Origin of the sequence: Erythrobacter sp. SCSIO 43205 (assembly GCF_019904235.1) — a bacterium.
Taxonomy (GTDB): Bacteria; Pseudomonadota; Alphaproteobacteria; order Sphingomonadales; family Sphingomonadaceae; genus Erythrobacter.
In genome coordinates, this window is record NZ_CP063202.1 from 224,742 (window position 1) to 280,062 (window position 55,321).

At 58.0% G+C, this 55,321-nt stretch carries 61 protein-coding genes, 1 tRNA gene and 1 pseudogene (2 of these 63 only partly in view); 48 read left to right on the plus strand and 15 right to left on the minus strand.

Annotated features, from left to right (window positions below):
* Positions 1 to 1,115 carry the 5' portion of a heparinase II/III family protein gene (locus INR77_RS01120; protein WP_223072131.1) on the minus strand. Its footprint begins 811 nt before the window's first position, so the window shows 1,115 of its 1,926 coding nt (coding positions 1-1,115); its start codon is at positions 1,113 to 1,115; its stop codon lies beyond the left edge, outside the window.
* Positions 1,115 to 1,777, minus strand: a complete 663-nt coding sequence (rpe, locus tag INR77_RS01125) for a ribulose-phosphate 3-epimerase (protein WP_223072132.1) — start codon at positions 1,775 to 1,777, stop codon at positions 1,115 to 1,117. Before rpe ends, INR77_RS01120 begins: the two co-directional genes overlap by 1 nt.
* 286 nt (positions 1,778 to 2,063) lie before the next feature.
* On the opposite strand from rpe, the gene INR77_RS01130 reads away from it, so the two are divergent.
* On the plus strand, positions 2,064 to 2,591 hold the full coding sequence (locus INR77_RS01130) for a DUF2141 domain-containing protein (protein WP_223072133.1): 528 nt from the start codon (positions 2,064 to 2,066) through the stop codon (positions 2,589 to 2,591).
* Between the two features lie 9 nt (positions 2,592 to 2,600).
* Here INR77_RS01130 and INR77_RS01135 read toward each other — a convergent pair whose 3' ends face one another.
* Positions 2,601 to 3,512 (minus strand): hypothetical protein, encoded by a 912-nt coding sequence (locus tag INR77_RS01135; RefSeq protein ID WP_223072134.1) that lies wholly within the window; start codon positions 3,510 to 3,512, stop codon positions 2,601 to 2,603.
* A 22-nt stretch (positions 3,513 to 3,534) separates the two neighbouring features.
* A complete protein-coding gene (locus tag INR77_RS01140; protein WP_223072135.1) occupies positions 3,535 to 4,572 on the minus strand; it encodes a diacylglycerol kinase family protein in 1,038 nt (345 codons plus the stop codon).
* A gap of 259 nt (positions 4,573 to 4,831) precedes the next feature.
* Here INR77_RS01140 and INR77_RS01145 point away from each other — a divergent pair, with 259 nt between their 5' ends.
* From INR77_RS01145 to INR77_RS01215, 15 genes are all read left to right on the plus strand, one after another.
* Complete coding sequence (locus INR77_RS01145; RefSeq protein WP_223072136.1) at positions 4,832 to 5,884, plus strand: LacI family DNA-binding transcriptional regulator; 1,053 nt, start codon at positions 4,832 to 4,834, stop codon at positions 5,882 to 5,884.
* 156 nt (positions 5,885 to 6,040) lie between these two features.
* On the plus strand, positions 6,041 to 7,177 hold the full coding sequence (locus INR77_RS01150; RefSeq protein WP_223072137.1) for a tetratricopeptide repeat protein: 1,137 nt from the start codon (positions 6,041 to 6,043) through the stop codon (positions 7,175 to 7,177).
* A 188-nt stretch (positions 7,178 to 7,365) separates the two neighbouring features.
* On the plus strand, positions 7,366 to 11,781 hold the full coding sequence (locus INR77_RS01155) for a hypothetical protein (RefSeq protein ID WP_223072138.1): 4,416 nt from the start codon (positions 7,366 to 7,368) through the stop codon (positions 11,779 to 11,781).
* Between the two features lie 128 nt (positions 11,782 to 11,909).
* Positions 11,910 to 12,782 carry an SH3 domain-containing protein gene (locus tag INR77_RS01160; RefSeq protein WP_223072139.1) on the plus strand — a complete coding sequence of 291 codons (873 nt, stop codon included), beginning with the start codon at positions 11,910 to 11,912 and terminating at the stop codon, positions 12,780 to 12,782.
* A gap of 212 nt (positions 12,783 to 12,994) precedes the next feature.
* Positions 12,995 to 13,687: a response regulator transcription factor gene (locus tag INR77_RS01165; protein ID WP_223072140.1), complete on the plus strand. Its 693-nt coding sequence runs from the start codon at positions 12,995 to 12,997 to the stop codon at positions 13,685 to 13,687.
* Between the two features lie 2 nt (positions 13,688 to 13,689).
* Entirely contained in the window at positions 13,690 to 15,015 is a 1,326-nt protein-coding gene (locus tag INR77_RS01170; protein WP_255573851.1) for a HAMP domain-containing sensor histidine kinase, read from the plus strand.
* A gap of 77 nt (positions 15,016 to 15,092) precedes the next feature.
* Positions 15,093 to 15,695, plus strand: coding sequence for a hypothetical protein (locus INR77_RS01175; RefSeq protein WP_223072142.1), 603 nt, complete (start codon positions 15,093 to 15,095; stop codon positions 15,693 to 15,695).
* Entirely contained in the window at positions 15,667 to 18,423 is a 2,757-nt protein-coding gene (locus INR77_RS01180) for a CHAT domain-containing tetratricopeptide repeat protein (RefSeq protein WP_223072143.1), read from the plus strand. Before INR77_RS01175 ends, INR77_RS01180 begins: the two co-directional genes overlap by 29 nt.
* Positions 18,424 to 18,516: 93 nt before the next feature.
* Entirely contained in the window at positions 18,517 to 18,918 is a 402-nt protein-coding gene (locus INR77_RS01185; RefSeq protein WP_223072144.1) for a DUF2177 family protein, read from the plus strand.
* A 46-nt stretch (positions 18,919 to 18,964) separates the two neighbouring features.
* Complete coding sequence (locus INR77_RS01190; RefSeq protein WP_223072145.1) at positions 18,965 to 19,642, plus strand: NAD(P)-dependent oxidoreductase; 678 nt, start codon at positions 18,965 to 18,967, stop codon at positions 19,640 to 19,642.
* A 42-nt stretch (positions 19,643 to 19,684) separates the two neighbouring features.
* The gene (locus tag INR77_RS01195) at positions 19,685 to 19,900 is read left to right on the plus strand and encodes a DUF2945 domain-containing protein (protein WP_223072146.1); all 216 of its coding nucleotides are present in this window, start codon (positions 19,685 to 19,687) and stop codon (positions 19,898 to 19,900) included.
* 163 nt (positions 19,901 to 20,063) lie between these two features.
* Positions 20,064 to 20,549, plus strand: coding sequence for a host attachment family protein (locus INR77_RS01200; protein ID WP_223072147.1), 486 nt, complete (start codon positions 20,064 to 20,066; stop codon positions 20,547 to 20,549).
* Between the two features lie 30 nt (positions 20,550 to 20,579).
* A complete protein-coding gene (locus tag INR77_RS01205) occupies positions 20,580 to 21,632 on the plus strand; it encodes a DNA topoisomerase IB (RefSeq protein ID WP_223072148.1) in 1,053 nt (350 codons plus the stop codon).
* A gap of 137 nt (positions 21,633 to 21,769) precedes the next feature.
* Complete coding sequence (locus INR77_RS01210) at positions 21,770 to 22,003, plus strand: hypothetical protein (RefSeq protein WP_223072149.1); 234 nt, start codon at positions 21,770 to 21,772, stop codon at positions 22,001 to 22,003.
* Between the two features lie 199 nt (positions 22,004 to 22,202).
* Positions 22,203 to 22,388 carry a PLDc N-terminal domain-containing protein gene (locus tag INR77_RS01215; RefSeq protein ID WP_223072150.1) on the plus strand — a complete coding sequence of 62 codons (186 nt, stop codon included), beginning with the start codon at positions 22,203 to 22,205 and terminating at the stop codon, positions 22,386 to 22,388.
* A 109-nt stretch (positions 22,389 to 22,497) separates the two neighbouring features.
* Here the strand turns inward: INR77_RS01215 and INR77_RS01220 are convergent, their stop codons facing one another.
* Entirely contained in the window at positions 22,498 to 23,256 is a 759-nt protein-coding gene (locus tag INR77_RS01220) for a sigma-70 family RNA polymerase sigma factor (protein WP_223072151.1), read from the minus strand.
* Between the two features lie 152 nt (positions 23,257 to 23,408).
* Here INR77_RS01220 and INR77_RS01225 point away from each other — a divergent pair, with 152 nt between their 5' ends.
* From INR77_RS01225 to INR77_RS15990, 12 genes and pseudogenes are all read left to right on the plus strand, one after another.
* Positions 23,409 to 24,854: a mechanosensitive ion channel family protein gene (locus INR77_RS01225; protein WP_223072152.1), complete on the plus strand. Its 1,446-nt coding sequence runs from the start codon at positions 23,409 to 23,411 to the stop codon at positions 24,852 to 24,854.
* A gap of 109 nt (positions 24,855 to 24,963) precedes the next feature.
* The gene (locus INR77_RS01230) at positions 24,964 to 25,758 is read left to right on the plus strand and encodes a Crp/Fnr family transcriptional regulator (RefSeq protein WP_255573852.1); all 795 of its coding nucleotides are present in this window, start codon (positions 24,964 to 24,966) and stop codon (positions 25,756 to 25,758) included.
* A 66-nt stretch (positions 25,759 to 25,824) separates the two neighbouring features.
* Positions 25,825 to 26,598: a Crp/Fnr family transcriptional regulator gene (locus INR77_RS01235; RefSeq protein ID WP_223072153.1), complete on the plus strand. Its 774-nt coding sequence runs from the start codon at positions 25,825 to 25,827 to the stop codon at positions 26,596 to 26,598.
* A gap of 221 nt (positions 26,599 to 26,819) precedes the next feature.
* A complete protein-coding gene (locus tag INR77_RS01240; protein WP_223072154.1) occupies positions 26,820 to 27,980 on the plus strand; it encodes a tyrosine-type recombinase/integrase in 1,161 nt (386 codons plus the stop codon).
* Between the two features lie 488 nt (positions 27,981 to 28,468).
* Positions 28,469 to 28,819, plus strand: coding sequence for a hypothetical protein (locus tag INR77_RS01245; protein WP_223072155.1), 351 nt, complete (start codon positions 28,469 to 28,471; stop codon positions 28,817 to 28,819).
* Between the two features lie 36 nt (positions 28,820 to 28,855).
* On the plus strand, positions 28,856 to 29,104 hold the full coding sequence (locus INR77_RS01250) for an AlpA family transcriptional regulator (protein ID WP_255573853.1): 249 nt from the start codon (positions 28,856 to 28,858) through the stop codon (positions 29,102 to 29,104).
* 3 nt (positions 29,105 to 29,107) lie between these two features.
* Positions 29,108 to 29,305 carry a hypothetical protein gene (locus tag INR77_RS01255; RefSeq protein WP_223072156.1) on the plus strand — a complete coding sequence of 66 codons (198 nt, stop codon included), beginning with the start codon at positions 29,108 to 29,110 and terminating at the stop codon, positions 29,303 to 29,305.
* Entirely contained in the window at positions 29,298 to 29,501 is a 204-nt protein-coding gene (locus INR77_RS01260) for a hypothetical protein (protein ID WP_223072157.1), read from the plus strand. Before INR77_RS01255 ends, INR77_RS01260 begins: the two co-directional genes overlap by 8 nt.
* Positions 29,498 to 29,821, plus strand: a complete 324-nt coding sequence (locus INR77_RS01265; protein WP_223072158.1) for a hypothetical protein — start codon at positions 29,498 to 29,500, stop codon at positions 29,819 to 29,821. Before INR77_RS01260 ends, INR77_RS01265 begins: the two co-directional genes overlap by 4 nt.
* Positions 29,822 to 30,147: 326 nt before the next feature.
* Positions 30,148 to 30,615: a hypothetical protein gene (locus INR77_RS01270; RefSeq protein ID WP_223072159.1), complete on the plus strand. Its 468-nt coding sequence runs from the start codon at positions 30,148 to 30,150 to the stop codon at positions 30,613 to 30,615.
* A gap of 90 nt (positions 30,616 to 30,705) precedes the next feature.
* Positions 30,706 to 31,383, plus strand: a complete 678-nt coding sequence (locus tag INR77_RS01275; RefSeq protein ID WP_223072160.1) for a hypothetical protein — start codon at positions 30,706 to 30,708, stop codon at positions 31,381 to 31,383.
* Positions 31,328 to 31,492: pseudogene (locus INR77_RS15990) on the plus strand (hypothetical protein); the annotation flags it as partial. The gene INR77_RS01275 and the pseudogene INR77_RS15990, both read left to right, overlap by 56 nt.
* 53 nt (positions 31,493 to 31,545) lie before the next feature.
* Here the strand turns inward: INR77_RS15990 and INR77_RS15995 are convergent.
* Positions 31,546 to 31,887, minus strand: a complete 342-nt coding sequence (locus tag INR77_RS15995; protein ID WP_223072161.1) for a membrane lipoprotein lipid attachment site-containing protein — start codon at positions 31,885 to 31,887, stop codon at positions 31,546 to 31,548.
* Between the two features lie 190 nt (positions 31,888 to 32,077).
* Positions 32,078 to 32,154 (minus strand) — tRNA-Arg (locus tag INR77_RS01285).
* Between the two features lie 194 nt (positions 32,155 to 32,348).
* On the opposite strand from INR77_RS01285, the gene INR77_RS01290 reads away from it, so the two are divergent.
* The 14 genes from INR77_RS01290 (at position 32,349) to INR77_RS01355 (ending at position 45,022) form a co-directional block, all read left to right on the plus strand.
* Positions 32,349 to 32,732, plus strand: a complete 384-nt coding sequence (locus tag INR77_RS01290; RefSeq protein ID WP_223072162.1) for a hypothetical protein — start codon at positions 32,349 to 32,351, stop codon at positions 32,730 to 32,732.
* Positions 32,733 to 32,796: 64 nt separating this feature from the next.
* Positions 32,797 to 33,339, plus strand: a complete 543-nt coding sequence (locus INR77_RS01295; protein WP_255573854.1) for an MmcB family DNA repair protein — start codon at positions 32,797 to 32,799, stop codon at positions 33,337 to 33,339.
* Positions 33,340 to 33,396: 57 nt separating this feature from the next.
* Positions 33,397 to 34,179, plus strand: coding sequence for a sterol desaturase family protein (locus INR77_RS01300; protein ID WP_223072163.1), 783 nt, complete (start codon positions 33,397 to 33,399; stop codon positions 34,177 to 34,179).
* A complete protein-coding gene (locus INR77_RS01305; RefSeq protein ID WP_223072164.1) occupies positions 34,176 to 34,613 on the plus strand; it encodes a DUF2141 domain-containing protein in 438 nt (145 codons plus the stop codon). Before INR77_RS01300 ends, INR77_RS01305 begins: the two co-directional genes overlap by 4 nt.
* Positions 34,614 to 34,749: 136 nt before the next feature.
* Positions 34,750 to 36,546 carry a hypothetical protein gene (locus INR77_RS01310; RefSeq protein WP_223072165.1) on the plus strand — a complete coding sequence of 599 codons (1,797 nt, stop codon included), beginning with the start codon at positions 34,750 to 34,752 and terminating at the stop codon, positions 36,544 to 36,546.
* A gap of 116 nt (positions 36,547 to 36,662) precedes the next feature.
* Positions 36,663 to 37,571: an alpha/beta hydrolase gene (locus INR77_RS01315; RefSeq protein WP_223072166.1), complete on the plus strand. Its 909-nt coding sequence runs from the start codon at positions 36,663 to 36,665 to the stop codon at positions 37,569 to 37,571.
* Between the two features lie 46 nt (positions 37,572 to 37,617).
* Positions 37,618 to 38,985 carry a M48 family metalloprotease gene (locus tag INR77_RS01320; RefSeq protein WP_223072167.1) on the plus strand — a complete coding sequence of 456 codons (1,368 nt, stop codon included), beginning with the start codon at positions 37,618 to 37,620 and terminating at the stop codon, positions 38,983 to 38,985.
* 12 nt (positions 38,986 to 38,997) lie between these two features.
* On the plus strand, positions 38,998 to 39,732 hold the full coding sequence (locus INR77_RS01325) for a DsbA family protein (protein ID WP_223072168.1): 735 nt from the start codon (positions 38,998 to 39,000) through the stop codon (positions 39,730 to 39,732).
* Positions 39,732 to 40,736 (plus strand): hypothetical protein, encoded by a 1,005-nt coding sequence (locus tag INR77_RS01330; RefSeq protein WP_255573856.1) that lies wholly within the window; start codon positions 39,732 to 39,734, stop codon positions 40,734 to 40,736. Before INR77_RS01325 ends, INR77_RS01330 begins: the two co-directional genes overlap by 1 nt.
* Positions 40,737 to 40,856: 120 nt before the next feature.
* The gene (locus INR77_RS01335) at positions 40,857 to 42,080 is read left to right on the plus strand and encodes a sensor histidine kinase (RefSeq protein WP_223072169.1); all 1,224 of its coding nucleotides are present in this window, start codon (positions 40,857 to 40,859) and stop codon (positions 42,078 to 42,080) included.
* 1 nt (position 42,081) lies between these two features.
* Positions 42,082 to 42,882: a LytTR family DNA-binding domain-containing protein gene (locus INR77_RS01340; RefSeq protein ID WP_223072170.1), complete on the plus strand. Its 801-nt coding sequence runs from the start codon at positions 42,082 to 42,084 to the stop codon at positions 42,880 to 42,882.
* Between the two features lie 130 nt (positions 42,883 to 43,012).
* Complete coding sequence (gene nadC / locus INR77_RS01345; RefSeq protein WP_223072171.1) at positions 43,013 to 43,879, plus strand: carboxylating nicotinate-nucleotide diphosphorylase; 867 nt, start codon at positions 43,013 to 43,015, stop codon at positions 43,877 to 43,879.
* On the plus strand, positions 43,876 to 44,325 hold the full coding sequence (locus INR77_RS01350; RefSeq protein WP_223072172.1) for a hypothetical protein: 450 nt from the start codon (positions 43,876 to 43,878) through the stop codon (positions 44,323 to 44,325). The genes nadC and INR77_RS01350 overlap by 4 nt, the downstream gene beginning before the upstream one ends.
* Complete coding sequence (locus INR77_RS01355; protein WP_255573857.1) at positions 44,306 to 45,022, plus strand: ribonuclease T; 717 nt, start codon at positions 44,306 to 44,308, stop codon at positions 45,020 to 45,022. The genes INR77_RS01350 and INR77_RS01355 overlap by 20 nt, the downstream gene beginning before the upstream one ends.
* A 51-nt stretch (positions 45,023 to 45,073) precedes the next feature.
* Here INR77_RS01355 and INR77_RS01360 read toward each other — a convergent pair whose 3' ends face one another.
* Positions 45,074 to 45,529, minus strand: coding sequence for a nucleoside deaminase (locus INR77_RS01360; RefSeq protein ID WP_223072173.1), 456 nt, complete (start codon positions 45,527 to 45,529; stop codon positions 45,074 to 45,076).
* Between the two features lie 151 nt (positions 45,530 to 45,680).
* Here INR77_RS01360 and rpmB point away from each other — a divergent pair, with 151 nt between their 5' ends.
* Positions 45,681 to 45,968, plus strand: a complete 288-nt coding sequence (gene rpmB, locus INR77_RS01365; protein ID WP_223072174.1) for a 50S ribosomal protein L28 — start codon at positions 45,681 to 45,683, stop codon at positions 45,966 to 45,968.
* 96 nt (positions 45,969 to 46,064) lie between these two features.
* Here rpmB and INR77_RS01370 read toward each other — a convergent pair whose 3' ends face one another.
* From INR77_RS01370 to xseA, 4 genes are read right to left on the minus strand one after another with little or no spacing between them, the layout of a single operon-like run.
* Positions 46,065 to 47,045, minus strand: coding sequence for an esterase-like activity of phytase family protein (locus tag INR77_RS01370; protein WP_223072175.1), 981 nt, complete (start codon positions 47,043 to 47,045; stop codon positions 46,065 to 46,067).
* 1 nt (position 47,046) lies between these two features.
* Positions 47,047 to 47,976, minus strand: coding sequence for a M23 family metallopeptidase (locus tag INR77_RS01375; protein WP_223072176.1), 930 nt, complete (start codon positions 47,974 to 47,976; stop codon positions 47,047 to 47,049).
* A 12-nt stretch (positions 47,977 to 47,988) separates the two neighbouring features.
* Positions 47,989 to 48,192, minus strand: a complete 204-nt coding sequence (locus tag INR77_RS01380; protein ID WP_223072177.1) for a DUF2093 domain-containing protein — start codon at positions 48,190 to 48,192, stop codon at positions 47,989 to 47,991.
* A 24-nt stretch (positions 48,193 to 48,216) separates the two neighbouring features.
* The gene (gene xseA / locus INR77_RS01385; RefSeq protein ID WP_223072178.1) at positions 48,217 to 49,689 is read right to left on the minus strand and encodes an exodeoxyribonuclease VII large subunit; all 1,473 of its coding nucleotides are present in this window, start codon (positions 49,687 to 49,689) and stop codon (positions 48,217 to 48,219) included.
* On the opposite strand from xseA, the gene purD reads away from it, so the two are divergent.
* Positions 49,688 to 50,959 (plus strand): phosphoribosylamine--glycine ligase, encoded by a 1,272-nt coding sequence (purD, locus tag INR77_RS01390; protein ID WP_223072179.1) that lies wholly within the window; start codon positions 49,688 to 49,690, stop codon positions 50,957 to 50,959. The two genes, xseA and purD, sit on opposite strands and share 2 nt — an antisense overlap.
* Before the next feature lie 55 nt (positions 50,960 to 51,014).
* Complete coding sequence (locus tag INR77_RS01395) at positions 51,015 to 51,368, plus strand: hypothetical protein (protein ID WP_223072180.1); 354 nt, start codon at positions 51,015 to 51,017, stop codon at positions 51,366 to 51,368.
* Positions 51,369 to 51,590: 222 nt separating this feature from the next.
* Here INR77_RS01395 and INR77_RS01400 read toward each other — a convergent pair whose 3' ends face one another.
* A complete protein-coding gene (locus INR77_RS01400; protein WP_223072181.1) occupies positions 51,591 to 52,604 on the minus strand; it encodes an adenosine kinase in 1,014 nt (337 codons plus the stop codon).
* 154 nt (positions 52,605 to 52,758) lie between these two features.
* Here INR77_RS01400 and INR77_RS01405 point away from each other — a divergent pair, with 154 nt between their 5' ends.
* The 3 genes from INR77_RS01405 to INR77_RS01415 all read left to right on the plus strand — a co-directional run bounded on the left by INR77_RS01405 (position 52,759) and on the right by INR77_RS01415 (position 54,875).
* Positions 52,759 to 53,445, plus strand: coding sequence for an EI24 domain-containing protein (locus INR77_RS01405; RefSeq protein WP_223072182.1), 687 nt, complete (start codon positions 52,759 to 52,761; stop codon positions 53,443 to 53,445).
* A gap of 12 nt (positions 53,446 to 53,457) precedes the next feature.
* Entirely contained in the window at positions 53,458 to 53,859 is a 402-nt protein-coding gene (locus INR77_RS01410; protein WP_223072183.1) for a hypothetical protein, read from the plus strand.
* A 71-nt stretch (positions 53,860 to 53,930) separates the two neighbouring features.
* Complete coding sequence (locus tag INR77_RS01415) at positions 53,931 to 54,875, plus strand: hypothetical protein (protein WP_223072184.1); 945 nt, start codon at positions 53,931 to 53,933, stop codon at positions 54,873 to 54,875.
* 36 nt (positions 54,876 to 54,911) lie between these two features.
* Here the strand turns inward: INR77_RS01415 and INR77_RS01420 are convergent, their stop codons facing one another.
* Positions 54,912 to 55,274, minus strand: a complete 363-nt coding sequence (locus tag INR77_RS01420) for an iron-sulfur cluster assembly accessory protein (protein ID WP_223072185.1) — start codon at positions 55,272 to 55,274, stop codon at positions 54,912 to 54,914.
* Positions 55,274 to 55,321, minus strand: partial view of an SUF system Fe-S cluster assembly protein gene (locus INR77_RS01425; protein WP_223072186.1) — the 3' end only. It continues 423 nt past the right edge of the window; 48 of the gene's 471 nt are visible here — the last part of the coding sequence; its start codon lies off the right edge, out of view — the gene reads right to left on this strand; its stop codon occupies positions 55,274 to 55,276. The genes INR77_RS01420 and INR77_RS01425 overlap by 1 nt, the downstream gene beginning before the upstream one ends.

Genomic DNA, 55,321 nt, shown 5'->3' on the forward strand with positions numbered 1-55,321 from the left:
CGCACGCCGCTTGCCACGATCAACGCCGAGACTTGATCGGCACAAATCGCGCCATGCCCCTGCCAATTGCCAAGCGCCCCGTCGCCGTGGCGCAGCGCCAAGAGCGGTGGCACCAGAAGCTCGCGCATCACCAGCAAAGCTTCGGGCGCGTCGCGGTTCACCGCCTCATAGCAAGAGACAAGATCGGTCAGCGCCCGGATCGCGTCCATTTGTGCCTGCGGACAGCGGCCCAGATTACCGCCGTCTTCAGCGACAAAATCGCCCAGCGCCTTGATCAGGCCTGCCTCGCCGTAAAGCCTGCGCGGGCGACCTTCAGGAAAAAGCAGCCCTGCTGCTGTCACAGCTGCCCATCCAGCCACCTGCCCAAGACCAGCGCCTGAACGCAGCGCCTTTCGATCAAGCCAATGCGCTGTATCCTCCATCGCATCGAGCATTCGCGATTTGAGATCACCTGACAGGAGCAAGGGCGCATGGACAAGCCACGAAAGCAGCCTGAGGCCCGTATTCTCAAGATCCCACGCAGCACAATTGGCCGAAGGGCGCGTGCGCCCCTGATGCGCGTCCAGCCAGGCCGTCGCGATGCGCTCTGCAACGCCCGTACATTCAGCGCGCGGCGCACAGGCCGAAAGATCACTGAGCCACGAGAAGGAGTGGATAGAGCGCTCTAATCCAGGAGCAAGGCGCGTACCCGGAGCAAGATCCAATGTGCCGATCGGCTGCTTGACGCCGTGCACCTGAAAGTACCCTGCCCGCAGCGCCATGCCAGAGGCGCGGTTGCCGGTAATGGGCGTGATAACCGTCGCCAAAAGCCTCTTGGCAGGGCTCTTGCGGAAAGGCGCGGTCAGTGCGTGCCCCGGCACACCCATGCGATAGGCCAAGCGGATAAGCGCTTCGCCCGGCCGCGCGCGCGGCGCGATGACATCGCTCAGCGCAAGAGCGCGCGAATTGTCGATGGGTTCGGCGGGAAAAGGCGGCGGTGCATCCTCGCTCGCTTGACGAAGCGGCTCTTCACCCGGCCCAAGGCCAAGAGCGCCCTGATCTTCACTAGAGCGGCCCTCAGCGTCCTCAACGTGAGCCAGATCCTCCGGCTTGTCCGCGCTGAAAAGCGATTCCATCACCCACCCCCCTTAAGCGCTTTGATATTTGCCGCATATTGCTCTGGCCCGCCTTTGAAGGTGGCAGAGCCCGCGACCAGCACGTCGGCACCCGACTCGACGCACAATTTGGCGGTGTCCGCGTTCACACCGCCATCAACTTCCAAATGAATATCACGCCCGGTTTTGTCGATCATGGCGCGAATGCGTCGGACTTTCTCAAGCTGCGAATGAATGAAACTCTGCCCGCCAAAGCCGGGGTTCACACTCATCACAAGCACAAGGTCGACAAGGTCCATGAGATTGTCGAGCGCTTCGACCGGGGTTCCCGGATTGAGCACAACGCCCGGCTTTTTGCCCAGCGAACGGATCGCTTGCAGCGTGCGGTGCACATGGGGTCCGGCTTCGGGGTGCACGGTGATAATATCCGCCCCCGCCTCGGCAAACGCCTCAAGGTAAGGGTCAACCGGCGCAATCATCAGATGCACATCGAACGTCTTGTCCGAATGTGGACGCAGCGCCTTCACCACGTCAGGGCCGATAGTGATATTGGGCACATAATGGCCGTCCATCACGTCGATGTGAATCCAATCCGCGCCAGCTTCATCCACGCGCCGAACCTCTTCGCCAAGATTGGCAAAATCGGCTGAAAGGATACTGGGTGAAATTAAAGGTGCTGGCATGATCACGCTTTCACAGCGGCAGGGCGTGGGTCAAAAGGTTAACCCTCGCCTTACTCTGCTCGCGAATCGGGGAGCAAGGCGGAGCGCAAGGTTTTTCCCCGCTCTTTTGTACTGCGGAATTGTGAGCGCTATTCCCAGCTTAACCCAAGGCAACACGCTCAATTCAGGCACAATTCAGCCCGCCATGTGCATAGAAGTGTCATAGATTTGCGCAAATGTCGGCGGTACACATTCCAAACGACCTGCACCAACACCGCAGCGCGCGCTCAATAAAGGGTTTGATTTGATGGCGAAATTGAAAACGATTGCCGCCCTTGGCGGGGCTGCGATGCTGGCCTCAATGGCTGTTTCAGGGGCAAGCGCCCCCGCTCTTGCTCAGGCGAGCAGCGCGAGTGATTACCGCAATCCGGTGCCCAATGTGATGCGCAATTGTGCGCCGGGTAATGGGCCAGCTGTGCGGGTCACGATCAATGGTATCAAGGAATCAAGCGGCACTATCCGCGCACAGGTCTACAACGGCACTAAGGCTGATTGGCTGGTTTCCGGCAAATGGCTGAACCGCGTTGAGCTTCCGGCTCGCCGGGGTCGCATGACGGTGTGCCTGCCTGTTCCCAAAAGCGGCAATTACGCGGTCGCCGTGCGCCATGATGTCAACAATAACGACAAAACCGACCTTCGCACCGATGGCGGCGCGATGTCGAACAACCCCTCGATCAATATCTTCAACCTTGGCAAACCGGGCATCGACAAGACCCGCTTCACCGTGGGTGACGGGGTGAAATCCATCTCTATTACAATGAAGTATATGACCTGATCGCTCTCGCTAGCCTTTATGCGTTCGTCGGTGCTTGCGCAGTTGCCAGAGCACCGATGGCGCAGCAAGAAGCGGGTGTTTTTCGCGAAACGGGGTTACCTCAACCGACATTCCGGTGTGCCGCTCCACTTTCCACGCGGCATAGCGTGCCGCCCCTTCAAAGGTCGTGCTCGCTTTAATGAGCCGCGTGAAATTCAGCGGCTTGCCAAGCTTTGCGCGTCGTTTCCACCACTTGAGGATATGGGAGCGCTCCCTTTGGGTAAGAGCGGGCGTGATGCGGCCGTTTGTAACCGTGTGAGCGATCCCGGCGGCGGTTAAAGCCAAAGGCAGAAGGCCATCGAAATGCTCGGCATTAACGCTCAGAATGTCATTTTCGCGGCCTGCTTTTTCAACCCGGAACTCTGCCTTATAGGTCGCGCGAAATAGCGCGCGCCAGTATTCTTCGGCTGTGCCTGATGGTGGGCCAAGCGCCACCGTAAGCCGCGCGGCGGTCTGAGCAGCACAAGCAATTGCCTCAATCACTTGCCCGCGCGCGGTATCATCGGCGGCCCATATAAGCGCGCTTGGCTGAACAAAGCGCGCCCATATGGTCGTATCAAGCAATTCACCCGACGCTGCCTTGGCGAAAGTCGACAGCGCCATGGTCGCGATTTTTGCGCGCAGAGGCGTGCCATCAGCAGCCTCGCGCTCCTGATAGCTGACACGCGGCCAGATGCGCTCGCGCTGCTCACCGGGCAGAAGGATATAGAAATCGAGCACCCCTTCGAGCGAGCCTGTACGAAGGTTGGAGCCGTAAAAGAGCACCGCTTTGGCCCCAGCATCATCAGCCAGGCTTCGCGCAAATTCCGCCACCGCCGGGTCAATCGCTGCGTTAGCGCGCGCTTCGATCCGCTGGTGCAGGGTGGGTGTTTGGCTCGCCATAATGGGCTTTGTCCTCGACGCCTCAAGGCGCGACAAATTCAAGCTCTGGTCCTTGCGCGATCAGATAATCGCCGGGCGGGAACGCCTCGCCATCAACGATAAAGCTGTCTTCGATGCGCAAGGTAAACTGGCTCGTGCTGACCTGATGGAAGCCTTTGTCGCGAATATTCTCAGGCGCTTTGCCGCGAAGCATCTGAAGCACGATCCCTGCTGATTTGCGTGAAATCTGATCGGTCACCGCAAGTTTGAGCCCGTCGCGCACCTTGCCAAAGGGGGTGACGCCGCCGGGCAATTGTTCAAGCGTTGAGGCAAGCACGATCTGGCGCCATTCAGGATCGCCTATCCCTGAATGTTCGAGCGCTGCGTCCTCACGTCCAAGCCCGATCCGCATCTTTGAGCCCTTGCGCCACGGGTTTTCGCGTGTTGCAAAAAGCCACTGGCACACCCCCAACACACTTGCCACGACCACCGCCATTGAATTGAACGCGCCCAATTTATGCGCGCTTTGCCCCGCCGAAGTCGCCGTGGTGAAGGCGCCCGCGCCCAGAATAAAGCCCAGCAGACGGCTCTTTTGCGTTTTGCCAAGCGGCGTTACTTCCAATGGGCGGCGGCGCACACGGGTGCCAGCGTCAAACGCATCAATCGCCTCTTGCAATGTCCAGCCGGTCGGTACGCCCAGATCAAAGGTGAGTGCATTGGTTTTGCCCTTAGGCAGAACAGCAACCGCTGGCCAGTTCTCGCCAAAAATCGCGGCCCCGCTGGTGAGCACATCGCGCACCGTCCCATCGCCGCCATTGATCACCAGAAGGTCAATCCCTCGCCGCGCAAAATCAGCCAGAGCTTCAGGCAGTTGCTCGCGGTCGCCCGGCTTTGCAAAGTGCACTTGGGGTGATTGATCGCAGTCAAAATCCACGCCCTTATTGCCATGGCTGCGCGGGTTATAGATCACACCAACACGCGGCGCTTCTCCGCGCGCACGGATGCGCGGCGCACCAGCGGCGCTAGGCGCTGGCGTTGCATCGAGCGGCAGCTCGGCAAATTGATGAATAGGCGGGACCATACGCTCGCATATAGGCTGCTTGCTCTGATAAAGCCACTGCTGACGCGTGCCCGTGGGTGAAACGCAAGGTCTGATCCCGCTTGGACATAGCGGTCAAAGCCGCTCCACGCCCTTGCACAATCATTGACCCCATCCCCCGGTGCCTCCCTTAGGGGGCACCCGAATTGGTTTTCGTCTCCATCCTGCTGTATTTTCGCAAGTGTGAGCGCTCACTGTGCGAGTCGCTTACCGCAGGAGCCAAGGCGAACAGGAGGCCTTTATGGCCAGCCAGAGTGTGACTATCGAAGATGTGGCGAAGGCCGCCCATGTCTCACGCCAGACCGTCTCGCGGGTGATCAATCACGCCACGAATGTAAGCGAGAGCGCGCGCGAAAAGGTCGAAAAGGCGATCGAGGAATTGGGCTATGTCCCCAATCTTGCCGCAAGGCGCATGGGAGGCTCGCGCTCTTACGTGTTGATGGCCTTGATTGAGCGGGGTGCTGCCCACCACCTGCCACTGGGCGAAATGCTGATGGCTGGCCTCGATGAGTGTTCAGCCAACGGTTATCATATCATGTTTGAACAAATCGCCGCGCCCAGCGCCGCGCTGCAATTCAGCGAAGCGGAAGCTGAGATGGGCCGCGTGCTTATGCCGATTATCGGCGCGGTGCAGCCCGATGGGGTTGTTATCCTACCTCCGCTTGATCACTGCGCACCGCTGCTCAGCGCTCTTAAAAAGCGCGGTGTTGCAAGCGCTTGCCTTGCCAATCGGCAGGAGTTCGGGCGCACGGTGCCCGGCCTTGACGAAGGGGCTTTCGCGCAAACCGCCGCTGACAGGCTCGTCGCGCTGGGTCATCGCCAGATCGGGTTTGTGCCGGGCGCGGGCGACCGCCAGCGTTCGCAAAGGCGCATCGAGGGCTATCGCCGCAGGCTTGCCGAAGCGGGCAGCCGCGCACAGCGTCATTTCGTTGCCGAGCCGGTGAGCGATGCGGCCAGCGCGAGAGCTTTGGCGCGCGAGTGGCTAACCCCCACCATCCGCCCCACCGCGATCATCACCGAAACCGCAGAGGCAGCGCTTGCCTTTGCGCAGGTCGCGCGCACCATGAAGCTTTCTGTTCCGCATGATTTGTCTATCCTCTCGCTTGAGGAGACACCCTCGCTCGCTGACGCAACGCCGGGAATTTCCGCGCTGCATTTGCCTTATGGGACGATGTTCGGACGCGCTTGCGAAAAGCTTATCAAGAAAGAGCAGAGCGAAGGGGAGGAGAACCTGCAGCAAGCCTGCGTCTTTGTCGAACGCGCCAGCACTGGCAAGGCTCCGCGCGTCGTCTGAAGCAGCGCAGCGCGCGCTCTTGAACGCTTTCTAACAGACATTGTCACCTGCGTAACGATGCTTGTCAGCGGACGAGCGCCGCGCACTGCTCCATTGCATCATCTGTGAGCCCCCATGCGGGGCAAGTTCAAGGTGACAATGGGGGCAGTCTTCAACATGACCAGATTTTTCCACGCAGCGCGCCAAATGGCTCTCGCGGGTGCGGCATCGCTAGCGGTATGCGCGCCTGCGGTGGCGCAAGCGCAGACAACGCCAGAGGCCGGTGCTGACGCAAATTTCGAAGCGCTCGAAGCGCAGGCGAGTGAGAGGGCCGGTGATCCCGCCTTCGACTATCAGCTTGGCATTGCTGCGATTGATGCAGGGCGCTTTGGCGATGCCATCATCGCGCTTCAACGCGTGATCGCGGTTCAACCCGACAATGCAGCGGCCCGGGCAGAATTGGCCCGCGCCTATGCGCTTGCTGGCGATATCGACACCGCGCGCGAACAGTTTGCGACCGTGGTGGATGACCCCACTCTGCCCGATCCCGTGCGCCAACGCTTCACCGGCTTTGTGCGCCAGTTCGACAAGCAGATCGCAGGCGGCGGCTCGGATGTAAGCGGCTTTTTCGATGCGCGGGTGGGCTATGATGACAATATCAACACCGCCACCGCGCAGGACACCATCGTCATCCCGCTTTTCAGCTTTCTTGGCGCTGGCCAATTGGGTGCCGCAGCACAAGCGCAAAGCGATGAGTATTACGAGCTTACTGGCGGCGTCTCCGGAGTCACCGCGATCGGACGCCAAGACCGCCTATTTGCATCCGCACTCGGCAGCTGGCGCGACAATTTCAGCTCTAGTGCATTTGATCAGGCCGCCGTTACCGCGACCGCTGGTTATGCCCACACCTTTGGCAATCGCGACGTGATCTCCCTTTCAGGGCAGGCGCAGCGGTTCTGGCTTGATGACAATGGCTTCCGCTCGTCTGTGGGTGCGATTGCGCAATACACAAAACCGCTCTCAAATGGCCGCGCGCTGAGCGTTTCGGCGCAGTGGAACCGGCTCAACTTCGATGGCGATCCCTTGCGCGATGCAGACCGTTTTGCAGCAGGCGTCGGCTTTGTCGGAGCAAATTTTGCCGCCAATATCTCCGGGGGCAAGGAAGAAACCCGCAGACAAGCGGGGCGATGCGCAAAGCTTTGGCTTTGTCGGCCAATGTCGGCGCAGAAGTGCCCGTTGCCAAACGCATCGCATTGGTCGGAGGCGCGGCGTTTGATCTTCGTCGCCATGACACAAGCGACCCACTCTTCCTGACGAAGCGCGAGGATGAACGCCTCGATGTTCGTGGCGGAGTGAAAGTCGCCGTGCTCGACAATCTCTTCCTCCAGCCCAGCGCCACTTACACGCGCAATTGGAGCAACATCCCCCTTTTCGACTTTGAGCGTTGGACCGTTTCGGTCGGCGCGCGTCTCGAATTTTGATTTTTCCTTGGAGGCAATGACATGACCGCCATTTCAACAACTTCGAAAGCCACCTCGCGCGTCCTTCTTATCAGTGCATCCGCGCTTGCGCTTAGCGTTCCGGCAAGCGCCAATGATGTCCTTTTCAGCACGTCAGCAATGCAGGTCCAGGCCGGACAGCGAACCACGCAAACCGCTGGCCTGACGCAGATCAAGCTGAAGTCCGGTGCGACCGTTTCGATCACTCAAGGGACGCAATATACACTCAATGAAGACGGCTCGATTGACCTTCACAAAGGTTCGATCACCGTTGCTGGCGGAGCGCGGTCCTCGGCAGAGGTCCGTTTGCCCGGTGGTACTATGGCCAAGCTTTATGGCGGTAATGCCTCAGCAAGCTTTTCGGTTGCAGAGGACGGCAGCGCTTCTGGCCATACGCTGACAGGCACCGTTCGTGTGCGCCCGGAAAATGGGCGCTCCAAGACCTATAGATCGGGCGATATGTGGGGCGCGAAGGTAGGCGACGCGCCAAAACGCACCATTGCCAACGCTCCCCAAAGACAGCCCGGCGCGACAAAAGAGCCGGTTGAAGTCGCCACCATCAGCGGCGATGCAGGGCCAGTGAACGCGGCTCTCAACGGTATCCCGGTGACGCTGGGCGACGGGCTTGCAGGGGTGGGCGCGTCAAGCGACATTGTTGCAGCAGGCCGCCGCGTTGAACTTGCCATCGAAAACCCGACGATCGAACGCTTCCCAAGCGGCGATTTCGCAACGCTTATTGCAGCAGCCGCGCAGCTCGAAGACGTTTATGGCGGCACGCCGTTTGAGGCGGCGCAAGCCGACATAATCCGCAGCTATCTCGGGTTTCTGGCAAGCGGCGCGTCTGGCGCTGATTTCCTCACCGCCTATAGCGCATTTGCGCTCCAATATCTTGAGCTGATCCGCGCAGGCGGCGTGCCAAGCGGTTTTGCAAGCGGCACTGCCAATGCAGCCGACATCGACGCTTATCTCGCCTTTCTCCAACGCAATGGCGCGCTCGCCGGTCTGGCGGCGCAGGATCAGGCGCTTGTCGATGCCTATTTGCGCTTCCTTTCAAGCGGGCAGGACCGCGATGGTTTCGCATCTTCGCTGGCAGAGCTGACGCAAAACTATCTGGATTTCCTGCGCGCTGGCGGAGTGCCGACCGAATTTACCGGCGCAAGCCAGGAGGCGCTTGCCGATGCGATTGCCTTCCTTCAACAAAGCGGGCTGCTCGCCTCATTGAGCGCAAGCGATCAGGCATTCATCAGCGCCTTTATCGCCAATGGCGGCGCTGACTTCGCGGCCGTTTTCCAGCAGGCCTTGTCTGAATATTTTGCCTTTATTGCGAGCGGCCAATTGCCAAGCGATTTTAGTGCGCTCGATGAAACGACGCTGCGCGCTTATCTTGAGACGCTCAGCAATACAGGGCTGCTCGACCGCCTGCCGGCCGAACAAGCTCAGTTTTTCGCCGATTACCTCGCCTTCTTGCGCGATGGCGGTAGTGTTGATGGCTTTGCCGGGCTTCCGGTTTATCTCGACTATGTCGATGCTCTGAACGCCTATTTCGCCTTCTTGGAAGCGGGCGGATTGCCCAGTGAATACACCGAGCTCGATCAGGCCACCATCCAAGCCTATCTCGCCGCGCTTACAGCGGCGCAAGGGGGACTTGCAGGATTTGGCGATCTCAACGATTTCTTTGTCGAGTATTTCAACTTCCTGCTTGCCGGGAACGATCCTGATCTTTTCGACGGCCTGCCCGGTGCAGGCGGGAGTACAGGTGGCGGAAATACGGGGGGCGGAAACGGCGGTGGTAATCCGGGTGGAGGCAATAATCCTACGCTGGTTTACACTGGCGGGTTTACCCCACAAGGCACCGGGATCATTGGTGCAGGTTCATGGGCCGATGACGGCAGAGATCCGATTGACGACGCTTATGTCAGAGACATTCGCCTTCTGGGGCCGGGGGTCAACGATGCCATACTCGATGAAAATGGCGGGCTGGAGCAATATGTCTTTGCGCGGCAGAATTTCGTTTATGCCGACCGCGGAACGGCGCAAACGGTCGAGATCAGCGGTAATGAAGACCTTCTGATCGGCCGCTGGACCAATGGCACCTATCAACGCTCAAACGGCAGGGGCGAGCTTTTCGGCTATGATCTGACCGCCAATCAGGGCTTCCATTACCTTTTGGCCAATGGATTTACCGGCCCTGCCGATTATCCCACCGGGCGGGTCGAATATGAATTGCTGGCTGCGACCTCTCCGACCTTGATTGACGGATCGCAAGCACCCGGCACCTTTGCAGCCGATGCTGCAATCATTTTCGGCACGAGCCCCGCGTTCGCAATCGAGGGCTCAATCGGATTTGCCGACTTCACCTATAATTTTGCAACCGATGGCGGAGTTGAGGGAGAGGGCCAAGCGATTTTCCTGCCCAGCGAAGGCAGCGGAAATCTAGGCTATTTCAACGTCGCAGCACCCGGATCACGCGGCGCAGGTTTTGATGGACAGATCGTATTTCAGGTTCAGATCCCCGATGCACAAGCCTCGCAATTTGGCACGCAATACACCGCGAGCGATTTCAACCTAAGCAACTCTGCTGATGCGGTGGCAATCGTCGGTGCAGCAATCTTCGGCGCGGTTGATGGCGATGGTGGAAACGCTGGCGGCAACGACACCGTGCTCAGCGATCAGGCCGTCACTTTCATCTCGCTGGAAAACGGTCGCGAGATTTATGATCGGCGCTTTACCGACGTCACTTATGACGAAGGCACTGGCGCACCCATTGGCCTGTTCGTCGCAGAAGCTTTGAGCCCTCAACTCGGCGATGCTGAGCTTGTGGACACCGGAAGCACGCCAGACGGCAATCTTGCCTGGGGCCGTTGGCGCAATGGGACAATCGGGGGCCAGATCAATGGCGAAGCCAACATCACGCTTGGCAGTCAAGGCCTGCATATTTTCTCGGGCACCAATCCTGATACTTTACCCACATCAGGGCTGATCGAATATGAATTGATAGGCTCCACCACGCCCACATTGACCAATGGCGCAACAGGCACGCTGGATGCGGCACGAGCGGTCGTGGCTTACGGAACCGAGGCTAAACTTGGCCTTGATTTCACCGTCAGCGCCGATGGTTCGAGCTATAATGTGACAACGCCCGGCGGGCTTGATGCTACGGCTCAAAACGGTCTTTCAGTGAGCGCCAACAACATCTTTGCGCTTGTGAATTCCAACGGAACCGGAGGGCTGGAAATTTCGGGCACAGGCTCGATCTGCGATAGCGCGACGTGTCGGGTCGATCTTCGCGGAGCATTCTATGGGGATGGCAGTTCCAATCCGAGCATTGGCCTTGCCTATTCTATCGGAGAGCTTTCCGCGCTGCGCGTCTATGGAACCTTTGCCCTAGGCCCGCTGGGTGAGTTCAACGATGGCGGCAATGGCGGCGGCGGCATGGGAGGCGGCAGCGGCTTTACCGGCACGCGCGATAATCTGGTCTATTACAATTTCCTCGACGGATCGCTGAACACAGGCTTTGGCGGGTCGGTTGACTTTGTCGATGGTCAGATCACGGGTATGTCATCGCTCGTAGGCACCGTTTCCAGCAATGATGCCACCATTGTCGAAGCCACGGATCTTGGCGAAGTCGCTTGGGCGCGCTGGACCAATGGTACAGTGCTTACCACCGGGCTTCTGGGCAATCTCGATTTTGATGTGGGGCCCAATGGCGGCTACCATGTGATGGCGGGCGAAGTGACGACAAGCCTTCCTGGCGGAACGGTTGCCTATGAGCTAATCGGCGGCACTTCGGCGACTGATAACGCTGGCAATGCGCCCGGCACGCTTACTGGTGATCTTGCCATCGCGTTCGGCACGACGTCCCTGGTTGGATATGATCTTACGATGGATGTTGGCGGGCGCAGCTGGTCGGTGTCGACCAATGGCGGTGCGGCTGATCCGGCAAGCAGCGATATCAACCTTGTTGTGAGCAGCGCGGGTTTCACCTTTGGCGGCTCGTTCACAAACTCTGTCGGTACAGTCACTTCAACCGGGGACGCCTGCTCCATCAGTTGCTTCATCAATGTCAGCGGAACGCTTTATGGCGATGATGCTGCCTATGCGGCTTTGGCGATGAATGTGACTGACAGTGCGATTGGACGCGTGGTCGCTGCGTCAGGTATCGCCGTCTTCGGACAGGAAGGGGCTGCAAGCGCCTCCAGCGTTCAGGCCCCTTTGAGCGCCAGCGCTGGTGCGGATTGGAGCCGCTGGGATGTCGCCGCCTCTGCCACGAGCGATGCGCCAGCGGCAATGGCTCCGACGACGCAGCCCTCCCTTGCCGCAACTACCGCTAGCGCAGCTACCGACCGTGCCAGCGCGATTGTCCAAGCTGAAGCGATGACGGGCGGCATGGTCAGCTGGGGTGGTGCTCAGCAGCAATAGGCCCCACAAAAGGCGCACGGGCCACGCACCTAACAGTGTTTGTCATCCTCGTGACAAGGACTGTGTGTGGTCCGCGCGCCTCCGGCTTGCGACAAGCTTTCTCACGCAAAACGCAAAGGGGAAGTGTAATGAAACGACTGACTGCAAAACTGACATCCATCGCCATCATCACCGCTCTGGCATCACACGCGCCAGTGCAGGCCAAGGACGATGTCGAACTCGTCACTTGTGAGGAAAGCCTTGGCACTATCGCGATTGTCGATGGCGACACGCAAGGTTGGGCCGAATTTGGCCTCGGATCCCCTCGGCCGATCATCAATTCACTCGCAGTCGATTCGGGCTGTTTCACTCCGCATTCTCCGGCAAGCAGTGAGCCAGCCGATTTCCTGATGAATGTGATCGCAGGGTCGAGCGAAGAGGTCGATCAATCCATCGAAATCGCCAAGACTGCCGCGGTTGAAGGTCTGGTGCGCTCTGGCGCGGCGACGTCCGTGATGAGCCGCGTTCCTGGCGCTGGCGCAGTCATGGGAATGTTCAATATGTTTGGCGGAAAGAAAAAGCGCGTTGCCGCTGGCATCAAGCTGCTCTCGCCTTCCACTGGTCTTGCGGTTGTCACCGGCTCTGGCACCGTCAAAAAAAGCACTTTGAGCTTCCGCGGGGCATCGCCATGGGGCGCGATTGGCAATCAGGCAGGCTATAGCGACAGCCGTCAGGGCAAACAGCTGGTCGAGGCATTTGTCCTCGCCTTCAACCAGGTTGTCGCACAAGAAGCTGCCATCCGCGCAACGCCGCGACCATCCGCCTCAGCCCCGGCCAGCGATGTCGCAACAGTCAATGTCGCAACCTCCATGCTCGCCATGCCGATGGACAGCGCTGAGACGGTGCGCGGGCTTGAGCCTGGCACGACCTTGAACCCGACCGGCAAACGCGAAGGTCTGTTTGTTGAGGTCGAAGACAACTTCGGCACCAAAGGCTGGGTTTCGGTCGAAGCGCTGAACTGATCGCACTTGAAAGGCGACCCGAGGGGGACGGGCGATGACTAAGACAGATGGCATCAAAGCTATGGCGCTTTTTGGCCAGCCTTACAAAGCGCCCGTCTCACCAAGAATTTCACCCTCAACATCAACCATCAGCTTGCAGGGACGACACGAGGATGGCACTTCTTCAACCAGCGATGGGTCCATCCCAGCGCGAACCAAGCCAAGGTGGGGGAATGGCACGACACGCTCTTAGAATTCTCTATGTTGAGGATGATCCGCGCACCGCTGCTGCAGTAAGCGAGCTTGCCGCATCTTGCGGTGACACTTTGGTGTGGGAAGAAAACGGGAGCGCGGCTCTCTTGCGGGCCGGAATGGAAGCGTTCGATGTTATCATCCTTGACCGGATGCTTGGCGATATTGACGGGCTCACCATCACAAAGCGCTTGCGGGAGAGTGGGATTGGCACGCCCATTCTCATGCTTTCAGCGCTAGGGCGCAGCAATGACCGCGCCGAAGGCTTGGATGCGGGCGCCGATGATTACATGGCCAAGCCTTATGAGCCCGACGAATTGATGGCCCGCCTTCGCGCGCTTCATCGCCGCGCTGCGGGACAGGAACATCAGGCGGTAATCATTTACGGCGCGTTCGAATGCCATTTGAAAGCGCGCACCGCCTTTCGAAATAACAAGCATCTTTCTTTAAGCCCCAAAGAGTTCGAGCTGTTTCGATATTTCATGGAAAACGCAGGCGAAACGGTCACGCGTGAAATGCTGCTTCGCGATGTATGGAATATCGACTTTGACCCGCAAACCAATGTGGTCGACGTCAATATCGGTCGCCTTCGCCGTAAGCTTGAAGAAGGCTTCGACAGCCCCGCACTTGAGACGATCTGGGGCTCTGGCTACCGCATCCTTGAAGGCGTGTGAGCGTGGAGGCACGCCGCTCTATCTTTTCGCGTATTGTGGCAGGCGCAATCGGGCTTTCTATCGTACTCGTCCTCGCGCTCTGGTTCGTGACGCATCAAACCGTGCTCACCACACTCGAAGATGGCGCTGCGAAAGAGGTTGACGTCGATATTGCCGGCCTCGTCGATATTTACGCGACAAGCGGGCTTGATGAACTGGCCGAGCGGATCAATGACCGCATTGCGCTGACCCCGTCAGAAGGAAACACACCGCACTATCTGCTCGCCAATAATGCAGGTGAAGTGATTGCTGGCGATATCGCCCGCTGGCCCTTGCTTGACCCGATGGTTTCAGAGACAGGCGAAATCGCGATCGGCGCAAAATCACAAGGCTTTGCAAGAGCGGTGCAATTGGGGCCGGACCTGCGGCTTCTGGTTGCACGGCGGACCGACAGCAACCGCGCGGTCTTACGCAATATCGCGCTTGCCTTTGCCGTGGGTGGGACGTTGTTTGTGCTGCTCGTCGCGCTTCTTGGCCGCATCGCAGCGCTAGGCCTGCAACGGCGCATCGGCCAGATTAATCTGGCGTTTCGCGACCCGGCACAGGCGACAAACCTGGCTCAGGTTTCGGGCGGCGATGAGATTGATGAGTTAACCGGCCATTCGGCGCGCGCGATCACAAGGCATCGCAATTTGAGCGAAGCTTACAAAGAAACCTCAGAACAGCTCGCGCATGAAATGCGCACGCCATTGTCGCATCTCGACAATCGGCTTTTGAAAGCGCTCGAAGCATCGCCCACCCCGCCTGTTGCGAAACGGCTGATGGAGGCGCGCAGCGAGATCAAGCGGCTGGTGCAAACGCTCGAATCGCTGCTCGACATTGCATCGAGCAAAAGCCGCAGGGGCGAACGCGCTGGTCTTGCGCCAGTTGATATGAGCGAAATGGTGAACAGCCTGTGCGAGCTTTATTCCGGCAGCGCAGAGGAAACCGGGCACAGCTTCACCTGGGAGGTGGAGCCCGGCGTCACGATTGACGGTGAAGAGCGTCAGCTCAGCCGCCTCATCACCAATCTGCTCGACAATGCGCTTAAATATGTGCCCGCAGGCGGCGCGGTGAGTGTGACGCTCAAGTCTGGGCCTGAATTGGTAGTGGCGGACAATGGTCCGGGCGTCGCGCCTGCTGACCGCGAGCGTATTTTTGATCGGTTTTATCGTGGCCGCTCCAATGATGGTGATGTGCATGGAAGCGGTTTGGGCCTCGCTCTCGCAAGAGCCATCGCAGAGCGCCACGGATTAACGCTGAGCCTCGATCACACCGAGGTTGGCTCCAGTTTTCGGCTGAAGAAGTGAGATTGGCTATGAGTGCGTTGAAACTACGGTCGAGTTTTTACAAGTCTTTTCGCGGTGCCAGGCGTAGTCTTCCGTCCATGGGGGAGAAAAAGACATCCGTCTTGGCAATCGGCGCTGGCGCATTGCTCGCTGGGCTTGGTTGCGCACCGCTGACCCCATCGCTCGAAGCGGCATCGCAGAGTCAAACGGCACAAACCACTGAATGGCGCGCCGCGCGGCTTGCGCAGGCGCTTGCCGATGCAGAGGCCGCGCATGAAAACGGCGAACAGACGCGGCTCGCCCAGCTTGTCAGCGCACTTACGATAAGCGGGCTTGCCCCGCGCGATGAGGGCAGTACCGACTATGTCAGTCAATGGAGCCTTGCGACTGGCGGCGAGGCGATCCCTTTCCGGGGCCGCTTGCTTGGCCCTGCTTATGTGCGCGGGGAACTTGCCCCCGGCGAGGTCTGGAAAAGCGCGCAAACCTTCAAATCGGGTGAGCCCAGCACGCTTGCCGTTTCGCACAAAGGCTCTGGCCCGGTGAGCCTGAGCGTGTCCGATCAAAGCGCGCGCAGCGTTTGCAATGCGCCGGGTCAAAAAGCCCCCGCCTGCCGCTTCACCCCCCTTTACACTCAGCGATATTCAATCGAACTCACCAATACGGGGCCAGGGCGTGCGGTTTATTTTCTCGTCTTTGATTAAGGCAATTGGTGCGGGCGCACTGCTTGCCAGCGCCGCTCCAGCCGCAGCGCAGTATTTCGACATCTATGGCGATGCCAATCGCACTCTGCCAGCGGCGCAAAGCGCTTATGATGCGATGGATGAGGATGCGTCGAAAGAAGCGCGCGCTAAGCTGACCTCTGACCTTATCATGGGCCTTATCGGCAAGGCGAAATATAAAGAGGCATACGAGCTTTATCTGGAAAGCGCCGAACTTAATCTGCATCCCGATGCCCGCATGGCAGCCATCGGTCACGGGCTCGTCGCCTTCACTAAGGATGAGGCGCTGATCACCCAATATATCGCCGCGCTCGAACAGATGGTCGAAAGCCCGTCATGCGCGCCGTGCTATGCCCGCACATTCGCCGCCCACCATTTGGGGCGGTATTATTTCATGCAGAACAAAGACCTTCCAAGGTCGATTGAATGGCATAAAAAGGCGCTCGACATCGCTCTTGTCGATCTGGCCGCAGATGATCCTGCGCGGGTCAATTTCGCCTATCAATACGCAGCGTATCTGCGCAATCAGGATTTGCCGGCAAGCGCAAAGGCGGTTCAATACACCGAAGCTCTCGCCATCGACCTTTTGCCGCGCGATGATCACTTGGGATGGCTTTATGTCTTTCTTGCCAATGCGCTGGTCGCTTTGGACAGCGGACGAACAGCAGAGGCCGCCGATCTGTTCGGGCGCATTGCGGATATTGGTGTGAAGGAATGGGGGCCAACCGACCCGCAATTGCTTGGCATTTTTCAAAACACCGCCATTTTGAACTCGCGCCTTGGACGCACTGAGCAAGCGGTCAACGTCGCCTTGCGAGCCGAAGACAACCAAGCCTATTCCGACAAAGCCGAGCACGCCTATCATCAGGCCCTTATCGCCCGGCTTTTATTCGAAGATGCGCGCCCACAAGAGGCGGATCAGTATTTCGCACAAGCGATGGCGCTTTATGCAGACACGAGCGACGACGACACTTTCCATGCACAGGCGCGCATGAGCTATGCGAACACGCTAAGCATTCTGGGCAGGCACGAGGAAGCGCTTGAGCTGATGGGTAAAGCGCTGCCGATATTCGAGCAGCTCGAAGCCACCGTCCCGCAAGCCCGCGAATATCGGACTTTGGCCGCTATTATCTACGCGCGCGCTGGCGCGATGCAGACCGCCTCCGCGACGCTTGCGCCCGTGCTTGAGGTCAACGAAACGGCCCTGCTGGATATTTATGCCAAGGATCAGGATCGGCGCGCGGTGGCTTCTGATGGGACAGAGATTTTCCGCGATGCGACGTTGATCTCGCTTTTGAACGGTGATGAGGATCGCGCTTGGCGCAGTGCTCAGCTTGCTGTCATTAGCGACCTTGCCATGAGTGCAGCTGCCCTGACCTATCCCGGCGATCCGGAAGGTTTCGCAGCAGCGCTCGACGATGTGCGCCTTGCACGCACTGCCCAAGACGAAGCGCGCGTCGCATTGGCCAATGGAGAGGGAAGCGCGAGCGCCTTGGCCCGCGCGAGCGCACAGCGCGAGGCCGGAGAGACGCAATTGAACACGCGCTACCCCGATTTTGCCGAATATTTGCGACCCCAACCTCTTTCAATAAACGATGCGAGAGCGCTTTTAAGCGAAGGTGAAGCATACATCTTGCCAATGGTCTATTCCGACAGGGTGGTGACCATGGTGATCACCGCAGACGGGTTTGCCTGGGGTCAATCCCAAACCACCACCTTTGAAGCGCGCGAATTGATCGCTAACTTGCGCGCGTCACTCGATGCCAGCCTTGGCGGGGAAGATCAATTTGACGCTGAGGCTGCGCACCGTCTCTACGCTTTGATTTTCACCGATGAAGTGTTCGATGCGGTTCGCGACAAGGATAAGCTGATCTTTCCGGCAGGCGGCCCGTTGGCTGTCATCCCGCCTTCGGTTTTGGTCAGCGATATGCAAGAGGGCGAGGCTGCTGAATTCTTGGTCGAGCGCCACGCCATTGCTATCACGCCGGGTCTTGGTGGACGGGCCCTTGCCCGGCAAACTGCCCCCAAAAGCTTTGCCGGAATAGGCGCGCCCAGCCTTGCCGCCCCACCTGCCAACCGCTTTGCCCTTCGTGGCACGGTGGTTGATGTCAAAAGCATCAGCGCGCTGCCCTCGCTTCCGGGTGCCGATGAGGAGCTGACCGCTCTAAAATCCGCATTCGATGCCGCTGGCACGCTTGTCCTAACAGGCGATGCCGCAACCGAAGAAGCCGTGCGACAAGCGCCATTGGCCGATTACCAAATCCTCGCTTTTGCAACTCATGGTCTTGTGAGCGGCCAAATCGCTGGCCTTAGCGAACCGGCGCTTGTGCTGACCCCGGATGCGGCAAGCACATCTGCGCAAAACGATGGCCTCTTGACCGCAAGCGAAATCGGACGCCTGCGTCTTGCAGCGGATTGGGTGGTTTTATCAGCGTGCAACACGGCGGCGGGCGAAGGCGTTGCCTCACCCACCTATTCAGGCCTTGCAAGAGCGTTCCAACTCGCAGGCGCGCGCTCACTTCTCTTGTCGCATTGGCCCGTTCGCGATGATGTCGCTGCGCGCCTCAGCGTTGCAACGGTAAAGGCCTCTGGCAACGGCATGGAACGCAGCGAAGCGCTTCGCCAAGCGCAATTGAGCGTGATGAACGATGGCTCCACGAAGGACGCTCGCTCCCCTGTGCTCTGGGCGCCTTTTGTGATCATCGAATAAGCGCGCCGCACCTCGCGCTGACAACTTCCGATTGGGAACGATCTATTCCTTGCCTTGTACGGGTGAGGACAATCACCTTCAGGAGTTGAATTCGTGCAACTTACAATCGCGCTCATATCGGCAGCGATCATTTTCGGCGCCCTTGATGCCATCTGGCTAAGCTGGGCCGGGCCGAATTTCTATCGTCCTGCCATTGGCGAAGTCATGGCCGACGACTTTCGGCTCGCCCCTGCTTTGGTGTTCTATGCGCTTTATCTGGCTGGCATGGGATGGTTCGTGATCGCGCCGGCTGTGGCTGCACAGGACGTAAGTGCTGCTCTGCTCAACGGCGCTGCTTTAGGCGGACTTGCCTACGCCACTTATGACCTGACGAGCCAGGCGGTTTTGAAAGTCTGGTCCACGAAAGTGAGCCTTGCCGACATCGCCTGGGGCGCCTTTGCGACCGGCGCCACATCGGCACTTTCGACATTCATCGCGGTTCGGTTTTTCGGCTGATCCAAAGCGACACGAACGTCCATTCGACATCAAAAGGACACCACAAATGCAAATAACCGTTTTTGGAGCGACAGGCCGGGTCGGGTCGCGTGTGGTGGAGCAAGCCGTGGCGCGAGGGATGAGCGTGAAGGCTGCCTCGCACGACGAAACCAGCACGTCCAATGACAAGGTGACCTACTTCAAAACCGATGTTTTGAATGACGATCTGGCCGATGCGCTTGAAGGGTCCGACGCGGTGCTCTCATGCCTTGGAGTGGGCAATGATCCGGCGACCTTGCTTGACCCCCCGCCGCTTTACACCGACGGCACACTCAACATTGCATATGCGATGAAACAAACAGGGATCGATCGCTTAGCCGTCATTTCCGCAAGTTTTGTCGAAACTTTTGAACGCGGTCCGTTGCATTTTCGCGCAACTTTGCCCGCGCTTTCTCGTGTGTTCAAACAGATGGAGCGCATGGAAGCGCATCTTGCGGATCAGGAGACGCTGCGATGGACTGCGGTTCGGCCCGGCTGGATCATGGATGCGCCGCCATCCGAACACCCGATCGTCACCGAAAACACCATTCGCGAAGACCTCGTGCGCAGTCGCACGGGCGATATCGCCAATGTCTTTCTGGACGCGGTGCAGCACGACAAGTGGGTGCACGCAAAACCTGCTGTCGCCTCTGAGGAACCGGACGAGGACACATCCATTGAGGCCGTGGCAGAAGAGATCATCTGAATTCAAACATTTCCCCGACAATTCAAGAAAGGAGCAAATCCGATGAGTGGATATGAAGAAGGCACAAAGGTTCAGTGGGACTGGGGCGATGGAACCGCCTCAGGCAAAATCGTGCAAGTCTACACGCAGGAACGCACCCTTAAAATCGATGGCAATGAAGTGACCCGCGATGCCAGCGAAGATTGCCCGTCCTACAAGATTGAACAGGCTGATGGCCAAGAAGTGTTCAAAAGCCATTCCGAGGTGCGCAAGGCGTAGTACCAAATGAGCCATTTGCTGAGCAAGCATGGCGAATTTGGAACTTTGGGCGCGTAAATCTCTATCTGGAATGAAGGTTGTGATGCGGTCGATGATCTGACGCTCACGCGACGCGCCAAACAGCCGCAAACGAGATTGCCAAGAAGCAAACAAGGAGCCCGCCATGGTCTATGAAACTCAATCCCTCCCCGATCTGGACAACGACAAAAGCAATGTGCGTCGCGACTGTCTGGTTTTGATTGCGGACGGCGAGAAAGCCTTGTTCCTGCGCAATGTGGGCGATGCAAAACACCCGAACCTCGATGTTGTGCGGACCAAGGAACAGGACAATCCGCCCAACCGTGAACAGGCGGCCAACCGCCGCGGGCGGATGTTTGATGGCACTGGCCATAAATCAGCGGTCGATGACACCGATTGGCACCAGCTTGCGAAAGAACGCTTTGCGAGCGAGCTTGCCGAAATGCTTTACAAGCGCGCCCATCACGGCGAATTCGACGAGCTGATTGTCGCAGCAGACCCGTCAACCATGGGCGAACTGCGCAAGGAATGGCATCAGGAAGTCGAAAAACGCATCATTGCAGAGATCGACAAGGATTTGACCAATCACCAGATCGACGAAATTGAAAAGCTGATCGCCGAGAACGCGTAAGCGTGGCCGCGCGCAGCGTCCGGCACTTCCATGCAGCTTGTATCCGCTCTTCAGGAAGCCTGCGGTGCGCGCAGCGAGCCAGATCCCCCCGATGACCTTGTCTTTATTGACGGACAGACGCCGGGGATCACCCGTATCCGCAAAAAAGACAGGTTCATCTATCGCCATAGCGGTGCAAAGGCCGCGATAAGTGATGACGACAGGGCGCGGATCGACAGTCTAGGCATACCCCCGGCTTGGGAGGATGTCTGGATTTGTCCTGCGCCCAATGGATACCTCCAAGCCACTGGCACGGACGCTGCCAAGCGCAAACAGTACCGCTATCACCCGGCCTGGCGATCCTATCGCGAACGCACCAAATTCAGCACGCTCTTGGGCTTTGGCGCCAAGCTGCCCCGCATTCGCCGCCGTATACGGCGCGCGTTTCGCGAACGCGATCAGGCTGACTGCGAGCTAGTCACCGCAGCGCTCGTGCGCCTGCTTGATGATGCACCTTTGCGCATCGGCAGCACTGGCGGATCGGACAGCGCTCTTGGTGCATCGACCCTCAAGAGAGGCAATGTGCGCGTCGCCAACAACACTTTGCACCTCGATTACACCGCAAAAGGCGGCAAACGAGTGCGCAGACAGGTGAAAGACAGCCGCCTGCTCACGATTCTGGAAGATATTGACGACCTGCCAGGCAAAACCTTGTTTCGCTATGTCGGTGACGACGGCGAGATTTACAGACTCCGGTCAGAACAAGTGAATAGCTGGCTTCAGGACGTTACCGAAAACGAACAGATTTCGGCCAAGACGTTTCGCACTTGGGCAGGCTCTCTGGCAGCCTTCGAACACGCTTTGAGCGATGAAGCGCTGACGATCAAAGGGATGAGCGAAAAAGCAGCGCGCACTTTGCGCAATACTCCCGCCATTGCGCGCAGCAGCTACATTCATCCGGCAATCGTCGATCTGAAAGACACGCCGTTTGATGAGCGCGAAAGCCTGATCAGCGGCATCGACAAATCGGCGCGGGGTCTGACCCGGACGGAAACCGCCATGCTCTGCTTCCTTGCTGAAAAGGAAGGGATAAAGGTGGCATAAGCCGGTGCCCAAGCGATTTATACCTGCCTCAAAAGGCTATTATTCTACAAGATCAATCCTTCGCAGATGAAAATTCTGCAACCAATTTGGAACGTTTCATGCGCTCGTTCCTAAGCAAGGGTGAAAGGAACGGAACAATGAAAAAGACATTTGCAATCACCACTGCGCTCATCGCGTCTGTCACTCTTGCGGCCTGTGATGTTGAACAAACCGAAGAAGGCGAAATGCCCGATGTCGATGTGAACGTCGAAGAGGGCAATATGCCTGAATATGAAGTCGACGGCCCCGAAGTGACAACCGACACTGAGACGGTCGAAGTTCCAGTGCTCGAAGTTGAACCGGGCAATGTTGACGAAGAGCAAAGTCAATAAGCTTCCCCTGAAGCTAGTAATTCAAAATACACGCAATCGAGGGCCCTGCACTCCATTAGGAGCGCGGGGCCTTTGCTTTTCTTAAGTAATTCAAAAGAATGACTTTGTTGGAACGAGTGCCGAAGTGTCGTGTAGCTTTATTATGGAAAGCAAGGGAGAAACCGCCGGCTAGTCGGCTCACACTCGAAAGGAATGTACCATGGAATATGGAATTATTGGCTTACTCGTTCTTGCCCTCAACATCTGGGCCCTCTTCAGCATCTGGACCTCAGGCTCATCTGTCGCGGCCAAGATCGTCTGGACGATCCTTATTTTCGCGCTTCCCGTGATCGGCGTGATTGCGTGGCTCATCTTTGGCCCGCGTGGAACGATGCAGACCGCGTGAAGATAAGCCTCTGATTGAAAGAGAGGGGCCCCGCGCCTCTCCGTTCGAAAAACAGAACGCCGCGTGGCTCGAAGCTGCGCGGCGTTTTGTGTTGCTATGGACGAGGCGGTCAGCGCGTCTGTTTGAAATTAACCACGTTTTCAATTCGGCCGCCGTGTTCAACTTCCCTGATCCCGGCGACGAAAATCTCGGCGATATCAGTGGCATTCGCGGTGTCGGCAAGCGCCATCTTCACCCTGCCACCCTCCACAATATCGCAAAGCGTAGCGCGGGCACGCGAGGCGCGGCTTTTGACTGTCCCGGCAGCGCATCCCAGGATCTTGCCCGCTTCCTCATAGGTCAGATCACCGGGCCCTACGAGCATGACGGCTTCGAGCTGATCGAGCGGCAGTTCGGACATCGCCCTTTGCAGGTCAGCCAGGTCAAAGGTGGTCAATTGCGATGGCGGCGCGCAAAGCGTATTTTGCGCCGCTTGTTCATCATATTCCGCGACGAATTTCTTTTGACGCCGCACTTGATTGAGCCAGGTGTTCCGAAGGATCGTGAAGGACCAGCTCAAAAAACTGCTTCCCGGCTTAAACTGGTCGCGCGCAGCCCAAGCCTTGAGGAGTGTCTCCTGCGTGAGGTCCTGCGCCATATCTTCGCGTTTGCAAAGCTTCATTGCAAACCGCTTAAGCGCATCTTGCGAGGCAACCATCTGCGCCTGGAACTTGCGGGCGGAAAGGGCCTTTGTGAGCTTCTTTTTTGTCCGGGGCCAAGGATGACGCGGCTCGGTCCACCCCTTTGCGGTTGCCGGATTGCGCGAAATGTTCGTGCGGATCGGCTTGGTGCGAGGCGCAGAGTTTGCAGGTTGGACTTGAGCTGTCATAATTTCCCTTTCAAAGGAGATCGCCGGGCTGGGCGACAGCCAATAGACGGCGCAAGGGCAACAACGTTCCTGATTTAACATCAATCAAGTTTTCCCGATGCGGCGCTCCTGCTAAACGGCTTGTGGTTTTTGTGCCGGGGGAATTATCAGCCATGGTGAAAATGAAACTCGGCAGCGCGAAAGCGGCAGCTCTGAAATTGGCCCTATGCGGCCTCTTTTCCCTCGCATTGGCGCAATTTCACCCCGCCTTGGCTCAGAACGAGGGAGGCGATGAAAGCGCATCGCAAAACCCGATTGAGATTGCGGCCCCTGATGTCGCCGACGCACAGCAGGTCGCCGCCGATCAAGATCAGCTCGATGCTCTGATCACCCAGCGCCTGACGTCGATTTACGATGAGCTGAGTGGACTGGACCGCGTTCGTGTCATCACCCAATCCGGCGTTGTCACTCTTAGCGGAGAGGTTGCCAACGGTGAGGCCGCACAAGAGGCTATCGCTTTGGCCGAGCGGGTCGAAGGCGTCATTCTGGTGCGCGACCAGATCGAGCGGCTTCGCGATATTGAAAGCAATCTGTCGCCCGCGGTCGAAGGGCTTTCGGGTAAAATTGACGATGTGATAGCCGGCTTGCCGCTGCTTGCGGTTGCCATCGTCTTGTTTCTCGTGATCGCAATGGCCGGGCATTTGCTCGCCCGCTGGAAATCACTGTGGAGTGCGATACTGCCGAATGTCTTTTTGGCAGAGCTTGTGGCTCAAGCCGTGCGCGTGATCGCCATTATCATTGGTCTTGTGGGCGCGCTTAACCTGTTAGGCGCGAACGCATTGATGGGCACGATCCTTGGCGGTGCCGGTGTGGTCGGCATCGCCATAGGCTTTGCGGTGCGCGATACTCTGGAGAATTATGTCGCCTCGATCATGCTCAGCCTGCGCCAACCGTTTCGTTCCGAGGACCACGTGGTGATCGGTGATCGCGAAGGGATTGTCATCCGCCTGACCTCGCGCGCAACCATTTTGATGACGATGGAAGGCAACCATTTGCGCATCCCTAACGCGGATGTGTTCAAGGCAACCATCCTGAATTACACTCGCAACCCCGAACGGCGGTTTGAATTCGTGCTCGGCGTTGATGCAGAGGATGATCCCGCACTGGGCATTGAAACGGGTGTCGAGGCGCTGAAGGCGCTGCCGTTTCTATTGGAGACACAGGAACCCTTCGGGATCATCGAAGAGGTGGGCGATTCGAGCATCGTCCTGCGGTTTTTTGCCTGGGTTGATCAACGCAATACCGATTTTCCAAAGGCGCGCAGCCTCGCAATTCGGGCCGCTAAAAACGCGCTTGAAGAAAACGGCTTTACCCTGCCCGAACCCATATATCGGCTGCGGTTTGACCAGATGCCAGCCGCTCTCACCGCGCAAGTGCAAGAGCAGGGCCAGAGCAGTGATCAAGCCACCCGAACACCGCCATCCCCTGAACGCATGAAAGCCACCGATCCAAGCCTTAACGATGTCGCCCCTGACAGCGCGATCAAGGAAACCGTAGAGAAGGAGCGGTCGAAAACGAACGCCGAGGATTTACTCGACGAAACACGGCCCGTTGAGTGAGTGATTTCTTCGGATGACCCCCTGGCGCAGCGCTTTGCGAAGCTTACTCGCCATAAACGCGCGAAGGTGATAAATGGCTGGCAATAGGGGGCAATAAAGGTGAACCAGCGTGCACAGGATTGACCTTGAAAGCGAACTTTCGCGATGGCCCACCACCGGACGCTTTCTCGCGGGTCGTTTGCGCCATGCCATGACCGAGGAAGAGCGCGACATTATCGAAGACTCCATCCACGAAGTCGCAACAATCGAAAAGCCTACGCGCATCCTTGAACATGGCGCGGTTTACCATCGTTCGACCATGCTTATCGAAGGCTTTGTCGTTCGCACCATCGATGGACCGGAAAACCGCCATGCGGTCAGCTTCCATGTGCCGGGAGATTTCGTCGATTTGCACTGCTTTGCGCTCAAGCGGCTTGATCACAACATCGACACCATCGGCCCCGCCAAAGTCGGTTATGTCTCGCATCAGCGCCTGCGCAAGATCATGGAAGAGCGTCCCCAGCTCGCGCGGCTTTTGTGGTACTCGACCCTGCTTGATGCGGCCATGCACCGCGAATGGGTGATGAAGCTTGAGCAATTGACCACCGCGCGCCGCATTGCGCATATCTTTGCTGAAATCTGGCATCGGCTTCAAATGGTGGGTCTGGCGCAGGAAAACGGTTTCGACACGCCTTTGACCCAGTCTGAACTGGGCGAGATGTGCGGCGCAACCACTATTCACGTCAACCGCGCGCTGCGCGAATTGCGCGAAGAGGGGATCGCAGAATTTGTACGCGGCCGGGTGGAATTCAGCGATCGCAAACGCCTCGAAGCGTTCGGTCTGTTCGAGCCAGATTATCTCTACGGCGAAGGCACGAATTATTTGCGAGAAGGCTATTCACAAGAGCGCGCCCTTAGTGCTTAAGAAAATTTCAAAAGCCTAACATCTGTCAATAGACCGGCTGCGCTCACTGTCTGTATTGCCAAGCTCATGGACATCAGACGCAGTGCCTTTGCAACGCAGGATTTTCCGCTGAGCGGCGATTTTCTGGCAGGGCGCCTTCGCAAACATCTCAATCACGGCGACCTCACCTATATTGAGGGCCTGTTCGACCAGCCTCGCATCCTGCCCGCACGCGAAACACTCGTGCATCAGGGCAATCGCATGGATGTCAGCGCGATGCTTGTCTCCGGCTTTATGTTCCGCACAATCAACCGCGGGACCAATAGGCACATCGTCGGCATCCACTTGCCCGGCGATTTCGTCGATCTGCACTCTTTTGCGCTGAAGCGTTTGGACCACTCGATCGTCGCGGTCGACGATGTGAGCGTGGCTATGGTCGAACACGCGAAGCTTGAGCGCGTTATGCGCGAGCGGCCGCATATTGCGCGCGCCATGTGGTTTGCAACGCTGCTTGATGCGTCAATCCACCGCAAGTGGGTCCAAATCATGGAAAGCCTCGATGCACCGCGAAGGATTGCGCATATATTCTGCGAGCTGCAAAGCCGCCTGAAACTCATTGGCCGAGCCAGTGACAAGGTGGTGCGCACGCCGTTCACGCAAAAAGACATCGCCGATATGTCAGGCGTCAGCGCCATCCACGCCAACCGCGCCCTGAGCAAGCTTCGAGAGCTTGAATTGGCAGAGATCAGACGCGGTACTCTCTACACAGAGGACTGGGACGCTCTACGAAAATACGCCGGTTTCGACGCGAGCTATCTGTACGGCGACGGACCTCTGCAACTGAATGAAGGCTGGGAATGACCGCGCGCACACCGCGACAAGCCATCCCCGAAAAACTGGCGCACCCGAGAGGATTCGAACCTCTGGCCTCTGCCTTCGGAGGGCAGGTTTTAGATATAATCATGGACAAAGCCGGATACTAGAAACCGTTTAATAGCAGGGCCTTGCGTGTAGGCTTGTCTGATTCCGTCCCGCCATGTATTCCGTACGCATTCCGTACGAAACGAAAAGGGCGGTGCGCAATGGCGCTAGATTTGAGTAAGGTTGGCGAGCGAGAGAGGCTCAAGAGGCAGCGCGAGCCGCATTGGCAGCGCTTGCGGGCAGGATGCTTTCTTGGCTTTCGCCCCTCTAAGCGAGGCGGGGCAGGTACATGGATTGCGCGCGCCTATGATGAGGACAGCGGAAAGTATCAGCTCAAATCGCTAGGCGACTTTGGCGAACTGGCAGGCAATGCACGCTTTGCGGCAGCAAAAAAGGAAGCTGAAAAACTCGCTGAATATGTCGAAGCGGGCGGGGAGATACGCGCCAAGCTCGAAACCGTTGCGGATGCTTGCCGCGAGTATGCAGAGAGCAAACCGGAAGCCGAGGCGCGGTTCAAACGCTATGTTTACGGCGATCCGCTTGGGAAAGTGAAGCTCGACAAGCTGCGCAAGCGGCACCTTAAGGAATGGCGCGAGCGGCTGGAGGAAACGCCCTCGCTTGTGAGCCGCTCAAAGGAAGGCGAGACGCGCACCCGCAAGCGCGCCCCTTCAACCGTCAATCGCGATATGGCCGTGCTGAGGGCGGCGCTCTCGAAAGTACTTTCCCCCGGCGCGCCCAAGAGCGAGGCGGCATGGCAAGAGGCGCTAAGGGCTATCCCAAATGCAGATAGGCAGCGCACCCTTTACCTAGACCGCGATCAGCGGCGCACTTTGCTCGGGGCGCTCGATAGCGAGATTGCACCTTTCGTTCGGGCGCTATGCCTCCTGCCACTACGCCCCGGCGCTATGGCCGCGCTTATGGCTGGCGACTTTGACAAGCGCACCTCTGAATTGACTATCGGGAAGGACAAGACGGGAAAGCCCCGGCGCATACAGCTTCCAGCCGAGGCGGCGGGCGTTATGGTGGAGCAATCAAAAGACAAACTGCCAAGCGCGCCATTGTTTATGCGTAGCAACGGCAAGGCATGGGATAAGAATAGCTGGAAAAAACCGATTGCGGCGGCGGTGAAGGCGGCAGAGCTACCCGTCGGAGCCACTGCCTACACCTTGCGCCACAGCACGATCACAGACCTCGTGAGCGCGGGCTTGCCGCTTCTCACCATCGCGCAAATCAGCGGCACCAGTGCCGAGATGATTGAACGGCACTATGGGCACCTTGCCAGCGATGCGGCGGTCAAGGCGCTTGGCGAGCTGGCGCTTTAATGATGCGATCTACTGATGATCGTCCGATTGTGCGCGTGACAGACAACGAATTGCTCGCTGCTATGCAGATACTTACCTGCATTGCGAGACCACACAATCAAAGGAAGCTTGAGGCAGGGGGCAAACTGCTACAGGCGTGGTTTTGGGCACGGAAGAGACACCGGGGCGAGTCCGTGCCTGAACTAGATTTTTTGCACCCTAAGTCTCTTCAGAGAAACCGGATTGAACGTGGGCTCAGAACCTTTTCAAATGATCTTTGGCAGGCCTTGGAGGCAGGAAGCTGGCTGCAAGCGATAATCCTTGGAAGCGCCCCAAGAGAGCATCCTTGGTTTTCAAGCTTCGGAGGGATTAGCCAGCGCTCGCTTGGCGCGAGTCACTGGAACAAGAAGAATGCCACAAGGCTTGCAGTCGACAACGATTGGACGCGCTCAAGCCTCGATGATGCTGGCAATGTAAGAGCCGCGATATGGCGGAAGCGCCGTCCAATCGTGCACATGGCCTTAGCAGCGGCAAACGAGATTGCAGCGGCGGCGCAAAAACGTGAGGAGCCAAGCGAGAAGTTGAAGCAACTTCAAGCCGATTGGCTGGCGATCACACCAGACTGCCAACGCGCGATTGACGAAGGCCATCACGATGCTCCTGCTATCGCCGAGTGGAACAGGCTCTCTAGGGCGATTAGCGAGGAACGCAGAAGCTCAAGGCAGTCAATAGAGCTTGAAGCCATTGTCTTCGATCCCGTTTGGGTCGCACCAGCTCTTGAGCAGGCAGAGGCATGGGCGACTACAATTGAAAGCCGAAACTTAGTCAGCGGTGTGCCGCTGTGGCGCTTCGTCCGATAGAGGACAAGTTTGCATCCCAGAATAATGAGCGCGCCCATGCAATGTAAGCTTCAATCAAGCGCTGGCGAGTTTGCCAGTGTCCAACTGGAGTTAAATATGGCTTCTCAATTGAACTACCAAATCCCCGAGGCGGTACAAGCCTCAGGTCTATCGCGCTCTCGCATTTATCAAGCACTCAAGCTTGGTGAATTGCGCGCAATCAAAGCAGGACGGCGCACCTTAATTCCCGTATCGGAGCTTGAAGCCTATTTGGCCTCTCTCCCCACCTATGGCGCGGGAGAATGAACGATGAGTATCCCTACAAAAGAGCAAAACCGGGGCGCTGCTATCGCCCCGGCTTCGCGCAATCAACTAGGTCGCTGGTTGCACAACCGTCTTACAGCGCAGGAGCAACAGGAGCAAACGCTTATTGCTCAATTCCAGCTTTCCGGCCCGTGGGCGCGGGAGCTGGCGAGGCATTGCTTTGGAGAGGCGGCGAATGACTGAGCAACCTTTCAAAAACCATCGCTCGGCAGCTCTCGCTTTACTCAATGGCGGATACCGTCTCACACGCAAAGCGGGGCAATTCCTGGGGCAAATTGCGGTTGACCCTTCGCCCATGAGTGAGGCTCAGGCAGAGTGGCTTTCAAAGCTGCTTGAGAAAAACGCCTTACCCCCTCTGGCATTGGGAGGCGCAAAATGAGCCGCTATCCTGATGCACCCGGCCATCGCAATGTCGATACGTCCATTGCCGCTGCAAACGCGCTCGCTCCCAAGCTGGGACGACTGCAAAGGCTCGCCCACACTGCGATCAAAGCGGCAAAAGAGCGCGGACTTACGGCTGACGAATTAGCCGCCAACCTCGGCATGGACCGCTATTCAATCCAGCCGCGCACAAGTGAATTGAGGCGCAAAGGATTGATCCGGGACAGCGGACAGCGGCGACGCAATTCAAGCGGCAAAGCGGCCATTGTTTGGGTTGCGGCGAATGATGGTGAAACCATCGCCAAGAGCGCAGCGTGATTGGCCTAGCCATGCCTTCAGAACGCGCAAAAGCCACTGAGCATGGCGCAGTTATGAAACTTCACCGGGGGGCAACTTTCGGTGAAGTTTCAAACACGCCCGCTCGCTCAGAAACCCGCCAAATTGCAACGCTCGCCGAGAATGGCACGGCAGATGCAATAAATTACTTAAACCAAAGTGGTGCAGCCAATTGTGGTAAGGCGACAGGAAGGGGAGGCGCACGCAACCGCGCAGACAGACAGACAAGGCAGCTCACAAAGGCACAGGAAGCGAATCTAGGGGCCGCTGAGCGTCATTCGCGCCTTGTAGGACTGCCTTTGACCCGAATGGTCACGATACACTGGAAAGCCGCTGGTGTGCCTCTAGAGGGCATGGCGAAAGCCACGGGCGCATTCATCGACAAGCTCACAAAGTGGCTCGCAAGGCGCGGTGCTCGCACGGCATGGCTTTGGGTTCACGAAAACACTGGCGACAAATGCTGGCACGCGCACATCCTGATCCACATCCCGGCAGCTTGCGTGAATGGACTTCCGGCGGCGCAAAAGCGGTGGCTCAAGCAAATTACGGGCCGCCCCTACTCTGCCAATATCATTCACAGCGATCCGATTGGTGGGCGCTTAGGATTGGAACTGAGCAACCCGCCATTGCACCAGAAAAATTGCGAGGCCGTGCTCTCGTATGTCTTGAAGGGGCGCGACCCGGACAAACCGCAAGGCGTTATCGTGGGCAGGCGGTGCAGCACGTCTCAGAACATTGGCCGCAAGGCGCGAGCAGAGAGGGGAGGGGGCGGTTAATTCCTTGCACCTTCAAACCGTAGACCGGGGCAAAATGAAAACTTTATCGCAAACCCAGTTTTTTCACCCGCGCGCGCGAGGTTAGTTCTAATGAGTAGAAATAAGAAAAAGACCAAGAGCCAAGAGACGAGCAACAAGCTTGAAGCAAAGCCCCAAGACGGGGAAAGCCAAGAGCTTACCTTTTCCCGACTAACCTTAAGCCCAGCGGTGCGCCATGCAAACACGGCGGCCACATTTGCAGCGCCGTCATTTGGCAGAGAGCGGCAACAGTCAATCGAGCATGACGTGAAAGTGCTGAAAGAGGTGATGGCTCAGGCAGAGAATGGCGACAAAGCTTTTGCCAGCCAATTGCTTGCCGCTCAGGCGGTTTCGCTCGATGCAATCTTTACAGAATTGGCGCGGCGATCAGCGATAAACATGGGCGAGCACTTGCACGCCTCTGAGCGATATATGCGTCTGGCCCTCAAAGCCCAAAGCAATTGCCGCGCAACGCTTGAGGCTCTCTCAAAGCTTCACCAGCCGCGCGAACAAATTGTGAAGCACGTTCACGTCAATGAGGGCGGGCAAGCAGTGGTTGCGGACCAATTTCACCAGCACAAAGGGGGGCAAAATGGAAAAACCCGCAAACAATCCCACGCAACCGGAACAACTGGCAAAGGCCCCGAGGTGCTTAGCCAAGACCCGCAACGGGACGGCGTGTCAATCTCCAGCGGTAAAGGGCAAGAAAAGGTGCAGGATGCACGGCGGGACCAATCCGGGAGCGCCTAAAGACAATCAGAACGCTTGGAAGCATGGGGCGCGGTCAGCGACAGCCGGAGAGACCGCGCGCTATCTGAGTGCAGTGGCGCAACTGGTTTCGGATTTGGAGGCCAATTAGCCCCAGCACGTTTGGCATAGCCTGCGTTAAAAACTGCCAGAGGGTTAAAACGCTCAGAAGTCGTCCTGCCATGGCTCGGCACCAACACACTTCTTCCACTGTCCGCCAATGGTTCCAAACTCTCTTCGATATTCGATCCGGCTACCCTCGCCCTCAGGGAAGATTGAAAAAGCTAGCGAGACGCCCCCATATCCATTCTTTATTAGAACAACTTTCGACCCATCTTGGCGGTCAAGTACAGGTACGTCGTTTCGATTGGCTAAGCAAAAAGCGACTGCGCTAGGAGCCTTATCAATTGTGTAAACTTCGGTTGGCTCTTTCGAAAGCACTGACCCGGTTGACGCGCACCCAGAAACAGCGGCAATCGCTAAGATCGAAAAGATTATTTTTTTCATCGCTACCCCAACAATAGAGTATTCAATACTTCACTACCAATCAAATAATAGTCAAGAGCTGTTTCTTAGGTCTATAGGAGCAACGAAAAATGGCGTGCCGTCGGGGTGGCCACCATAAGCGAAAGCAGCAAGGGTTTTCCGTACCCGTTCCGTACGGACGAAAAGCAATCTTGCTAAGTCATTGAAATATTGGCGCACCCGAGAGGATTCGAACCTCTGGCCTCTGCCTTCGGAGGGCAGCGCTCTATCCAGCTGAGCTACGGGTGCTGATCGCTCATATGCAAAGATATATTTGCAAGGCGCGAGGGCAGTTAGCAAGGGTCTGGTCCACACGCCAGTCATAATTGCCCCTCAGTCGCTAAAACGCCTCATGGCAAATAAAGGATCAAACACCCGCCCTTGGTTTCCCACACGGGAGCAGCTTAACCAATCGGCAAGAAGCTCAGCGCTACTCCCTTTATATGCCAGCGACACCCTCTCACTCCCATCGTCCCGCTTCTGCAATCCTCGCGGTGGCACCCGCCCATCAATCGCTTGAAGAGCGTTGGGAAGCGCTGGAGAGAAAGGGCGAACAAATCGCCGCGCTTGCCGATCTGAAGCCGCAGGTCAGCAATGAGGGCAGCAATCAGATAGCAGACCTTCTCACCCACGCTGACGAGCGTGCAGCCACAGCCGCTTTGCGGGGCCTTGAGGATATGGAAATGCTGGTGGCAGTGGGCCTTCAGGCGATCCTGGAAGTCCAGGCCCGGCACCAGGACGTACAAGCCCCTGCGCTTGCCCTGTGGCGCGAGCTGTATCACGCGCGGGAGGCTGTCCTCTCGGTGCTGGAGCCTGTGCCGGTATGACGTGATCGTTCTTGACCGCGTTCGCATTATGTTCCAATCTCGCGCCATGAACGGGACCTCAGACGTGATTCACCAATCCTTTCCGCTGCCTAATGCTTCTGCCACAGGGACCAGCGCTGCCGAAACGCACGCGCCAACTGGTAGCCAAACACCTACCGCCCAAGAGGTCGCGCGAGGGATCAAGCGACTGTTTGCGCGCAATGACATCTGGTGCGTCGAAGAGATGGCGCTACCCAACAACAGGCGCGCGGACCTTATGGGGATTGATGCGCGCGGACAGATCATTCTGGTTGAGATCAAGGTCGCACGCGGCGACTTGATGGGCGACAATAAATGGCCCGATTACCTCGATTTTTGCGACCGGTTCTTTTGGGGCGTGCCCCCTGAACTGGATCGCTCACCGCTTGAAAGTGAGGCGTTTTTGCCCGAGCGATGCGGCGTGATCGTGGCTGATGGTTATGATGCGGAGATTCTGCGTCACGCCCCTCTTGAACCGCTCGCCGCCGCCCGCCGCAAATCGCAGGTCGAAAAGCTCGCGCGCGCTGCAATGCGTCGCAACACCGCGCTGGTTGATCCCCATTGCTTAGATGTGAACAGCGCTGGCTGAACGCTTTGGTTCAAGTGGCTTTGCGCAACAGGTATTCTGGGCCATAACCTGCGCGCAATGGTTCCCGGTGATACCCCCTTCTGGCTCGCCTTTCTGATCGTTGGCGGCGCGATGAGCGTGATGGTTGCGCTGCGCTATTTTATGGCGAGCGGAGCTTTTGCCTGGATCACAGCCAAAGCGCATCCCGGCCTTTATTCAAAACAGCGCGGGCAAATCGCGATGGAGATACGCTATTCTCTGATCGCAGCGGTGATTTACGGCGTGCCAGCGGGCATCGTCTTCTGGCTATGGCGACACCATGGCTACACGCTGATTTACACCGAATGGAACGCCTATCCGCTGTGGTATCTGCCAGTGTCGGTGCTGCTTTATCTGTTTGCGCAAGACACCTGGTTTTATTGGACCCACCGCGCGATGCATCATTGGCCGACCCTGTTTAAGCTTGCCCACAAGGTTCACCACGACAGCAAGCCGCCCACCGTCTGGACCGCGATGAGCTTTCACCCGCTTGAAAGCGTGTCCGGCGCGATTGTGATCCCTGTTTTGGTGTTTCTCGTGCCTATCCATCTGGCGATGCTCGGTGTGGTGTTGAGCGTGGCGACGGTGATGGGGGTGATCAATCACATGGGTTGGGAGATTTTCCCGCGCAGTGTTGTTCATTCCCCGTTTGGCGCAGGCGTGATAACGGCGAGCCATCACGAAAGGCATCACGAGGATTACCGATGCAATTACGGGCTTTATTTCCGCTTTTGGGACAGGCTTTGCGGCACCGACCACGGCCTCTCGCGCCGGTTTGCGCGCAACGAAAAAGCGCAAGAGGACGCAGCCGTTCTTCCATGAGCCGCTTGGCGCTCCTTTTAAGCGGCGGCGTTTTGGCAGCGGCGTCCGCTCCTGCAAACGCAGGGTCAGTGACCATCACAGTCACTGATCTGCGCAACACCAAAGGCGTGGTCATGGCCTGCATGACAACAAAGGAAAGCATCTTTCCCAAATGCCGCCGTGATCCCAACTCGCACCGCACTGTAGTCAAGGCCTCCAACACGCTTACCATCCGTTTTGATGATGTGGCACCGGGCGATTATGCGATTGCGCTGTTGCATGATGAAAACGAAGACGGGAAAGCCAACCGCGTTCTCGGCATGGCACCTAAGGAAGGCTATGGCTTTTCGCGCGATGCGCCCGTCAATATGGCACCACCTGATTGGGACGATGCGGTTTTCACCATTACCGATGCGCCAAAAAAGATGACCATCAAGATGCGGTATTTCCTTTAGGCAAGCAGCATTCGCACCTGCTGCGCTCCTCAGGGACAAAACTTGAAGTTTCCATGCGCGCTTAACGGGATGTTTACCACGTAAGGCCACAAGCTTTCCAAAGCACGTACACGTTTTGGGGACGATTGGCCTGACCATGGATACATTGCGCGGACCTTTTGACAGCGGCCTTGGGGCTGAGGACACGCCGGTTTGGGACGTGGATGATCGTCTGGACGATAGCCCCGATGACGAACAGGTATCAGGCGATCTACCGCCTGCATCAATCGGTCAGGACGAACGCCGGATGCAGGTGCGCGCCTACAATCACTGGGCGAGCCTGCTGGGCGAGAACACCTTCCCCTCGATTGAAGAGCTGTCGCCTGAAGACCTTGATGATTTTGGCCCCAATTCGGTTCTACTCGATTTCTCGCACGGTATCGAAGACCCTGCGGTGCAATTTCTAGGCGCAAAGCTTGCCGAAGAATGCGATGCCAATGGCGAAGCAATCCAGAAACTCTCCGATGTGCCGCCGCGTTCGCTTTTGAGCCGTATCACCGATCATTATATGCAAATCCTCGCCAATCAGGCCCCCATCGGGTTTGAGGCAGAATTTGTGAATGAACGCGGCGCATCGGTCCTTTATCGTGGGATCCTGCTTCCGTTTTCTAGCAATGATGAAACCATTGATTTCATCTACGGCGTGATCAACTGGAAAGAGATGGCAGACGCGGCCACGGCTGATGAACTTCTGCTCGCGATTGATCAGGCGATTGATGACAAGCTTGCCTCTGGCGATGCTCAAGAATCAAACGAGCCGCAAAAGCACAACACCGGACCGGTGACCGAATGGGCCGATTCGCCGCTTCACGACGAAGAGATCGAGAACGAGCCGCTTGCGGCTAACGACGCGCAACACTGGGAAGATGAGATCGAAGACGAGATCGAAAAGGAGGGAGACGACAATATCGCCTCCTTTAGCGATGCTCTGAATTCATCAACGCCTGACGATGATCTGCCAACGCCTGAGTTCGGGGCTCGCTTTGACGAATTTGAACTTGATGAGCCTGAAGTCGATGAATTTGGCGAAGAGATCGACGAAGACGAAGACTACACGCCAAGTTATAGTTTTGCCTCGCTTGCCGACTATATCGAGGCGCCGTCGAAGAAGGCTGTCGACCTCGATGCAGATCGCTTCGATCCTGACGACTACAAGGTCGAAGAACCTGTTAAGTCCGATAAAAGCACCGCTGCACCTGCGCAGTTCGATGAACCTGCCTCTGATACCCAAGAGCTGGTTTTCGAAAGCGAAAACGGGCCGACTCTCGCGCCTATCGCTTTTGACCCTGAGGCAACGCTGCATGATTGCCTCGCCTCTGCCCGTGAACTCGCTCAAAACGCAGCTGCTTCCGAAGATCGCAGCCGCCAGGCGCTTTATGCAGCCGTAGGCCGCGCATACGATGTATCGCTCGCAGCCAAGGACGAGCCGGAAGCTTTCGAGGAATTGATCGCTGACAGTGGTCTGACAGTCCAGGAACGCGCGCCGATGACGCCCGTTGTCAAACTCGTTTTTGGTCACGATTACGACAAAACGCGCCTAACCGAATATGCAGCCGTCCTTACCCACGCACACCGTCTGGGCCTTGAGCGTGGCAGTCTTGCCAGCTTCCTTGCCGAGGCTGAAGGCGGGCTAAAAGCGGTCGTTGCATCCGAACGGCGTTTGCGCCGCGAAGAAGCGGGCGAAACCGTTGAAAATGAAGGTGATGTACGCGCTAAACTGGCCAAGAAATTGCGCGAACTTGAAGCGATGATGTTCGATACGCTTTCTGCAGAAGGGCCGGAATTCAGCCTGGTGATGGTGCGCCGCGATGGCGAAGGCAACGTCGCGATGATCGGCGAGATTACTGATGATGTCGCCCTCATCGAACGCGCAGGCAAGAAACTGGTCGGATAAGGCCGCGCGCCCTCCTTAATTGCCTTTTGGCTCTTTACGCTAAGCGCCCTGCCCCCCAATAGAGGGGGCAGATGAACACGCCTGCTTCCCACAGATCCAAAGGACACCTTTGCATTATGGCATGGACCATTGGCGGTATCCTCGCTGTTGTGGCACTGGCCGCCATCGCCTTGCAGATTGCCATTGCGCGCGATGGGCCAGCGGTTTTGAGCGCAGTTGACAGGGTTTCGGGCGGTGATGGCGGGGCCGAGCTGAAAGCGAAGATCACGACCGGCGATCACCCGGATCAAAAATTGCTGATCTGGGGACCAAAAGAGCGACCTACTTTGGACCATGCGCGCCCGGTCCTTTTGTTCGTACACGGAGGCAGCTGGAATTCGGGCGATCCGGAAAGCTATGACTTTGTCGGCCGCGCCTTTGTGGAGCGCGGTTTTATCGTAGCGCTCGCCGGCTATCGCCTTGGTGAAGCGGGGCAATATCCGGGAATGGTGGAGGATGTAGCGGGTGCCTTTGCGCAAGTCCGCGAGCAAATTTCCGCTTATGGCGGTGATCCTGAACACATTGTTTTAGCAGGACATTCTGCTGGCGCATACAATATGATGATGGTCGCATTGGAGGAAAAATGGCTGCGGGCGCATTCGCTTGCACCAGACGCTATTTCAGGCATCGTCGGCATTTCGGGGCCTTATGATTTCCTGCCCCTTGATAGCGATAGCACTAAGGCCGCCTTTGGCCACGTCGAGGAAGAACAGGCCTTGAAAGCCACTCAGCCGATCAACAATGTAAACGGCGATGCCCCGCCCATGCTGCTCATCCACGGCGAAGAGGATACGACTGTCGGGCTGTTTCACTCCAAACGCCTGTCCAGGAAAATACAAGCGGCGGGAGGCACGGCCACGCTGAGCACCTATCCTGCAATGAGCCACACCGATCCGCTCATCTCGATTGCATCGCCGTGGCGCAATCGGCGCGATATTGTCGATCAAATCGCGACTTTTGCTCGCTATGTGAAGGCACAGAAGTAAAACTTCAGTTCCTGTTCAGGCCCAAAGGGGTTAGCGTCTTTTCACAATGCACCTGACTCGCTCCTTTTGCGCCGCGCTGCTGGCGTTACTCGCCACATTTGCGCTATCGCTTCAGCCACTGGCCGCGCAATCCATCCTGCGCGATGCTGAGACAGAGGCGCTTCTTCGGGACATGGCCTATCCGCTTGTTGAGGCAAGCGAGCTTGAGCCGGAAAACGTCGAGATCGTGCTCATCAATGATGGCTCGATCAACGCTTTTGTTGCTGGCGGACAGGTGGTCTATGTCCACGCAGGGCTTTTGAACGCGGCCGATACCGCGAACGAAGTGCAAGGCGTGATTGCGCACGAGCTTGGCCACATCACCGCAGGGCACGTCGTACGCTTTGCCGAACGGACCAAGGGCGCGCAGGGCATCTCGATCCTCTCGCTTATCCTTGGCGTGGGCGCGGCGCTGGCGGGCGCAGGTGACGCGGCTCTGGGTGCGATTATGGCGGGCCAACAGGCAGCCGTGGGCAATTTCCTTGCCTTTAACCGCAATCAGGAAGCCGCCACCGACCAGGCAGGCGCGCGCTATCTTTCGGGCGCGGGCATTTCCGGGCGTGGCATGATTTCCTTCTTCGAAAAACTGCGCAATGCCGAAATTCGCCGCGGCTACAGCCAATCGGACGATGCTGCTTATACGCGCACCCACCCCTTGTCAGGCGACCGGATTCAATTCCTGCGCGATCAGCTGGTAAAAGACCCGGCATGGGACGCGCCCGATGATGCCGAATTGCAGGCACGATTCCTGAAAGTGCGCGCCAAGCTTTTCGGCTATCTTGCCGAACCCAAGCGCACGTTTCAGGAATTTCCGGTAAGCGATGAGAGCACGCCTGCACGCTATGCGCGCGCCTATGCCTACCACAAGGATGCGCAAGTTCAGAACGCGCTCAATGAGGTTGAAACGCTGCTCAAAACCGAGCCGAAAAACCCCTATTTCCTTGAACTCAAGGGGCAGATCCTGCTCGAATCGGGCAGCCCCGAAGAAGCCCTCGAACCGCTTCGCCGCGCAACCGAGTTGACGTTAAGCCAACCGCTGATCGCGGGGATGTTTGGCCACGCCCTTATCGCCACAGAGGATGAGGCAAATTATGACGAGGCGCGCGATGTGCTTCGCGCAGCGGTTGCGAAAGACCGCTTCAATCCCTTCGCCTGGTATCAACTGGGCGTGGTTTATGCGCGCCAGGGCGACATCCCGCGCGCTAAGCTTGCAAGCGCAGAACAACAAGTGATGCGCCGCAATTATCCTGAGGCGTTGCGCAATGCGACCGATGCAGAGGCAGGGCTCCCAGTGGGCTCGCCCGATTGGATCCGTGCACAAGATGTTGCCCTTCAGGCGCGCGCCGAACTGGAACGATTGCGCGACGAGCGTTAAAGCTTAGCCCCTATGACCGACACCACGCAGCAGGCCTCACCCTTGAAGCAATCGCTTTTGACTGCGCTTCTGGCGCTCACATTTGGCTTTTTAGGGGCGGCGATCTGGTCATATGCCGGGCTCGCTGACAATCGCACGCGCTCCTATCTCATTGAAAACCCATCCATCCTGCAGGACGTGGCAGAGGCGCTCGCAGCTGAGGATGCGCGCGAACGCCTGGCTTCGGTGAGGGATGAACTTTATACGCCTTTCCCCGGCGCGATCATGGGCAACCCTGAAGGCTCAAAAGTGCTGGTCGAGTTCACCGATTACAATTGCCCCTATTGCGCAGCGAGTTTTCGCGATGTTGCGCAATTGGTGGCAGCCGACCCTGAGCTTAAGGTCATCATGCGCGAATGGCCAATCTTTGAGGGCAGCGAAATGGCAGCGCGCATGGCTTTGGCTGCGGCAAAACAGGGGCGCTATCAGGAGTTTCATGCCGCTCTGTTCGAGCGCGGTGATACCAGCGAGGCGGGCATCACCGCTGCGGCAGAGGCGATCGGCCTTGATTTGGACCGCGCGCGCCAGGATGCGATGAGCGATGAGGTGTCGGTTGAACTGGTGCGCAATCTCACCTTTGCTCAAAGCTTAGGGTTCAGCGGCACGCCAGCTTTTGTGACGGGCGACATCTTGATGCCGGGCGCTGTGGGCGCTGAACGCCTGAAAGAGGCGCTTGCCGAAGCTGAGGCAAGCACGAGCGCATCATAATGCGCGGCGGGGCGGGTCTTGTCGTTGCTCTGGCTGCAATAGGCAGCTTGGCGCACGTCACCGCGCAAGCACAAAGCCGCATCGACTGGAACCGGATCAATCTCGATGCAGAACGCGCCGTCATCGCTGAGTTTCAAGCGCAGGATCAGCGCCTTCAGGATGTTGGCTGGAAGCTGATCAAAGGCAATGCGCCATTTTGCGATGGTGCCACCCCCTCCATCGGCCTGCAATTGCAGGATATGGCAAGTTATGGTTCGCCTGAAGTGGCGCGGGCCGCGCTTGGGCTTACGGGGGATTTTGCGGTGCAGACGGCGGCGCGCGGATCGCCTGCTGATCGCGCACGCACATTGCCCAAAAACCGCGAGATACATTTGATCGACACGGTGAACCCCAATCAATGGGAGGCAGGCAAACGCTTTTACTGGGAGCGGCTTGCCAAGGTGCACGATCTGGTTGACGCAGCGTTGCAAAGGAAGGGGTCAGTCAATCTGACATTCGCCGACGGCTCCACCTCAACGGTTGAAGCGGTCGAAGTCTGCCCCTCGCGCTTTGAGCTGATGGGTGATGGCAAGAAAGCCGTCGCCGATGGCAACCGCGTCGTGATCGGGGTGGAATTCCCTGCCTTCGACTATGAAGAGCCTGAATTTGCAGGTCTTGTCGCGCATGAGCTTGCGCATAATCTACTTGGCCATACGGCATGGCTCGACCGCAATGGCCGCAAGCGCAGCCACACCCGAATGACTGAGCGCGAAGCGGATCGCCTCATCCCGTGGCTGCTGGCCAATGCGGGCTATGACCCTGAAAGTGCGGTGCGTTTTTTCCGCCAATTGCGCCCGGCCAGCGGAAGTCTTTTGTTCTTCAAAGGCACTCATCCCAAATGGCGCGAGCGCGCCAGCGCCGTTGAGGGGGAAATCGCGCAGATCAAACAATTGATGGCGCGCGAGGGCAAGGCCGATTGGCAAACCCATTTCCGGCGGGAGATTGATCCGAACTGGGGCCTTTAGGATTTAGGCGATCATCGGCGGAGTGTGACTTGCGGCAAACGGTTGCGCGCTAGCGCCCATTTGCGCCGTGATTAGCCATAATGGCTGCGACGAAGCGAAATTTGCGCTACACTTGTGCCCATGTCGATGGTGAATTTCCAGCCTGCCCCGTTTTTTGCGAGCAAGAACCGCGCCTTCTGGAACCTGCAACTTGCGGGCTGGGGCGGCTATTTCCTGCTGCGCAGCGTGGTTGCGATCGCCAATGACCAGCCGCTCGATCTGCTCGCGGTTCTGCTTGTCACCACCATCACCGGTTTTGCGATTACGCTGATCCTGTCAGTGATTTACCGCCAGTTGATCGACCGCCAACCGATTGTGACATGGGGCGGAACGGCGGTTGTGCTTATGCTCGCCGTGCTCGTCCATTCAGTGATCGAAGCCTGGCTACAAGGGCTTTATCAAGGCTCACTGACCGAGACGAGCTTTGCTCAGCGCATGATCGGTTTAAGCTTCATTCCGCTCGCTCTGCTTGGCGGGTGGAGCGCGCTGTATTACGCGATCAATTACTTCCTGCGGGTTGAGGAACAGACCGACCGCCTGCAACGATTGGAAGCACAGGCCACCGCTGCGCAGCTCGCCATGCTGCGCTATCAGCTGAACCCGCATTTCCTCTTCAACACGCTCAATTCAATCAGCACTCTGGTGCTTTTGAAACAAACCGAGCCTGCCAACGCCATGCTCACACGTCTGTCGGGGTTCCTTCGCCACACGCTGATCGCTGAGCCGGGGAGCAAGGTGACGCTTGCCTCTGAGGTTGAAACGCTCAAGCTGTACCTCGACATCGAACGGATGCGATTTGAAGAGCGGCTGCGCACCCATTTCGACATCGAAGACGCTGCAATGCAGGCTTGCCTTCCGGCGATGTTGCTCCAACCTCTGGTCGAGAATGCGATCAAATATGCCGTCAGCCCACAAGAAGAAGGCGCGCGCATATCGCTGACAGGCCGGGTCGTGGGCGAGCGCCTTCGCATCAGCGTTGAAGACACAGGGCCCGGTGCGCGGCCCGACAGCCAAATCGCACCGCAAGAACGCGCGCATTACCCCGGCGAACCTGTTTCAACCGGCGTTGGCCTTGTGAATATCCAGAACCGTCTGGCGCAGGGGTATGGCGATGATCACCTGTTTGAAACCCGATCCAACCCCGGCGGCGGCTTTACCGTTCTGATTGAAATTCCGTACGAACGCGCCCTTGGCGATGACCCCGCCCCATCGCAATCCGATCAATCCCCCGCACCCGCGCGCGGTGACAATGTGATCGATCTAAAACCCCCGCATAAGCCCCAAACTGCTATTGGAAATTCGTGACATGACCATTCGCACCATCCTTGTCGACGATGAGAAGCTCGCCATCCAAGGCTTGCAACTTCGCCTCCAACCCTTTGAAGACGTGGAGATTATCGACACCTGCTCCAACGGGCGCGAGGCGATCCGCAAGATCAAGACCGAAAAGCCCGATCTTGTCTTTCTCGACATCCAGATGCCGGGCTTCGACGGTTTCAGCGTGGTCAAAGGCGTGATGGAAATTGAACCGCCGCTGTTCGTTTTTGTCACCGCTTATGAAGAGCACGCTATCCGCGCGTTTGAGGCAAATGCGGTCAATTATCTGATGAAGCCGGTCGATGAGGACAAGCTTGCCGACACAATCGAGCGGGTGCGCCAGCGTCTCGCTGAGAAGAAATCCGCAGAGGATGCGGAACAATTGCTGGATGTTTTGTCCGAAGTGGCGCCCGAACGCGTGGCTGATTTCTCCTGCGAGGCGGCGGGAGAGAGCGCGGAGCGGTTTGAAAAACTCATCAACGTCAAAGACCGCGGCCAGATTTTCCGCGTCGAAGTCGAATCGATTGAGCATATCGAGGCCGCTGGCGACTATATGTGCATCTATACTGGCGACAATTCGCTGATCCTGCGCGAGACGATGAAGGATTTGGAGCGTCGCCTCGACCCGCGCAAATTTCAGCGTGTGCACCGCTCGACAATCGTCAACCTCGACCAGGTGCGTCAGGTGAAGCCCCATACCAATGGCGAGTGTTTTCTGGTGCTCGATTCAGGCGCAGAGGTGAAGGTTTCGCGCTCGTACCGGGATGTGGTTGCGCGTTTCGTGCATTAGTGTTCGTGTTCGCCCATCCGGGCAAACTCCTCGGCGCTATTGCCTACCCCCGGATCAAGTCCGGGGTGCGGGGCACCTGCGGGTGCCCGGTCGGGCTTGCGGACCTGAGCGGTCCGTCTATTGAGGCTTCATGACTTTCTCATTGCCCGGCTTCGACCTCGACACATTTGTCCGCGAAACGCTCGCCGAGGACCTTGGCGTTGGCCTTCCCGGTGGCGGCAAGGATGTAACCTCCCAAAGCGTTATCCCAGCCGATGCGCGGTTCTCCGGCGTTATGGATTCGCGCGATGCCATCGTGGTCGCAGGGCTTCCGCTGGCCGAGGCGTTCTTCCGCCATCTCGACCCCGACTGCGTGATCGAAACGCTGGTGAGCGATGGCGACCAAGTTCAAGCAGGCGCGGACCTGATGCGGCTTGAAGGCAATGCCCGCGCGCTTTTGACCGCCGAACGCAGCGCATTGAACATCGTCCAGCACCTCTCGGGCATCGCCACCATGGCGGCGGAATATGTGGCAGCTATGCGCGTGGGGAGCGCGACCTGCACCCTGCTCGACACGCGCAAGACATTGCCGGGCCTTCGCGTGCTTGAGAAATACGCAACGCGTCAAGGGGGGGCTCAGAACCATCGCATGGGGCTCTATGATGCGGCCATGATCAAGGACAATCACGTCGCGGTCGCAGGCTCAGTTGGCGAAGCCGTCAGGCGGGCACGCGATGCAGGCGTCTCGCCAATCATTTGCGAAGTCGACCGCCTTGACCAGATTGAACCGGCGCTAGAGGCAGGCGCGGATCACCTGCTGCTCGACAATATGTCGCCGGAAACGCTTAAAGAGGCCGTCGCAATGGTGAAAGGCCGCGCCAAGACCGAGGCGAGCGGAGGCATCAACCTCGATACGATCGCGGCGAAGGCTGCGAGCGGGGTGGATTACTGCTCGGTAGGCAGGCTCACGCAAAGCGCGCCAGCGGCGGATGTTGGATTGGATTTCAAGCCGATATGAGAATAGCGAAAGGGCCTAGGCCTTGGTCCATCCGCATCTCCTGCGCGCTGCTCCTTTTGCTCGCTTGCTGGACATTATGGATTCATCTGCGCGACACGCGCACCTTGCAAGGCTTGCGCATCGAGCAATTTCCGCAAGTCCCATGGAGCGAAGATTTCGCAATCGTCTCTGCTTTCACGGAATTTACCATCGCGCTTATCCCGATTGTGCTTATCGCGATCTACGCAAAACGGTTCGCGCGCGTGCTGGTGAGCGTTTTCACCGTTATCAAGGTGGCGCTCATTGGGATGACGCTTTGGAGCTACTACGAGCAGATCGGCAGGTTTTTCGCCGAGCTTTTGTGGGAACCGGCTCTCCTTTTATTATGCGTCGCTTTGCTCTATCTTCCGTCAGCATCACGCTGGTTCAAGGGGCAAGACGCACTGGATGAAACCGTTTTCCAATAGGGTATGTCTTGCGCTCGCCATGCTGGTGGTCCCTGCGACTACCGCCAGCGCGCAAAGCTACCAATGCCGCGCGCCGCAGGTATCTTCAGTCCCGCAAATTGCGCCCGATCAACGCCCCCGAGTGGTGCCGATCACCGGTTACACCCTCGCCCTCAGCTGGTCGCCTGCCTTCTGCCGCACACGTCAGGATAGCCGCGCCCACCGCGTGCAATGCTCGGGCGACAATGGCCGCTTTGGTTTGGTCGTGCATGGGTTGTGGCCGCAAGGCTCGCGCACTTGGCCTCAATGGTGCGGGTCACAAAACCGCCTTACACCTGCGCAAATTCGTGCAAATATGTGCATGATGCCCTCTGCCCGCCTGATCGCGCGGCAATGGGAAAAGCACGGGAGCTGCATGGTGAAGAAGCCTGAGACATATCTTGGCGTCACCCGCATTTTGTGGAATTCGCTTCGCATCCCCGATTACGACCGGATCAGCCGCGAAGATGGCCTTACCGCTGGCCGCATCCGCCAGGCATTTGCCGATGCCAACGGCCGCGCGTGGCAGGCTTCTCACGTGGGCGTGAAGCTTAACCGCGATGGTTGGCTAGAAGAGCTGCGGCTTTGCTACAACAAACGCTTCCGCCCGACGCGCTGCGACGACAGACGCTACGGGGCGAGAGACGAAACAAGCGCAAAGATTTGGCGGGGATTTTAAGGCTAAACCGTCACCCCAGCCTCGATCCGGGGTGAAGGTCAGGGTCAAGGTCTACCGCCGCTCCCTAAAGAACCCCCGCAGCAATTCGGCCGCCTCTTCCTCACCCATTCCCGAATAAACTTCGGGCGCGTGCATACACTGCTCTTGCTCGAACACGCGTGCACCGTGCTCGACGCCGCCACCTTTTGCATCGCTTGCGCCATAGTAGAGCCTCGCAATTCTTGCATGGGCAATCGCGCCGGCGCACATGGCGCAAGGCTCCAGCGTTACATAGAGATCACATCCCGTCAGCCGGTCATCACCCAGCTTTTCAGCCGCCATGCGAATCGCGCGCATTTCGGCATGTCCGGTGGGATCAGGGGGAGAGCGGGTCGCATTGGCAGCGATAGCCACGATCTCTCCGCCTTTGACGATAACAGCGCCCACGGGCACTTCGCCCGCATTCGCGGCCTCTCGTGCGGCATCCAGAGCGGTCTGCATAGGTTGAGGGATGGGCCAGCTGGTCATTGTGCGCCCAAGCGCTAACTGCCAACCTCTAACGAATCAATTGACGATTCGCCCAGAGGGAGTTATGCGGCGCGCTTTCCGGGATAACCTTGCAACCAAGGGCCGCCTCAATGGCGCTACTCCCGTCACTTGAAACGAGACGAGATTTATCATGTCGCGCATTTGCGAACTCACTGGCAAGGGCCGCCAGGTTGGCAACAATGTCAGCCACGCCAACAACAAAACCAAGCGCGTTTTTCTGCCTAACCTGCAGAACGTGACTTTGATGAGCGAAAAGCTTGAGCGCAGCTTCAAGTTCCGCGTGTCGACCCATGGTCTTCGCTCGGTTGAGCACAATGGCGGCCTCGACAACTGGCTGCTTAAAACCAAAGACGAAAAGCTTTCTGCCCGCGCGCAGAAGGTGAAGCGTGAGCTTAAGAAGGCTGCCAAAGCCGCTTAACTTGCGCTCCGGCGTTTAAGAGATTTGAAGGCGCAGCGCGATTGGCGTTTGCGCCTTTTTCTCGTTCAGGACGTTATTGGTTCTCCTTTCGCTTCGCTACTTGAGAACGGGCGTATAGGTCAGCTTCGCCACGAGGGTCCGCTGCATCGCGGCAACATTGTCGTCTGAAATAATCCAGACTGACATTGTCCCGTCGCCCTGTTCGCGCACCGCCATCCCTTCGTAATTTTCGGGCGGAAGCACTCCTTCGAAACCGAACAGCACTTTGGGCGCGATTGGCTCACGCGAACCCACCAGAGGCGCATTCATAATCGCAAGTTTGCCCGCGAACGGTGGATAGCTCGACCAATCAAGATCACGCATCAGCATCAGCACCCGGCCATCGGGTAGCTGCGCCAGATCAGTCACCGCGAACCCTGGCACCGGGTTTTGAAAGGGCACAACCAACGGATCACGCCCTTCGACCGGATCACCGTCAAAGATCAGCGCTTCATCGTGCCCCTCTGGCAGCATGAGGAAACGCCCATCATCAAGACGCACCATCGCTTCGAGCCCGGCATTGGCGTACCAATCCTCCACGAGGGTATCGAAGATGCGATAGTCCTCTGGCTCAGTGCGATAGGAGAAGCGGTGGATCGCATGAGTGTTCTCATACCCGACCCAATAATCCCCCTTTGCGGCCGGATCACGCGTCACCGATTCGATGTCCCAGAGGCGGGGATAAAGCGCGGGGTCATTATAGGGCAGCCCTGCAATACGCCGCGTCTCAGGCGTTTCATCAACGCGGTCAGGCTCGGTGAAGGTGAACAGGAAGCCGCGATCTGAAAAGGCGCGCAGGCGCCCGCCACCGATTGCCAGAAGCCCTGAAAACCCTCCAAATCTTAAAGAGGGCTCGGTTGAGTAATGCCACACACCCTCGACCCGCCAGCCGGGCACGCCCGTGTCCCCGGCGCCCGCCACTTGAGCAAGCTCAATGCTTTGAGGGTCTTGTTTAACGACTGGCGTTCGAAGCCAGGTGCCAGGCGCAACCATGGCGGCAAGCGCCAGCGCCGCAGTCACCCGGACTGCTCTAGACATTCTAGTTCATTGGCCCTGCAAGAAGGATCGGGTCAAACCGCGCATCGTGCCATTTAAGGCCCCAGTGTAGATGCGGGCCAGTGGCGCGCCCCGTTGCGCCAATATCACCGATATGCTGGCCCTGACGCACTCTATCGCCCTCTTTCACATGGATGCGGTGGCAATGCAGAAAGGCGCTGTTCAAACCATTGCCATGGTCAATCATCAAAAGCCCGCCTTCAAGGCTAAACCCCGTGCGCGCAAGGATCACCACACCATCGGCAGGGGCCACGAAAGGGGTGCCTGTAGGTTTTGCAATGTCGATGCCCGAGTGAAAGCTCCCCGGTTCGCCGCGATAAATACGCTGACGACCAAAGCGACCGGAAATGCGGCCCTCGACTGGCCAGATAAAATCCTGTTTCCATCCTTGCGCATCGGTTTTCTTCGCGCGCGCGGCAACAATGGCGTTATATTCCGGCTCGCGCTGACGCCAATAGGCTTCCGGGTTGCGAAGCGTGCGCTTAGCCACGTTGACCCGCTCGATTTGCCAATCGCGCGGTGAAATGGAGAGCGTTTCGCTCACGCTCTTGCCACTTTCCAATGTCGCAGTGAGGATCATGGTTGAGGGGCTGTCGCGGTCGAAGGCTGCGAAGAAAGTGCCATCTTCAGCAACGTCGATCGCCTGATCGCCAATGGTAACCGCCACCGCGCCGTCGGGCACCAGACCGCGAATAAAGCCGCCTTGAGTAAGCTCGCCAGAATAGGAAAAGCGGGTGTTTTGTGCGGGCGCTGGAAGGGTCTTCTGGGACGCGGTTTCGGCAGAAGATTGCGCATCTTGAGGCGCGGGCTCTTCGATGCAATCTGTCACAAGTTCAGGCGTTGCCGCCTCCGATTGGGCGCAGGCCACCAGCCCAAAGAATGCGAGCGCCAAAAGGGGATAGATGCACTTCATAAGGTGCGCCCCTTAGTCCTGGCCAAGCAGGCGGCGTGTCGCAATCTCAGGGCTTGCATAGGCCTCTTGATGCTCGGCGCTCCAATAGGCGAGCTCTTCCAGAGGGATAATCGCGCCAGAAACAGCGCAGATGACATGGTGACCCGGCTTCAGCACGCGGAAGCTGGAGGGGCCGTAGTGGAGTTGGGCGGTCTTTTCACCGGAGGACATAAGCATGGGACAAGCCTATAGCATGACGCGCTAGCCGAATAAATCGTCTTGCGCCGGGGGTGGTATGGTTCGTTTAGGCTTACGCTTGGGCGAAGGAGCAGCGGGTGGGGGCGCATCGCCCACACCCACAGCCAGCTCGCCATCTTTGAACTTGAGCGTCAACGCGTTGTATTTGGCCGCCTCATCGCGCGCGGTCACGACGCTTCCATCGCTTCCGCGCACTAAAGCAAACCCACGTTCAAGCGGTTTTTCGGGGTGCAATTGCTCCATCAAGCGGGAAAGCGCATCGAGCCGCCGTTGACGCTCAGCGATTGGGCGCTCGACAAGGGAAGGGTTCAGTCGCACCCGCTCCAAACGATCACGTCGTCCGTCTAGCGCCTGTGTGAGCAATCGCGGACTAAGCCGCGCTTTCCACTCTGCCAATTGCTCGCGTCCGCGCCCTGCCCGGTCCTGAAGGCCGCGTCGCAGGCGTTCGGATAGGTCGTCGAGCCGCTGGGCTTGCGGTTGGAGCAGCGCCTCGATCCGTGGCATCCGCCTGACGCGGGCCTCCAACCGTTCGCGCCCAAGCTCGACAGGGCGATAGACAGCGCGCCGCCCCCGCGTCGCGAAGTCCGCCACTGTAGCTTGCAAATCCACCCGCACCGGCACCGCCATCTCCGCAGCAGCGGTTGGCGTTGGCGCGCGGCGGTCGGCGGCATAGTCGGCCAAGGTCGTATCGGTTTCGTGGCCCACGGCAGAGATTACCGGGATCGAGCACTCCGCAATCGCGCGAACCACAATCTCTTCATTGAAGGACCAAAGATCCTCAATCGAACCACCTCCGCGCGCAACGATCACCACATCGGGCCGCGCAATCGGTCCGCCCGGAGCAATCTCGGAAAAGCCGCGAATTGCCCCGGCCACTTGCTCAGCCGCACCCTGCCCCTGAACCAGCACAGGCCACACCAGCACGTGGCTGGGAAAGCGATCGGCAAGGCGGTGGAGAATATCGCGGATGACGCTGCCCGTCGGCGATGTCACAACCCCGATGGTGCGCGGCAGGAAAGGCAGGCGGCGCTTTCTTTCGCGGGCAAAAAGCCCCTCCGCCTCAAGCCGTGCGCGGGTCTTCGCCAGCAGCGCGAGCAATGCGCCCTCGCCCGCGATTTCAAGGCTGTCCATCACGATCTGATATTTGGAGCGCCCCGGATATGTCGTGAGCTTGCCCGTGGCGATCACTTCCAGCCCGTCTTCGGGCACAAACGCCAGCCGCCCTGCGTTGCCACGCCACATAACGCCGTCGAGCACAGCCTGATCATCTTTCAGTGCGCAATACATATGCCCGGAGGCCGCGCGTTTGACGCCTGAAAGTTCGCCGCGAAGCCGGACATAACCGAAACGATCCTCAACTGTGCGCTTCAAGCTTTGCGAAATCTCGCTGATAGTCAGCGGTTCGGCATTGTCGCCTTGGCGGCTGCGCGCTAGCAGACCGGAACTGTCAGAAGATGAAGAGGGGCTGCGAGCCATGAATATCCTGTTGATCGGGTCGGGTGGCCGTGAACATGGTCTAGCTTGGAAGCTGGCGCAATCCTTGTCCACCAAGAAGCTTTACGCGGCACCTGGAAATCCGGGCATTGCCGAAGAGGCGCAAGTGGTCGCCCTGGATGTGAGCGATCACACAGCTGTTGTCGAATTCTGCAAGACCAACGCGATCGACCTTGTCGTCATTGGCCCGGAAGCCCCACTGGTCGATGGGCTTGCCGATAGCCTCGAATGGGCCGGAGTGCCCGCATTCGGCCCATCTGCCAAGGCTGCGCAATTGGAGGGGTCAAAGGGCTTTACCAAGGATTTGTGCGCGCGGGCCAATATCCCCACCGGTGGCTATGTACGGACACACTCGCTTAGTGAGGCGACCGAGGCTCTGACGAAATTCTCAGCGCCTTACGTGCTCAAGGCCGATGGGCTAGCCGCTGGCAAAGGCGTGGTGATCGCCGCAAACTTGGAAGAGGCCGAAGCAGCGCTTGCCGATATGTTCGATGGCGCGTTTGGAGATGCAGGCGCGCAGGTTGTGATTGAGGAATTCCTTGAGGGCGAAGAGGCGAGCTTTTTCGCTATCACCGATGGGACGCACGTCCTGCCCTTTGGCACCGCGCAGGACCACAAACAGGTGGGCGAAGGCGATGTTGGCCTCAACACTGGCGGGATGGGCGCTTATTCCCCTGCACCAGTCTTGACCGAGGAACTGCAACAGCGCGTTCTGGACGAAATTATTCAGCCCACGGTCGACTCTATGCGCGCAGAAGGCACACCTTATTCCGGCGTGCTTTACGCAGGGCTTATGCTGACCGCGAGCGGGCCTCAGCTGATTGAATACAATTGCCGGTTTGGCGACCCGGAATGTCAGGTGCTCATGACGCGGTTCGAAGGCGACCTTGCTGCGCTGATGCTCGCGTGTGCCAAGGGTGAGCTTGCAGGCCAAAAGGCCAATTTCGCTCCCGAAACCGCGCTTACCGTAGTGATGTGCGCCAATGGCTATCCCGGCACGCCCGAAAAGGGCGGACGCGTTGATCTGGGCGATGCAGAGGCGAACGGGGCCAAGGTTTTCCACGCAGGGACAACGATGAAAGACGGCCAGCTTGTTGCCAACGGAGGCCGCGTCCTGAATGTGACCGCAAGCGGGGCAAATGTGACCGAGGCAAAGGCGGCGGCTTATGAAGCAGTGGCAAAGGTGGACTTTCCAAGCGGCTTTTACCGCAGCGACATTGGCTGGAAAGAAGTGGCGCGCGAAGGCTCTTGAGCGAAATTTGATTTAGATCAACGACGATTGCACCTCCCCTGTGTAGGAAAGAACAATGACCCAACGCTCTCTCTTGCTCACTCCTGTTGCCGTTGGCTTCACGCTGGCGCTTTCGGCCTGCGTGACAACGCGGCCGACCGCTCCAGCGCAGCCGCCTGCTTTCGTCGAAGCGGCGTGTGGGGGATGCCATTCGGTCGAGCCGCCTTTCCTCTCGCCCACTGCGGCCGTGCCGAGCTTTGAATCGATTGCCAACCGCCCCGGCGTGACGCGCGCGACTATCCAGGCCTGGCTCAGAAACGCGCACAATTACCCGGAGCAAATGGACTTTGACCTCACCCAAGAGAAGGTGGAAGAGGTCGCAGACTATATGATCACTCTGCGGCGGAGCGATTACGTGCCTGTGGAGTGATTGTTTAAGCTGAGCCGTCATCCCGGCGAATGCCGGAACGACGAGAGCAGTTTTCCTACTTTGCCAGTGCGAGCTAGTTCGGCTCAATGCCGTTTCCAGCCCCATCGAGCGCGCTCGCCCATCAATCGGAAAAGCCGATTAAAGCGCCGCAAATTGATCGATCCGATTTTCCGCTCTTGAACAGTGTCTCAAACGGATAGTTTCGCCCGGCAATTGCGAGGCTTAGAGGCTTTTCTCCATAAGTGCCTGCATATCTGCCTCAGGCCGGGGGCCGTAATGCGAGATTACCTCCGCTGCAGCAATCGCGCCGCGTTTAAGGCACGTCTCAAGCTTCTCTTCATGCACAAAGCCGGCAAGGAAACCTGCGGCGAATTGGTCGCCTGCCCCGGTTGTATCGACCACCTTGGCAACAGGGGCCGCAGCCACAACCGCACGCTCGCCATAGGCGCTTGCAACCGCCCCTTTGGCACTGCGGGTGGCGACAAGGACAGGCACATCAGCAGCGACCTGATCAAAGCCGGTGTCGAAGTCCTCTTCACCCGTGAGCGTTGCAAGCTCGCTTTCGTTGACGAAGAGGATGTCGATCATCCCTTCCTTGATCATTGCGCGAAAATCATCGCCGTGGCGGTCGATGACAAAGCTTTCCGAGGCGGTGAAAGCGACTTTACGACCAGCGTCGCGGGCCACCTGAATTGCGCGGCGCATGGCGCGGCGTGGCTCTTCCGGGTCCCAGAGATAGCCTTCGAGATAAAGGATGCTTGCGCTTGCGATCAGCTCCTCGCTGAGCGCGGCGGCGGGCAGAAATTGACCGGCGCCAAGGTCTGTGTTCATCGTGCGCTCTCCATCAGGGGTCACGAAGATAAGGCAGCGGCCCGTTGGTGGATTGTCGGGTGTCCCGTCGGACGGGCGCGCAGGGGTGTCAAAGTCGATGCCAGTTGCGCGCATATCGTGGGCAAAGACTTTGCCGAACTGATCATCAGCAACCTGTCCGATGAAAGCGCATTGGATGTCGAGCGCGGCAAGCCCGGCCAAAGTGTTTGCCGCCGAACCGCCCGATTTCTCAGTCGCGGGGCCCATCGCTTCATACAAACGATCAGCGCCCGCCGGATCGACCAGGGTCATGCCGCCACGGTTAAGGCCAAGCTCTTCAATATCCTCATCTTCGCAAGAGGCGATAATATCGACGATAGCATTGCCGATTGCGACAACATCGTAGCGGGGGTCGGTGGTGGGCAAGGTGTGTATCCTGTCTGGCGTGAGAAGGTAGAGTATGTCTTGGCAAACCGCCTAGCCCGATGCGCTGGCGAGGCCAAGTGCTTTAGGCCTTGTTGGCAAACAGGATGAACCGGCAAGGTTTGACTTCAATGGCTCAGATACGCACAGGGACGACATGAATCCAGTTTTGACAGCCTTGAGGAAGGGGTTTGCGCAGCTTGGCGACAGGGTTGTGGCGCGGCTTTTACTCAAGACTGCGCTTATCACGCTGATCGTCTTTCTTGTGCTTGGAGCGCTTGCATATCTTGGCCTGACGGCTGCCTTCGCGGCGAATGGTCTTGAGGGCGCGGGCCTTGCTGGCGCGGTTGCGGCAGTGCTTCTAACTGGCCTCGCGTTCTGGTTCCTGTTCCGCGTGGTGGCATTGGCCGTATTGCAATTCTTTGCTGACGAAGTGGTGCTGGCGGTGGAGACGCGGCACTATCCAGAAGCCGCAAAAACAGCGCGCAAATTGCCGTTCCGACGCGATTTTGCCAATTCGCTCAAAGGAGCAGGCCGCGCGCTTTTATACAATGCGCTTGCCGCGCCAATTGCGCTTGTGCTGATCTTCACAGCGGTCGGGCCTGCGATTGTGTTTCTTGTCGTCAATGCGGTGCTCTTGGGGCGCGAGCTTACCGATATGGCTTGGGTGAGGCATTGTGGCGAGCATCCTGAAGCCAACCCGGTGCCCAAGGTACAGCGCTTAATGCTTGGCGCAGTTATCGCCGCAATTATGCTCGTGCCCATTGCCAATTTTCTGGGTGCTATCCTAGGAGCAGCGGCAGGCACTCACTTGGTGCATGGGGCAAGAGAACGGAAAGGATAAGAGCGTCTTGTGATGCGGAAAGGCTTGAGCGTCATTGCCCTTTGTGCGGCCTTCGTCTCGGCTTGTTCGCCGAACGCAGCCCCACGCTCGGCTTCTGCGGGAGCAGCAGCGTCCGCAGGCGGCTTTCGAACACCCGTGGTCCAAAACGAGCGCGGGCTTGAAAGCATAATCGGCAAAGGCGCAAACGCCCTGACACAGCGTTTCGGTTCTGCGCGCATTGACCTTTCCGAAGGCGATGCGCGCAAGCTTCAATTTTCCTCAAACGAATGTGTTCTCGACATCTTCCTTTACCCCTTGCGCGGCAATGAAGCGCCCGTTGCGACCCATGTCGAGGCGCGCCAGCGTGTGGGAGGCGCCGGGGCGGACCGGGCGCGCTGTATCGCTGACATCGAACAGGGTCGAAATGGCGGTTAAATCATCGTGGTAACCCCACCTTAAGCACATTGTGCGAATGCTGCCCCCTGTATCAAAGGGGTAACACCACAATGACGACGCATTTTACCGCGCTTGCCAAGGCTGCTGCTGCCGATGGCAAGGTCAGTTCTGAGGAAGTCCTCGCGCTTCGCCAGCAAGGCTGGGGCGATGGGATCATCGTTCGTGAAGAGGCCGAAGCCTTGTTTGCGCTGAACAATGCGCTTGATGAGCGCGAGCAGGAATGGTGCGACTTTTTTGTCGAGGCGATTGGCGAATATGTGCTCAACGGCACCGAGCCCAAACGCCAATGCAGCGAAGCGGAAGCCCGCTGGCTGATCGCGCAGATTGATCATGACGGCGTGATGGAAAGCTTCGTCGAGTTGGAGACTTTGGTCCGCATTATCGAGCGCGCTGAAAATGTGCCGAGCCTTTTGAAAGACTATGTCATTGAGCAGGTCGAGAAAGAAGTTCTTACCGGAACCGGGCCCACCCGCTGTGGAGGGGAGCTGAGCGATGCGCATATCACTGAGGCGGAGGCGAAAATCCTGCGCCGCGTAATCTTTGCAAGCGGTGGATATGGGCCAGCAGCCGTCAGCCGGTTCGAGGCTGAAATGCTCTTCCGCCTGAAAGACGCGACTTTGGCTGAGGCAAATGCAGCCGAGTGGGACGAAGTGTTCCTTGATGGGGTAAGCAATTACCTCAAGGGCTTTGCTCTACAAAACGCGCAGCTTGAGCATGGGCGCGCAAAAGAGCTTGAGGCGTTTGTCGCTGATAATCAGGCCAATGTCGGGCGGTTTTTCGGCAGAATGGTCCGCGAAGTTCCGCAAGCAGCAAACCATTTTGGCAAGGTGTTCGGCAAAAAACAGCCCAGTGCCCCAAGCTATGAAGAGCAGGCCGCAGCAGGCGAAGCGATCACCGACCACGAGCAGCAATGGCTTGATGCCATGATTGAGGCCGACGGCGAGGTTGACGATCTTGAGCGCCGATTGCTTGCGCGGATTATCGAAGAGGGCTGAACCACCGCTGGGCCTTTTGGGGGCCCGCGCAAGAATTCAAACCATAAAGCTTTCGCCGCAGCCACACGCGCCCTTGGCGTTGGGGTTTTCGAAAGTGAAACCGGCGGTGAAATCGTCTTCGACCCAGTCCATGGTCGAACCCACGAGGTAAAGGACACTCGCCCCGTCGATGTAGAAAGTGCCGCCAGGCGTTTCGATCTTCTCATCAAACTTGGCTTCTTCGGTGACGTAATCAACCGAATAGGCAAGGCCCGAACACCCCCTGCGCGGTGTCGACAGCTTTACGCCAATCGCATCTTCAGGGGCTTGGCTCATCAAATGCGCAATGCGCGCCTCAGCACCTTTTGTAAGGGTCACTGCCGCTGGCATCTTGCGTGTTCTCGCAGTCGTTTCAGCCATCACAACATCCCCAATTCAAGCCGCGCTTCATCTGACATCTTTTCCGG

Excerpts from the sequence above, each read along its gene's own strand:
- rpe (WP_223072132.1), bottom strand. The coding sequence starts at position 1,777 with ATGCCAGCACCTTTAATTTCACCCAGTATCCTTTCAGCCGATTTTGCC.
- INR77_RS01130 (WP_223072133.1), top strand. The coding sequence starts at position 2,064 with ATGGCGAAATTGAAAACGATTGCCGCCCTTGGCGGGGCTGCGATGCTG.
- INR77_RS01135 (WP_223072134.1), bottom strand. The coding sequence starts at position 3,512 with ATGGCGAGCCAAACACCCACCCTGCACCAGCGGATCGAAGCGCGCGCT.
- INR77_RS01140 (WP_223072135.1), bottom strand. The coding sequence starts at position 4,572 with ATGGTCCCGCCTATTCATCAATTTGCCGAGCTGCCGCTCGATGCAACG.
- INR77_RS01145 (WP_223072136.1), top strand. The coding sequence starts at position 4,832 with ATGGCCAGCCAGAGTGTGACTATCGAAGATGTGGCGAAGGCCGCCCAT.
- INR77_RS01150 (WP_223072137.1), top strand. The coding sequence starts at position 6,041 with ATGACCAGATTTTTCCACGCAGCGCGCCAAATGGCTCTCGCGGGTGCG.
- INR77_RS01155 (WP_223072138.1), top strand. The coding sequence starts at position 7,366 with ATGACCGCCATTTCAACAACTTCGAAAGCCACCTCGCGCGTCCTTCTT.
- INR77_RS01160 (WP_223072139.1), top strand. The coding sequence starts at position 11,910 with ATGAAACGACTGACTGCAAAACTGACATCCATCGCCATCATCACCGCT.
- INR77_RS01165 (WP_223072140.1), top strand. The coding sequence starts at position 12,995 with ATGGCACGACACGCTCTTAGAATTCTCTATGTTGAGGATGATCCGCGC.
- INR77_RS01175 (WP_223072142.1), top strand. The coding sequence starts at position 15,093 with ATGGGGGAGAAAAAGACATCCGTCTTGGCAATCGGCGCTGGCGCATTG.
- INR77_RS01190 (WP_223072145.1), top strand. The coding sequence starts at position 18,965 with ATGCAAATAACCGTTTTTGGAGCGACAGGCCGGGTCGGGTCGCGTGTG.
- INR77_RS01195 (WP_223072146.1), top strand. The coding sequence starts at position 19,685 with ATGAGTGGATATGAAGAAGGCACAAAGGTTCAGTGGGACTGGGGCGAT.
- INR77_RS01200 (WP_223072147.1), top strand. The coding sequence starts at position 20,064 with ATGGTCTATGAAACTCAATCCCTCCCCGATCTGGACAACGACAAAAGC.
- INR77_RS01205 (WP_223072148.1), top strand. The coding sequence starts at position 20,580 with ATGCAGCTTGTATCCGCTCTTCAGGAAGCCTGCGGTGCGCGCAGCGAG.
- INR77_RS01210 (WP_223072149.1), top strand. The coding sequence starts at position 21,770 with ATGAAAAAGACATTTGCAATCACCACTGCGCTCATCGCGTCTGTCACT.
- INR77_RS01215 (WP_223072150.1), top strand. The coding sequence starts at position 22,203 with ATGGAATATGGAATTATTGGCTTACTCGTTCTTGCCCTCAACATCTGG.
- INR77_RS01220 (WP_223072151.1), bottom strand. The coding sequence starts at position 23,256 with ATGACAGCTCAAGTCCAACCTGCAAACTCTGCGCCTCGCACCAAGCCG.
- INR77_RS01225 (WP_223072152.1), top strand. The coding sequence starts at position 23,409 with ATGGTGAAAATGAAACTCGGCAGCGCGAAAGCGGCAGCTCTGAAATTG.
- INR77_RS01235 (WP_223072153.1), top strand. The coding sequence starts at position 25,825 with ATGGACATCAGACGCAGTGCCTTTGCAACGCAGGATTTTCCGCTGAGC.
- INR77_RS01240 (WP_223072154.1), top strand. The coding sequence starts at position 26,820 with ATGGCGCTAGATTTGAGTAAGGTTGGCGAGCGAGAGAGGCTCAAGAGG.
- INR77_RS01250 (WP_255573853.1), top strand. The coding sequence starts at position 28,856 with ATGCAATGTAAGCTTCAATCAAGCGCTGGCGAGTTTGCCAGTGTCCAA.
- INR77_RS01255 (WP_223072156.1), top strand. The coding sequence starts at position 29,108 with ATGAGTATCCCTACAAAAGAGCAAAACCGGGGCGCTGCTATCGCCCCG.
- INR77_RS01260 (WP_223072157.1), top strand. The coding sequence starts at position 29,298 with ATGACTGAGCAACCTTTCAAAAACCATCGCTCGGCAGCTCTCGCTTTA.
- INR77_RS01265 (WP_223072158.1), top strand. The coding sequence starts at position 29,498 with ATGAGCCGCTATCCTGATGCACCCGGCCATCGCAATGTCGATACGTCC.
- INR77_RS01270 (WP_223072159.1), top strand. The coding sequence starts at position 30,148 with ATGGTCACGATACACTGGAAAGCCGCTGGTGTGCCTCTAGAGGGCATG.
- INR77_RS01275 (WP_223072160.1), top strand. The coding sequence starts at position 30,706 with ATGAGTAGAAATAAGAAAAAGACCAAGAGCCAAGAGACGAGCAACAAG.
- INR77_RS15995 (WP_223072161.1), bottom strand. The coding sequence starts at position 31,887 with ATGAAAAAAATAATCTTTTCGATCTTAGCGATTGCCGCTGTTTCTGGG.
- INR77_RS01290 (WP_223072162.1), top strand. The coding sequence starts at position 32,349 with ATGCCAGCGACACCCTCTCACTCCCATCGTCCCGCTTCTGCAATCCTC.
- INR77_RS01300 (WP_223072163.1), top strand. The coding sequence starts at position 33,397 with ATGGTTCCCGGTGATACCCCCTTCTGGCTCGCCTTTCTGATCGTTGGC.
- INR77_RS01305 (WP_223072164.1), top strand. The coding sequence starts at position 34,176 with ATGAGCCGCTTGGCGCTCCTTTTAAGCGGCGGCGTTTTGGCAGCGGCG.
- INR77_RS01310 (WP_223072165.1), top strand. The coding sequence starts at position 34,750 with ATGGATACATTGCGCGGACCTTTTGACAGCGGCCTTGGGGCTGAGGAC.
- INR77_RS01315 (WP_223072166.1), top strand. The coding sequence starts at position 36,663 with ATGGCATGGACCATTGGCGGTATCCTCGCTGTTGTGGCACTGGCCGCC.
- INR77_RS01320 (WP_223072167.1), top strand. The coding sequence starts at position 37,618 with ATGCACCTGACTCGCTCCTTTTGCGCCGCGCTGCTGGCGTTACTCGCC.
- INR77_RS01325 (WP_223072168.1), top strand. The coding sequence starts at position 38,998 with ATGACCGACACCACGCAGCAGGCCTCACCCTTGAAGCAATCGCTTTTG.
- INR77_RS01330 (WP_255573856.1), top strand. The coding sequence starts at position 39,732 with ATGCGCGGCGGGGCGGGTCTTGTCGTTGCTCTGGCTGCAATAGGCAGC.
- INR77_RS01335 (WP_223072169.1), top strand. The coding sequence starts at position 40,857 with ATGTCGATGGTGAATTTCCAGCCTGCCCCGTTTTTTGCGAGCAAGAAC.
- INR77_RS01340 (WP_223072170.1), top strand. The coding sequence starts at position 42,082 with ATGACCATTCGCACCATCCTTGTCGACGATGAGAAGCTCGCCATCCAA.
- nadC (WP_223072171.1), top strand. The coding sequence starts at position 43,013 with ATGACTTTCTCATTGCCCGGCTTCGACCTCGACACATTTGTCCGCGAA.
- INR77_RS01350 (WP_223072172.1), top strand. The coding sequence starts at position 43,876 with ATGAGAATAGCGAAAGGGCCTAGGCCTTGGTCCATCCGCATCTCCTGC.
- INR77_RS01355 (WP_255573857.1), top strand. The coding sequence starts at position 44,306 with ATGAAACCGTTTTCCAATAGGGTATGTCTTGCGCTCGCCATGCTGGTG.
- INR77_RS01360 (WP_223072173.1), bottom strand. The coding sequence starts at position 45,529 with ATGACCAGCTGGCCCATCCCTCAACCTATGCAGACCGCTCTGGATGCC.
- rpmB (WP_223072174.1), top strand. The coding sequence starts at position 45,681 with ATGTCGCGCATTTGCGAACTCACTGGCAAGGGCCGCCAGGTTGGCAAC.
- INR77_RS01370 (WP_223072175.1), bottom strand. The coding sequence starts at position 47,045 with ATGTCTAGAGCAGTCCGGGTGACTGCGGCGCTGGCGCTTGCCGCCATG.
- INR77_RS01375 (WP_223072176.1), bottom strand. The coding sequence starts at position 47,976 with ATGAAGTGCATCTATCCCCTTTTGGCGCTCGCATTCTTTGGGCTGGTG.
- INR77_RS01380 (WP_223072177.1), bottom strand. The coding sequence starts at position 48,192 with ATGCTTATGTCCTCCGGTGAAAAGACCGCCCAACTCCACTACGGCCCC.
- purD (WP_223072179.1), top strand. The coding sequence starts at position 49,688 with ATGAATATCCTGTTGATCGGGTCGGGTGGCCGTGAACATGGTCTAGCT.
- xseA (WP_223072178.1), bottom strand. The coding sequence starts at position 49,689 with ATGGCTCGCAGCCCCTCTTCATCTTCTGACAGTTCCGGTCTGCTAGCG.
- INR77_RS01395 (WP_223072180.1), top strand. The coding sequence starts at position 51,015 with ATGACCCAACGCTCTCTCTTGCTCACTCCTGTTGCCGTTGGCTTCACG.
- INR77_RS01405 (WP_223072182.1), top strand. The coding sequence starts at position 52,759 with ATGAATCCAGTTTTGACAGCCTTGAGGAAGGGGTTTGCGCAGCTTGGC.
- INR77_RS01410 (WP_223072183.1), top strand. The coding sequence starts at position 53,458 with ATGCGGAAAGGCTTGAGCGTCATTGCCCTTTGTGCGGCCTTCGTCTCG.
- INR77_RS01415 (WP_223072184.1), top strand. The coding sequence starts at position 53,931 with ATGACGACGCATTTTACCGCGCTTGCCAAGGCTGCTGCTGCCGATGGC.
- INR77_RS01420 (WP_223072185.1), bottom strand. The coding sequence starts at position 55,274 with ATGGCTGAAACGACTGCGAGAACACGCAAGATGCCAGCGGCAGTGACC.